At 54.8% G+C, this 57484-nt stretch carries 55 protein-coding genes (2 of these 55 running past the window's edge); 16 read left to right on the plus strand and 39 right to left on the minus strand.

Going from position 1 to position 57484, the window contains the following annotated elements:
* From ppnP to ABIE11_RS10745, 5 genes are all read right to left on the minus strand, one after another.
* Positions 1 to 61, minus strand: the 5' portion of a protein-coding gene (ppnP, locus tag ABIE11_RS10725) for a pyrimidine/purine nucleoside phosphorylase (RefSeq protein ID WP_100777447.1). It extends 227 nt beyond the left edge of the window; the window shows 61 of its 288 coding nt (coding positions 1-61); the start codon lies at positions 59 to 61; its stop codon lies off the left edge, out of view.
* Positions 62 to 132: 71 nt separating this feature from the next.
* Positions 133 to 810, minus strand: a complete 678-nt coding sequence (locus ABIE11_RS10730; RefSeq protein ID WP_100777448.1) for an AroM family protein — start codon at positions 808 to 810, stop codon at positions 133 to 135.
* Positions 811 to 1048: 238 nt separating this feature from the next.
* Positions 1049 to 1240 (minus strand): protein YaiA, encoded by a 192-nt coding sequence (gene yaiA / locus ABIE11_RS10735; RefSeq protein ID WP_100777449.1) that lies wholly within the window; start codon positions 1238 to 1240, stop codon positions 1049 to 1051.
* A gap of 44 nt (positions 1241 to 1284) precedes the next feature.
* Positions 1285 to 1809 (minus strand): shikimate kinase AroL, encoded by a 525-nt coding sequence (aroL, locus tag ABIE11_RS10740; RefSeq protein ID WP_102104321.1) that lies wholly within the window; start codon positions 1807 to 1809, stop codon positions 1285 to 1287.
* Between the two features lie 270 nt (positions 1810 to 2079).
* Entirely contained in the window at positions 2080 to 2538 is a 459-nt protein-coding gene (locus ABIE11_RS10745; RefSeq protein WP_100777451.1) for a YaiI/YqxD family protein, read from the minus strand.
* A 97-nt stretch (positions 2539 to 2635) separates the two neighbouring features.
* Between ABIE11_RS10745 and proC the strand changes: the two genes are divergently transcribed.
* On the plus strand, positions 2636 to 3445 hold the full coding sequence (gene proC, locus ABIE11_RS10750) for a pyrroline-5-carboxylate reductase (RefSeq protein WP_102104322.1): 810 nt from the start codon (positions 2636 to 2638) through the stop codon (positions 3443 to 3445).
* A 16-nt stretch (positions 3446 to 3461) separates the two neighbouring features.
* Here the strand turns inward: proC and adrA are convergent, their stop codons facing one another.
* From adrA to ABIE11_RS10780, 6 genes are all read right to left on the minus strand, one after another.
* Positions 3462 to 4577 (minus strand): diguanylate cyclase AdrA, encoded by a 1116-nt coding sequence (gene adrA, locus ABIE11_RS10755; RefSeq protein WP_123429399.1) that lies wholly within the window; start codon positions 4575 to 4577, stop codon positions 3462 to 3464.
* A gap of 89 nt (positions 4578 to 4666) precedes the next feature.
* Positions 4667 to 4987, minus strand: coding sequence for a phosphate starvation-inducible protein PsiF (gene psiF, locus ABIE11_RS10760; protein WP_420171787.1), 321 nt, complete (start codon positions 4985 to 4987; stop codon positions 4667 to 4669).
* A gap of 92 nt (positions 4988 to 5079) precedes the next feature.
* On the minus strand, positions 5080 to 6495 hold the full coding sequence (phoA, locus tag ABIE11_RS10765; protein ID WP_123429401.1) for an alkaline phosphatase: 1416 nt from the start codon (positions 6493 to 6495) through the stop codon (positions 5080 to 5082).
* A 96-nt stretch (positions 6496 to 6591) separates the two neighbouring features.
* Entirely contained in the window at positions 6592 to 6852 is a 261-nt protein-coding gene (gene iraP, locus ABIE11_RS10770) for an anti-adapter protein IraP (protein WP_100777456.1), read from the minus strand.
* Positions 6853 to 7089: 237 nt separating this feature from the next.
* Positions 7090 to 8301 carry a multidrug efflux MFS transporter gene (locus ABIE11_RS10775; protein WP_429184475.1) on the minus strand — a complete coding sequence of 404 codons (1212 nt, stop codon included), beginning with the start codon at positions 8299 to 8301 and terminating at the stop codon, positions 7090 to 7092.
* A gap of 169 nt (positions 8302 to 8470) precedes the next feature.
* Positions 8471 to 9154, minus strand: coding sequence for an extensin family protein (locus ABIE11_RS10780; RefSeq protein WP_100777458.1), 684 nt, complete (start codon positions 9152 to 9154; stop codon positions 8471 to 8473).
* Between the two features lie 108 nt (positions 9155 to 9262).
* Here ABIE11_RS10780 and ddlA point away from each other — a divergent pair, with 108 nt between their 5' ends.
* Positions 9263 to 10363 (plus strand): D-alanine--D-alanine ligase, encoded by a 1101-nt coding sequence (gene ddlA / locus ABIE11_RS10785; protein ID WP_429184516.1) that lies wholly within the window; start codon positions 9263 to 9265, stop codon positions 10361 to 10363.
* On the opposite strand, the gene ABIE11_RS10790 is transcribed toward ddlA, so the two are convergent.
* Positions 10360 to 10596: a DUF2754 domain-containing protein gene (locus ABIE11_RS10790; RefSeq protein ID WP_102104328.1), complete on the minus strand. Its 237-nt coding sequence runs from the start codon at positions 10594 to 10596 to the stop codon at positions 10360 to 10362. The two genes, ddlA and ABIE11_RS10790, sit on opposite strands and share 4 nt — an antisense overlap.
* A gap of 249 nt (positions 10597 to 10845) precedes the next feature.
* Between ABIE11_RS10790 and ABIE11_RS10795 the strand changes: the two genes are divergently transcribed.
* On the plus strand, positions 10846 to 11148 hold the full coding sequence (locus tag ABIE11_RS10795; protein WP_429184476.1) for a DUF2755 family protein: 303 nt from the start codon (positions 10846 to 10848) through the stop codon (positions 11146 to 11148).
* Between the two features lie 3 nt (positions 11149 to 11151).
* Here ABIE11_RS10795 and ABIE11_RS10800 read toward each other — a convergent pair whose 3' ends face one another.
* The 3 genes from ABIE11_RS10800 to ABIE11_RS10810 all read right to left on the minus strand — a co-directional run bounded on the left by ABIE11_RS10800 (position 11152) and on the right by ABIE11_RS10810 (position 14135).
* Complete coding sequence (locus ABIE11_RS10800) at positions 11152 to 12252, minus strand: DUF1615 domain-containing protein (RefSeq protein WP_429184477.1); 1101 nt, start codon at positions 12250 to 12252, stop codon at positions 11152 to 11154.
* A 14-nt stretch (positions 12253 to 12266) separates the two neighbouring features.
* Positions 12267 to 13487: a peptide antibiotic transporter SbmA gene (sbmA, locus tag ABIE11_RS10805; RefSeq protein ID WP_371974578.1), complete on the minus strand. Its 1221-nt coding sequence runs from the start codon at positions 13485 to 13487 to the stop codon at positions 12267 to 12269.
* A 114-nt stretch (positions 13488 to 13601) separates the two neighbouring features.
* Entirely contained in the window at positions 13602 to 14135 is a 534-nt protein-coding gene (locus tag ABIE11_RS10810) for an isochorismatase family protein (protein WP_100777463.1), read from the minus strand.
* A gap of 204 nt (positions 14136 to 14339) precedes the next feature.
* Here ABIE11_RS10810 and ampH point away from each other — a divergent pair, with 204 nt between their 5' ends.
* The gene (gene ampH / locus ABIE11_RS10815) at positions 14340 to 15497 is read left to right on the plus strand and encodes a D-alanyl-D-alanine-carboxypeptidase/endopeptidase AmpH (protein ID WP_429184478.1); all 1158 of its coding nucleotides are present in this window, start codon (positions 14340 to 14342) and stop codon (positions 15495 to 15497) included.
* A gap of 5 nt (positions 15498 to 15502) precedes the next feature.
* On the opposite strand, the gene ABIE11_RS10820 is transcribed toward ampH, so the two are convergent.
* Both ABIE11_RS10820 and ABIE11_RS10825 read right to left on the minus strand, forming a co-directional pair.
* Entirely contained in the window at positions 15503 to 16129 is a 627-nt protein-coding gene (locus ABIE11_RS10820) for a helix-turn-helix domain-containing protein (RefSeq protein WP_102104334.1), read from the minus strand.
* 94 nt (positions 16130 to 16223) lie between these two features.
* Positions 16224 to 18998 carry an autotransporter outer membrane beta-barrel domain-containing protein gene (locus ABIE11_RS10825; protein WP_429184479.1) on the minus strand — a complete coding sequence of 925 codons (2775 nt, stop codon included), beginning with the start codon at positions 18996 to 18998 and terminating at the stop codon, positions 16224 to 16226.
* Positions 18999 to 19474: 476 nt separating this feature from the next.
* On the opposite strand from ABIE11_RS10825, the gene hemB reads away from it, so the two are divergent.
* Positions 19475 to 20449 (plus strand): porphobilinogen synthase, encoded by a 975-nt coding sequence (gene hemB, locus ABIE11_RS10830; RefSeq protein ID WP_100777467.1) that lies wholly within the window; start codon positions 19475 to 19477, stop codon positions 20447 to 20449.
* Positions 20450 to 20579: 130 nt separating this feature from the next.
* Positions 20580 to 22280, plus strand: a complete 1701-nt coding sequence (locus tag ABIE11_RS10835; protein ID WP_429184480.1) for a lysophospholipid acyltransferase family protein — start codon at positions 20580 to 20582, stop codon at positions 22278 to 22280.
* A 78-nt stretch (positions 22281 to 22358) separates the two neighbouring features.
* Here the strand turns inward: ABIE11_RS10835 and tauD are convergent, their stop codons facing one another.
* The 15 genes from tauD to ABIE11_RS10910 all read right to left on the minus strand — a co-directional run bounded on the left by tauD (position 22359) and on the right by ABIE11_RS10910 (position 35107).
* Entirely contained in the window at positions 22359 to 23210 is an 852-nt protein-coding gene (tauD, locus tag ABIE11_RS10840) for a taurine dioxygenase (RefSeq protein ID WP_100777469.1), read from the minus strand.
* Entirely contained in the window at positions 23207 to 24034 is an 828-nt protein-coding gene (gene tauC, locus ABIE11_RS10845; RefSeq protein WP_409256164.1) for a taurine ABC transporter permease TauC, read from the minus strand. The genes tauD and tauC overlap by 4 nt, the downstream gene beginning before the upstream one ends.
* A complete protein-coding gene (gene tauB / locus ABIE11_RS10850; protein WP_100777471.1) occupies positions 24031 to 24798 on the minus strand; it encodes a taurine ABC transporter ATP-binding subunit in 768 nt (255 codons plus the stop codon). Before tauB ends, tauC begins: the two co-directional genes overlap by 4 nt.
* A 12-nt stretch (positions 24799 to 24810) precedes the next feature.
* Positions 24811 to 25773, minus strand: a complete 963-nt coding sequence (gene tauA / locus ABIE11_RS10855) for a taurine ABC transporter substrate-binding protein (protein WP_095280932.1) — start codon at positions 25771 to 25773, stop codon at positions 24811 to 24813.
* 140 nt (positions 25774 to 25913) lie between these two features.
* Positions 25914 to 26504: a hypothetical protein gene (locus ABIE11_RS10860; RefSeq protein WP_429184481.1), complete on the minus strand. Its 591-nt coding sequence runs from the start codon at positions 26502 to 26504 to the stop codon at positions 25914 to 25916.
* Between the two features lie 110 nt (positions 26505 to 26614).
* On the minus strand, positions 26615 to 27070 hold the full coding sequence (locus ABIE11_RS10865; protein WP_231276382.1) for a hypothetical protein: 456 nt from the start codon (positions 27068 to 27070) through the stop codon (positions 26615 to 26617).
* On the minus strand, positions 27063 to 27800 hold the full coding sequence (locus ABIE11_RS10870; RefSeq protein ID WP_102104339.1) for a winged helix-turn-helix domain-containing protein: 738 nt from the start codon (positions 27798 to 27800) through the stop codon (positions 27063 to 27065). The genes ABIE11_RS10865 and ABIE11_RS10870 overlap by 8 nt, the downstream gene beginning before the upstream one ends.
* 145 nt (positions 27801 to 27945) lie before the next feature.
* Positions 27946 to 28668 (minus strand): cyclic diguanylate phosphodiesterase, encoded by a 723-nt coding sequence (locus tag ABIE11_RS10875; RefSeq protein WP_429184482.1) that lies wholly within the window; start codon positions 28666 to 28668, stop codon positions 27946 to 27948.
* A gap of 50 nt (positions 28669 to 28718) precedes the next feature.
* The gene (locus tag ABIE11_RS10880) at positions 28719 to 29582 is read right to left on the minus strand and encodes a hypothetical protein (RefSeq protein ID WP_102104341.1); all 864 of its coding nucleotides are present in this window, start codon (positions 29580 to 29582) and stop codon (positions 28719 to 28721) included.
* Between the two features lie 11 nt (positions 29583 to 29593).
* On the minus strand, positions 29594 to 30076 hold the full coding sequence (locus ABIE11_RS10885; protein WP_102104342.1) for a fimbrial protein: 483 nt from the start codon (positions 30074 to 30076) through the stop codon (positions 29594 to 29596).
* Positions 30069 to 30653 (minus strand): fimbrial protein, encoded by a 585-nt coding sequence (locus tag ABIE11_RS10890; protein WP_102104415.1) that lies wholly within the window; start codon positions 30651 to 30653, stop codon positions 30069 to 30071. The genes ABIE11_RS10885 and ABIE11_RS10890 overlap by 8 nt, the downstream gene beginning before the upstream one ends.
* Positions 30654 to 30671: 18 nt before the next feature.
* Positions 30672 to 31427 (minus strand): fimbria/pilus periplasmic chaperone, encoded by a 756-nt coding sequence (locus ABIE11_RS10895; RefSeq protein WP_429184483.1) that lies wholly within the window; start codon positions 31425 to 31427, stop codon positions 30672 to 30674.
* Positions 31428 to 31459: 32 nt separating this feature from the next.
* Positions 31460 to 33946, minus strand: coding sequence for an outer membrane usher protein (locus ABIE11_RS10900; RefSeq protein WP_429184484.1), 2487 nt, complete (start codon positions 33944 to 33946; stop codon positions 31460 to 31462).
* A 1-nt stretch (position 33947) separates the two neighbouring features.
* Positions 33948 to 34502, minus strand: coding sequence for a fimbrial protein (locus tag ABIE11_RS10905; RefSeq protein ID WP_100777481.1), 555 nt, complete (start codon positions 34500 to 34502; stop codon positions 33948 to 33950).
* Positions 34503 to 34591: 89 nt separating this feature from the next.
* On the minus strand, positions 34592 to 35107 hold the full coding sequence (locus ABIE11_RS10910) for a fimbrial protein (RefSeq protein WP_429184485.1): 516 nt from the start codon (positions 35105 to 35107) through the stop codon (positions 34592 to 34594).
* Positions 35108 to 35769: 662 nt separating this feature from the next.
* Between ABIE11_RS10910 and ABIE11_RS10915 the strand changes: the two genes are divergently transcribed.
* The 6 genes from ABIE11_RS10915 (at position 35770) to fbpC (ending at position 43578) form a co-directional block, all read left to right on the plus strand.
* Positions 35770 to 36399, plus strand: coding sequence for a response regulator (locus ABIE11_RS10915; protein ID WP_429184486.1), 630 nt, complete (start codon positions 35770 to 35772; stop codon positions 36397 to 36399).
* Positions 36399 to 37940 carry an MASE1 domain-containing sensor histidine kinase gene (locus ABIE11_RS10920; RefSeq protein ID WP_429184487.1) on the plus strand — a complete coding sequence of 514 codons (1542 nt, stop codon included), beginning with the start codon at positions 36399 to 36401 and terminating at the stop codon, positions 37938 to 37940. The genes ABIE11_RS10915 and ABIE11_RS10920 overlap by 1 nt, the downstream gene beginning before the upstream one ends.
* A gap of 85 nt (positions 37941 to 38025) precedes the next feature.
* A complete protein-coding gene (gene uhpC, locus ABIE11_RS10925; RefSeq protein WP_429184488.1) occupies positions 38026 to 39327 on the plus strand; it encodes an MFS transporter family glucose-6-phosphate receptor UhpC in 1302 nt (433 codons plus the stop codon).
* 12 nt (positions 39328 to 39339) lie between these two features.
* Positions 39340 to 40371, plus strand: a complete 1032-nt coding sequence (locus ABIE11_RS10930) for an ABC transporter substrate-binding protein (protein ID WP_100777486.1) — start codon at positions 39340 to 39342, stop codon at positions 40369 to 40371.
* A 77-nt stretch (positions 40372 to 40448) separates the two neighbouring features.
* Positions 40449 to 42527, plus strand: coding sequence for an ABC transporter permease (locus ABIE11_RS10935; RefSeq protein ID WP_100777487.1), 2079 nt, complete (start codon positions 40449 to 40451; stop codon positions 42525 to 42527).
* A gap of 4 nt (positions 42528 to 42531) precedes the next feature.
* On the plus strand, positions 42532 to 43578 hold the full coding sequence (gene fbpC, locus ABIE11_RS10940) for a ferric ABC transporter ATP-binding protein (protein WP_429184489.1): 1047 nt from the start codon (positions 42532 to 42534) through the stop codon (positions 43576 to 43578).
* Between the two features lie 77 nt (positions 43579 to 43655).
* On the opposite strand, the gene mmuM is transcribed toward fbpC, so the two are convergent.
* Positions 43656 to 44588, minus strand: a complete 933-nt coding sequence (gene mmuM / locus ABIE11_RS10945; RefSeq protein WP_194512878.1) for a homocysteine S-methyltransferase — start codon at positions 44586 to 44588, stop codon at positions 43656 to 43658.
* Entirely contained in the window at positions 44575 to 45975 is a 1401-nt protein-coding gene (mmuP, locus tag ABIE11_RS10950) for an S-methylmethionine permease (protein ID WP_429184490.1), read from the minus strand. The genes mmuM and mmuP overlap by 14 nt, the downstream gene beginning before the upstream one ends.
* 431 nt (positions 45976 to 46406) lie before the next feature.
* Between mmuP and ABIE11_RS10955 the strand changes: the two genes are divergently transcribed.
* Positions 46407 to 47516 carry an AI-2E family transporter gene (locus ABIE11_RS10955; protein WP_100777491.1) on the plus strand — a complete coding sequence of 370 codons (1110 nt, stop codon included), beginning with the start codon at positions 46407 to 46409 and terminating at the stop codon, positions 47514 to 47516.
* Between the two features lie 121 nt (positions 47517 to 47637).
* Positions 47638 to 49422, plus strand: coding sequence for a diguanylate cyclase (locus tag ABIE11_RS10960; protein ID WP_429184491.1), 1785 nt, complete (start codon positions 47638 to 47640; stop codon positions 49420 to 49422).
* Positions 49423 to 49425: 3 nt separating this feature from the next.
* Here the strand turns inward: ABIE11_RS10960 and ABIE11_RS10965 are convergent, their stop codons facing one another.
* The 4 genes from ABIE11_RS10965 to ABIE11_RS10980 form a co-directional block, all read right to left on the minus strand.
* On the minus strand, positions 49426 to 50031 hold the full coding sequence (locus ABIE11_RS10965) for a class I SAM-dependent DNA methyltransferase (protein ID WP_429184492.1): 606 nt from the start codon (positions 50029 to 50031) through the stop codon (positions 49426 to 49428).
* A gap of 111 nt (positions 50032 to 50142) precedes the next feature.
* Positions 50143 to 51696: a peptide MFS transporter gene (locus ABIE11_RS10970; RefSeq protein ID WP_107704186.1), complete on the minus strand. Its 1554-nt coding sequence runs from the start codon at positions 51694 to 51696 to the stop codon at positions 50143 to 50145.
* 477 nt (positions 51697 to 52173) lie between these two features.
* Entirely contained in the window at positions 52174 to 54147 is a 1974-nt protein-coding gene (locus tag ABIE11_RS10975) for a putative bifunctional diguanylate cyclase/phosphodiesterase (protein ID WP_194512882.1), read from the minus strand.
* Between the two features lie 17 nt (positions 54148 to 54164).
* Complete coding sequence (locus ABIE11_RS10980) at positions 54165 to 54659, minus strand: molybdopterin-dependent oxidoreductase (RefSeq protein WP_181827382.1); 495 nt, start codon at positions 54657 to 54659, stop codon at positions 54165 to 54167.
* Between the two features lie 734 nt (positions 54660 to 55393).
* Between ABIE11_RS10980 and catA the strand changes: the two genes are divergently transcribed.
* A complete protein-coding gene (catA, locus tag ABIE11_RS10985; protein WP_429184493.1) occupies positions 55394 to 56071 on the plus strand; it encodes a type A chloramphenicol O-acetyltransferase in 678 nt (225 codons plus the stop codon).
* A gap of 121 nt (positions 56072 to 56192) precedes the next feature.
* On the opposite strand, the gene ABIE11_RS10990 is transcribed toward catA, so the two are convergent.
* Positions 56193 to 56810: a LysE family translocator gene (locus ABIE11_RS10990; protein WP_420171770.1), complete on the minus strand. Its 618-nt coding sequence runs from the start codon at positions 56808 to 56810 to the stop codon at positions 56193 to 56195.
* 624 nt (positions 56811 to 57434) lie between these two features.
* Here ABIE11_RS10990 and ABIE11_RS10995 point away from each other — a divergent pair.
* Positions 57435 to 57484 carry the 5' portion of a VOC family protein gene (locus ABIE11_RS10995; RefSeq protein WP_429184494.1) on the plus strand. 409 nt of this gene lie beyond the right edge of the window, so 50 of the gene's 459 nt are visible here — the first part of the coding sequence; it begins with the start codon at positions 57435 to 57437; its stop codon lies off the right edge, out of view.

A 57484-nucleotide genomic window follows, 5' to 3' on the forward strand; every position in this document is an offset into this window, starting at 1 on the left:
TGCTGCTGGTAAAACCAATGGATTTCACTTTACCGGAAAAGTATTCGTTACTCGAAAGCATGAACTGGCCCTTATGTCTTTGGATAAAAATCCACTATAGGGGCCATCCTCCGTGCCTGTCACGCAAAATCATCAGGCCAGTAATTCAGACGCCAGACGGGTTACCAGAACGTTCGAGAGCAGCACCGGTACATCGAGGGCTTTTTGCAACAAATCACGATGTCGCTGATGAAAACCGAGACAATCGAGCATCAAAACGTCAGCGCCCTGCTCCAGCAGTTCACGTCCTGCTGATATCAGTTTGGCTTCGCTATCCCAGATCGGATTTGCCAGCGCAAACAGCGGCGGTTTTTGCAGGACTTTCCACTTCGCTATCTGGTTCTCCAGCAGCTCTGCAATCGGCACGATTACCCCGACCTGATGCCCGTCGACAATCGAGGCCACCAGCGGAGGAATAATCCGCATCGGTTCAAGGAGGATAGCGTTTCGTGCCATAAGACCCGAAATCGGGGCAGTGCTCATTAACAGGATGACGTCATATCCTTGATTATCGAGCACTTCGATCACGCCCTGTAAAGCACGCTCGATTTTGTGATGTGAAACATGCGCGAGTTTACCGTCGCTTAACAATGTCGGCAGGGTCACCTCATTATCTGCAGGTGCGTAGTCTTCCATGACCTCTTCCCGACTCATCTTGCCGAGCAGGCTAAGATGGGTGATTTGCTGTTCGGAGACATGCTCAGTTAAGAGCGGTAACACTTCGCTGACAGGGACCACCCCGATGGTGAGGATCGCCAATGTTGCCTTCATCGTTTTCGCCTTTCTTCACTACCATTGCGATAATACAGGCACAAGCTCAATACGCTGCGCGGTTCTTGTTTCAGCTTAAACAGGTCAAAAGCGTAGCAGCATATCCCTACACCGAAATGTAAAGATCCAACGCCCGGTCTGAATCTCACTGTAATAACTAAATATTAACCCCCACTTAACATTCACGCTGAGTTAAAAGTGTGATTCAGGCACGGTTGTTATCGATTTCAGATTTGTATCAGGACTTTTCAGGATCTTCGTAGCGGCGCTTGGCATCCAGCGCTTCCTGCTCAGTTTCATGTTCGCTGATCAGGGAGTCCGGCTTTGGGTGGTCCGCACGCAGTTGATACCAGGTCACGGTTTGGGCACCGGTGCCTTTTTCAATAGTGACAATGCGCGCTTCACGTGGGTATGGCGGTCTGGTTGGCATAGTTCATCCTTTTTTAACGGCTAAACTATGAGTATAGACGCCTGCTAGCTGGCGCAAGCCAAACGCAGGGCGGTAACAATCTGATTTACGACCTGTTCCGGCGACTGTGCGGCGTCGATCACGTGGTGCGCCGCTTCGCGATACAGGGCGTCGCGTTCGGCGAGGATCTCGCTCACCTCTTCGCTGATTGGTTTCCCGGTCAGCGTCGGGCGTTGCCCCTCTTCCGGGAATGCTTCCAGGCGCTCCACCAGCGTAGACACGGGCGCGCACAGGTAAATCACAATCCCTTTCTCGCGCATAAACTGGCGATTACGCTCTGCGAGGATAATGCCGCCGCCGGTAGCAATGATGGTAGACGGTGCGGTTACCGCTTCCAGCGTGTCGCTTTCACGCGCGCGGAAACTTTCCCAGCCTTCTTTTTCGACAATCTCGGCAATGGTCTGGCGGGCCTGAGTTTGCAGCCAGTGATCGGTATCGACAAACTGGCTCTGACTGACACGCGCCAGTTCAAGGCCGACGGTCGTTTTGCCGCAGCCACGGGGGCCAACTAAAAAGATGGGTTGGGTCATAGCCAGGTGTTCCCCTTGATACCGCATGGTTGCGGTGTGTAATGTCGAAAAACGAGCAATAATACCATTAAACTAGTACGCAAGGTAACTGTAAAAATAGGATTACAACAAGATTATGTTTGTATGACAGAGAGCGTCTGGCGTGCTTTTAACGCTTGTTCTCTGTAAAGAAATTATTGCATGAGCGGGTACGTCAACTTTACTGTAAAGTACCAGGCAATGACAACCCTGCGGTTGCCACACTATATCACAAAACAGCAATGCTTATCATTACGCAGTACGGCGCTTCACTTCCAGCAGCCATTTATCCAGCTCCGCGGCGAACTGCTGGCGGTCACGCTGCGAGAGCGAATCTGGCCCACCGGTCTGCACACCGCTGGCCCGCAGGGTATCCATAAAATCACGCATGGTCAGCTTTTGGCGGATCGTCGCCGGTGAGTAGCGTTCACCGCGCGGATTCAGCGCCGCTGCACCTTTCTCCAGCACCTCAGCCGCCAGAGGAATATCGGCAGTAATCACCAAATCCTCAGGGCTGCACAGGCGCACAATTTCGTTATCTGCCACGTCAAACCCGGCCGGAACGCGCATTGAACGGATAAATTTCGACGGCGGAATACGCAGATTCTGGTTTGCCACCAGCGTTAGCGGCATCTGCACGCGCTCAGCCGCGCGGAATAAAATCTCTTTAATGACATTCGGACACGCATCCGCATCCACCCAAATCGCCATACTTTCTCCCCTGGATGACATTGGTGGCTATTGTCGCCTGCTTTTCGTTGTTAAGCTATAAATCAGAACTCACAACGGATAATAACGGAGAGACGTGATGGACAAAAAAATCGGTTTTATCGGCTGCGGCAATATGGGAAAAGCCATTCTCGGCGGTCTGATTGCCAGCGGTCAGGTATTGCCAGGGCAGATTTGGGTCTATACCCCGTCACCGGATAAAGTTGCCGCGCTGCATGATGAATACGGCATTAATGCCGCCGAAAGCGCACAGGATGTCGCACAGATTGCCGACATCGTCTTTGGCGCCGTTAAACCTAACATCATGATTAAAGTGCTGAGCGACATCACCTCCAGCCTGAACAAAGACACTCTGGTGGTCTCCATTGCGGCAGGCGTGACCCTCGATCAGCTGGCACGCGCCCTGGGCCACGACCGAAAAATTGTCCGCGCGATGCCGAACACGCCGTCGCTGGTCAATGCGGGAATGACCTCCGTGACGCCTAACGCGCTGGTAACAGCAGAAGACGTGGCCGATGTGCTGAACATTTTCCGCTGCTTTGGCGAAGCAGAAGTGATTGCCGAATCGATGATCCATCCGGTGGTGGGCGTCAGCGGTTCCGCGCCTGCGTATGTGTTCATGTTTATTGAAGCGATGGCCGATGCCGCCGTGCTCGGCGGGATGCCGCGCGCGCAGGCTTACAAATTTGCCGCGCAGGCGGTAATGGGCTCCGCCAAAATGGTGCTGGAAACGGGTAAACATCCAGGCGAACTGAAAGACATGGTTTGTTCTCCGGGCGGCACCACCATTGAAGCCGTGCGCGTTCTCGAAGAGCGCGGATTCCGCTCGGCGGTGATTGAAGCGATGAATAAGTGCATGGAAAAATCAGAGAGTCTCAGCAAATCCTGATGACGCGAGCCGGGCGTCAGGCTGCCACTTCGGTGCGGTTGCGTCCGGCATTTTTCGCTTTGTAGAGCGCCACATCGGCGGCTTTTAACCACTCGCGATAATGGCCAAATTCAGGCGTTAACGTTGCCACGCCAACGCTTATCCGCAGTCGTACCTGCGGCGCGCAGGGTAGCGTTAAGGTTGCCAGCCGCTCATGGACACGCGACATGGCCGCAATGGCACTCTCCGCTGGCGTGCCGCTCATGATCACCGCAAATTCGTCACCACCGAAGCGCCCGATAAGATCCCCGGCGCGCAGCGCTAGTTGCAGCTGTCGGGTGACGGCAATGATCGCCTCATCGCCCACATCATGCCCCCAGGTATCGTTAATACTCTTGAAATGATCAATATCGATGATCAGGATCGCCGCCTCGCGATGGCTGCGCCGACAGGTGTCGTATTCATTGCGCAATAAAATTTCCCAGTGACGTCGGTTAAACACGCCGGTCATACCGTCACGGGTGCTCATCAGCTCCAGGCGGCGCTTGTGCTCTGCCAGACGGATGGCGGTCTGATAGCTGACCCAGGCAAAGTAGATCGGGTAGAGAACCATCGCCGGCAGCGCCAGCCAGAGTTCCTGCGAAGAGAGGGTAAAGGTGGGGGAGACGCCGGTGAGTTTCAGGGTGATCAGGGCCGCAATAATCGTCATGGTTGCACCAGCAGTGAACAATTTAACGCCCCCTGCCCCCATCAGATTCATGCCTATCATTATTGTCAGTGCCGCCGTGGGAAGTACATTCAGCCCCATCAGCCCCATCCAAATTCCCGCCATAATGGCATCGACTTTCAGGTTCTTTATCTCGCTGGCTCGCGGATCGGCGGCGCGGTAAGCCAGCTGCCAGGCGAGATGTGGCCAGACAAACGCCCAGCCCACCAGCACCAGCCACCAGAGGCCAGGCGGAGACTGGGCGACCAGCGCGCCTGCGACAGGGAAAAACATCGCCGCTAACCCGAACATCCGCGGCAGTCTTACCCGCCGGGCAAATCGGATTCCGGAACGATGGTGGTCATCCTGAGAAAGGTTCTGGGGCCACTCTTCTCGCGTGACGTCTTTATTGTAAAAGTTATCGTCATTCATAATTTTTGGGAACATTCTGAAACATTTCCCAAATTATAGAGACGGGTGTTGTGGGGAAAGTATGAAATTTCGGGTGAGCCGCTGGCACCGCTCACCCGTTAGGACTACGCGGATTTCTTCAGGCAGGCGCTCATAAATTTACTGCGGTCTTCCCCTTTCAGAGATTGCTGCGTCGCCAGGCCGTTACATTCGCGCATCTTTTGCTGCTGCGGCGTGAGGCTCTTTTCGCCCGGTTTCGACGAACTGTTTTTCAGGCAATCGCTCATGTACGTTTTACGCGCATCGCCTTTCAGCGTCTGGGCTGTCGCCTGTTGATTACAGGTAGTCATCCGTTGCTGCTGCGGAGTGAGCGTTTTTTCGGCGGCGGACGCCCCAGACATCAGGAGCAGAGAAGAGAGCAGGGTTACAGTAAGAGTCAGTTTCATAACACCATCCTTTTGTGAAGGTTCACAGTAAGTCTGGTTCGTGGCGGGAAAAATACCACCCGACGGAAGGGGATTTCCGCCGGGTGATCGCTTTATTTCAGGCCAAGAGCGGCTTTCATGGTGTAGAACAGATCCGTTTGATCCGTCAGCCCGACCACATTTGCCGCGTGCGGGCCATACGCCGCGATGCGCAGCTGTGTGCCGGTATGTTCCATGGAATCGCCTTCGGAGTTGCCATAGCTCATCACCATTACCGCACCGTCTTTGGTGTTCAGCGCCTGAGTCAGGCCTGGCGCTTTGGTATCAGGTGCCACGATCTGGCTGGCGTGCGCATGGTCAGCGGTCACTACCACGAGGGTGTTGCCATCTTTCTTCGCGAACGCCAGCGCTTTCTGCACGGCTTCATCAAGATCGACGGTTTCGCCAATCTGACCGCACGGATTTGCCGCATGATCCTGTTTATCAATCGACGCGCCTTCAACCTGCAGGAAGAAGCCCTTCTCGCCCTTGCTCAGCAAAGTGATGGCTTTGTCGGTCATCTGCGCAAGCGTCGGAACGCTGTCATCGCGTTTCGGGTTTGGCGTGCAGGTCACCGCCGGTTTGTCGATGTTGCCGTGGTAAGAGGCTTTTGGCCCTTCCCAGCGCACCGGCATGTTGCCGTCCGAGAACAGGCCGAGCAGCGGCTTGTCCTGGCCCGCTTCGGTGATTGCCGCCAGAGAAGCGGCATCGCTCACCAGCTGATAACCACGCGCCTGCGCCTGTTCACGCAGGGTTTTGCCCTGCCACTCCCCGGCCGTCGCGGTTTCCGCGAACGTTTTCGCCCCGCCGCCCAGCGTCACATCGGCGCGGGCATTCAGCAGTTGTTCGGTAATAGAGCCTTTGCCGCCCTTTTCCAGCGCATTGGTCGGGCATTTTTCGCTGGTCACGGACGGGCCGTAGCATTTACGCGACGTCACATGCGCCACCAGCGCCGCAGGCGTTGCATCCTGCAGTTCAGCCGTTGAGACGTTACCTGTCGCAAGGCCAGCCGCCTTCGCCATCTCCAGAATGGTCTGGTGATCTTTTTCGTGAATATCGACGCCCAGCGCGCCGTTATAGGTTTTCACGCCCGTGGTCCACGCCGTGGCGGAGGCCGCCGAGTCGGTCACGTAATCAGGCTTACCGGTTTTTTTATCCAGCGCGTAGTGGGTGTATTGTCCGGTCAACGGCAATGCGTCAATACCTTTAAAAAAGCCACCCGCCCCTTCGGCATAATTTCGCGCGGCGGTGATTTCGGAATCGCCCATCCCATCACCAATCAGCAAAATAATATTTTTAGCCGGTTTATCATTTAGCGATGCACGCAGCGCTTCGGTTTGATCTTCTGACAGACGGCGTGCGCCGCCCGGCTGCGTGATATCTCCCTGAGCCGCGCGATTATCCAGCACCTGGGTATTCGTGGTGTCGGCATAAATGGCAGGGGTAAATAATAAAGGCAGTAATGCGATGAAAAGTGCGCTCTGTTTCACTTTATTTCTCCATGTACAAATACATAAAAATAAACAGAGCGACTATAGGCACAACTTATGACAATGCTATGACAGGTTTTTAGATTCTGTGACAGATTAACTACGAGGATGCCGCAACAGCTTTTTTACGTATTGCTGTAGCATTTCGCTATCCTGAATCGGCACTTGAGAGTCGGGCCTGGCATCCTCCAGCGCGCCCTCAATACTTCGGATCAGCGCCTGCTGATCGGTCTGCGCCATTTGCCGTAAAAGGGCCGTGACGACGATTTCTAACGCTTCAACCTGGGCAACCAGTTCTTTTGACTCTTCTTCCTTTTGGGCAAGCTTAACCAGCAACTCTGCAATGAGATTTTTCATCGTGCTATTTCCTTATCAGGTTTTTGCTGACGGTATCATTACGGTTGATTATTGCAAAGAGGCGAAAAGTATTATCTTTATGAAAAAACACGCTATGTCGCAAATAACGATGATTTATCGTCAGCGAAACGTTTTGCTATTATAAAAACTGATTGCGTGGCAGCAAAATAGTAGAATGCAGGCGCCATTATTTTTGATAACAGCGCCTGTTGTGGGTTAATACATAATATATCTTCTTTACTTCGCGAAATTTGCCATTTTCTGACGGCGACGGCGTAATGCTATCGCGAGCTGGATAACGTTCAGTAACACCACCACTGCCGTAGCGGCAAATACCCAGCGGAATCCGGCCATCGCGGAAACGGTCGCGCCCATTAACGGGCCTGCGACATTCCCCAGATACATAAATGACTGGTTATAACCAAAGATACGTCCGGTGACCTGATCGCTTGAGTATTTCACCAGCAGGGTTTGTACCGCAGGCAGCATCGCCCCATCGGCAAACCCGAGCAGGAAGCGCAGCACGCCGAGCTGGAACGGCGAGGTGACAAAGGACATCGCGAAAAACAGCACCACGGCGATAATCAGGGTCGCCATTAATATCCGCGCCGTACCGATACGATCCCCGAGCTTACCCAGCCGTGGGGCAGAGATCAGCGCGGAAACGCCTGGCACGGCGGCGATCATGCCGCTCAGGAACGCAATATTGTTGCTGTCCGGCGCCATGGATTTGATAAACAGCGCCAGAATCGGGCCGATGGAACCGTTGCAGAGCTGAATCACCAGCGTTGTCACAAAGAGGCTGATCATCAGGCCGGGGTATGGCAGCGTGGCAAAAACCGCTTTACCGCTCAGGCGATCGGCTTTGCTGACCGTCGGGCGCACGCCCTCTTTAATGAGGAACAAGGTCACCAGAAAACTCACCATCAGCAGCATCGCGGTGATGAAAAACACCGCGCGCAAGCCGACGTGGTCAGCCAGAAAACCGCCCATCAGCGGACCGCCAATGACGCCGCTGATTTGCGCGGTCGAGAGTGTGCTGATCGCCCAGCCGCTGCGCTCGCGCGGAACCTGCGACGCCACCAGCGCCATCGCGTTAGGAATATAACCGGACGTCAGCCCCATCAGTCCGCGCAGGAGAAAGAGCTGCCAGACGTTAGTGGCATAGGCCTGCAGCAGGATCGCGATCGCCATCCCCAGCGAGGCGCGCAGGAGCATCAGCTTGCGCCCTTTACGATCCGCAAGGCTGCCCCACATGGGCGAGACAATGGCGGAAACCAGGAAAGTAATACTGAAAGTCAGACCCGACCACATCGACAGCGCTTCGTGGGACGACACGCCGAGCTGGGAGACATACAGCGGCAGGAAGGGCAAAATCTGGCTGATCGCAAGACCGGTGAAAAAACAGCCAAACCAGACCGATATAAGGTTGACTTTCCAGGATTCCATAACAGGCAAACTCTTCATTTTTAGGCGAATTCGCCGACAGATTAGCAAGTTGCATCACATCACGTAGCGCCAGAGGTGCGGCAGCGACAACTTTGGTGTTTTATCTCCCCAGTCATCATATTTGTGAAACAAGTCACAAATCATCCACTTTTTGGTGGTGAATTATGCTTTAACGGCAGAGACCAAAACCGCGCATTCCGAGGTGAAAATGGTTGGCGTGCGCCGCGTTGTACTCCGGCCCAAGCCCGTTACCGTAGTAATCACAGCTGGCGCTCAGCAGCGCGCGCAGCCAGGGCTGTGTTTTGTCGTTGCGCCAGCCGCGCAGCACCGTCACCCGCTCGCCGTCTGCCAGCTGAAACGCGCTGATATCGAGCGCTTCGGCGCTGGCATGTTCGCTGCGACGCGCATCAGGCCGGTTATAGATATTGCGACAGGCAAAGCTGCCGAGATGCTCCACGCGCGTCAACGGGCTGCCCATCATCGTCTGAGTGAGCGGCCGGGCCTTTTGATGGATAAACAGCGCGGAACTCAGGGCCAGCGGGCAACTGGCGATAAAGCTGCTGCTCAGGGAGACCGGGCCGAAACTGCGCACCCGCACGACGCCGTTGAGCGGGCACTCTCCGGCACTGTCCGCCAGCGCCTGGGTCTGGATGAGCTGTTTTTGATTGGCCTGCTCCAGCAGACTGACACAGGCTTCGGGCGTCAGGCGACGCAGCTTGAACTGGCTGATTTTCCCCGGCGGATCGTCGAGCGAAAGCGGAGTAAACGGGTTGTAATACGACGGCAGCCAGCGATAGCCCATCACCGCCGCGCCCACCACAATCAGACAGACCAGCACACTTTTCCCTCGCACAATCCCTCCTCGTGAATAGCTCAAAACATTATGGCAGAAGGCGGCGAAACCCACAGAACATCGTGGTATGTTATGGCCTTTGATGAGTCAGACTGGAAGAAAGTGAAGATGGCGAAGCAGCGGGTAGGAATTGTTTTTGGGGGAAAATCGGCAGAACACGAAGTGTCGCTGCAGTCGGCCAAAAATATCGTTGATGCGATTGATAAGAGCCGTTTTGATGTCGTACTGCTGGGTATTGATAAGCAGGGCCAGTGGCACGTAAACGATGCCAGTCAGTATCTGCTGAACGCAGACGATCCGGCGCATATCGCGCTGAATCCATCAGAGATCAGCGTTGCCACCGTCCCAGGCGTCGTGCAGGGCCAGCTGATTAACGCGGGGAATGCGCAAGCGCTGTCGCAGATTGACGTGGTTTTCCCGATTGTACACGGCACCCTGGGCGAAGACGGTTCCCTGCAAGGAATGTTGCGTATGGCGAACCTGCCGTTCGTCGGCTCCGATGTCCTTGGCTCTGCGGCTTGCATGGATAAAGACGTGACCAAACGCCTGCTGCGTGACGCCGGGCTGAACATCGCGCCGTTTGTGACGCTCACGCGCGCCAATCGCCAGCACTACACCTTTGCCCAAATCACTTATCAGCTCGGCCTGCCGCTCTTCGTAAAACCGGCGAACCAGGGCTCTTCCGTTGGCGTCAGCAAAGTGACCAGCGAAGCGCAGTTCACCGAAGCCGTGCGTCTGGCGTTTGAATTTGACCACAAAGTGGTGGTTGAGCAAGGGATTAAAGGCCGCGAGATCGAGTGCGCGGTACTGGGTAATGATTTCCCGCAAGCCAGCACCTGTGGCGAAGTGGTGCTGAACAGTGATTTCTACTCCTACGACACCAAATACATCGATGATAAAGGGGCGCAGGTAGTGGTCCCGGCGGTGCTGGATCCGGAAATCAATGACAAGATCCGCGCGATCGCGATTGAAGCCTATCAGGCACTCGGCTGCGGCGGAATGGCGCGCGTTGACGTGTTCCTCACGGCAGAGAATGACGTGATCATCAATGAAATCAATACGCTGCCAGGGTTTACCAATATCAGCATGTACCCGAAACTGTGGCAGGCGAGCGGTATCAGTTATCCGGACTTGATCACCCGTCTGATCGAACTGGCGCTGGAGCGTCATGCCGCTGACAGCGCCCTGAAAAGCTCCGTAAACGGTTAATCCGCTTTTTCGGCGCTCTCGACCGTTTCCGTCGTCGGCTCTTCAGGTCGACGGCGGATTATAAAGCCTGCCAGCCAGAAACTGATCACCCAGGTCACCAGCCCTACCGCATAGGTTTGCCAGCCTTTCGCTTCAAATCCCAGCAGCCCAACGACACCGTTAAGAATAAAAATCAGGCCAATCGCAAAGGCGTAATAATGCCAGTCACGGCGTAGTTTGGCAGACAGCTTCATGGCAACTCCGGCAGAATAAAAAGATATCCTCTCACAGTTTTCTCATGCGGTCTGTGGCGGATGCGGAAAATCTTAAATGCGTCGCAATTTAACTTAAGTCAGCAAAATGTGATGTAAGACATAAATTGCTAAACCAGGAGCATTCCCTGGCCCAAATTACCACGATTCTGATATTGACAAATGCTATGACCTGTCAGACTCACCTTGTATGACTGGCACATTGCCAGAATGAAATAGGGGGAGGTTTTTATGGCAGACTTTACACTGGCGAAGCCGATTTTTGGTGGCAAAAAACCGAGAACCTCCACGTCCGGCAACATCGCCTATGCCCTGTTTGTGCTGTTCTGTTTCTGGGCGGGGTCACAGCTTCTGAATATGCTGGTGCATGCACCGGGCGTTTATGAACACCTGATGCAGGTCCAGGACACAGGCCGACCGCATGTCGAAATTGGTTTTGGTGTCAGCACCATCTTTGGATTGATTCCGTTCCTCGCAGGCTGTGCCATCCTTGGTGTGATAGCCCTGGTGCTGCGCTGGCGCCGTCATCACTGACGTTTAGTTCAGTGACATACAGCGAGCCCGACGATCGTCGACGCGTTTCGCGAACCACGCCGTGGTGAGATTGCGCGTGATCTTCGGGCTTTCAAGCTGAATGCCCGGCAAGACTTCCCTCGGCAACGCGTTGCCACTCTTCTGCTCCGCCAGCTTAAACACCTGCTGATAAAGTTCCGTTTTCTCAAATGCCAGGCTGTCCCCTTTCTCCAGCTGACGGCGGATCTCGCTATTGCTCATGTCCAGTTTGATCGCCAGTTTGCGCACCGCCTGCTCGGTAGTACCCGCTTCGCTGCTGCCGTAAGCAATCAGATCGCCATCCAGTGCCAGCTTCGCCCCCGTCGCGCGGTTTACCGCATTCTGGAAAGCGGCGTTACGGCTGGCATACCAGCCCGCGTTGAAATCAGCAAAACGATACAGCGGCGCACTGTAGTTGGCGGGATAATTCAGGAGATGGTAAGTGCCGAACCACAGCCCTCCGCGCAGCGAAAACACCTCCTGGCGCACCGTGCCGTCGATTTCCCACGGATAGCCGCGGGTATGTTTCTCGGCAAAGTCGATGCTGACCTGCATCGGGCCGCCCGTGTGCACCGGATTCAGCGAGCCAAACAGCTTCTGCCCCATCGGCACCATATCGATAAAATCATCGAAAATGGCGCTCAGCTGTTTCTCGGTTTTAACCGTATCCAGCCGCTCGCTGTAGCTTTTGCCGTTAGGCGAGGTGATTTTGAGCGCCGTGTGGACGAGGAACACCGGGATGTGCATTTTTTCTGCCCGGCGGTCTATCTCCTTCCAGGCAATTTTGTTAAGCCCAGGCACCGCCGGATCGGACTGGTACATGGACTCTTGCTGCGCCACCGCCAGCACCGAGCAGATATTCTCCTCGGTCGGGGCAATCTTCTGGCTGTCGAAGGTTTTCGCCAGCACGATTGCCCAGTCGTCGCGATCCTTGACGCTGGCGGGCATCTTCTGACGCACCACGCTTGCCACATCAACAGGCTTTTCACCCTTTTTCAGCGGCGCGGCACCTTTGTCGGCGCATCCGGCCAGCACGAGAGCGGCCAGCAGTGATAAGGGTAACGCGCGTCGTACGGCAAATGGCATAGCAACTCCCTGTTTTAACCTAATGTGTTGGTCACTTCCTGCAAGTTCTGGTCGTCCAGCTCGCGTTCGAAACTGCGCAGACGCTTATAGATCGACATCAGCTCAACCAGCGTAGTCCATGAAGCAATCAAATACTGGAAAGAACCGCGAACCTGACCGAAAACGTTGTTGATCTGTGTCATCAGACCGAGCGTAATCGTACCTGCGACAATCGACGGGAACAGCAGGAACAAACCGAAAACGCTATCAACCTGCAAATATAAGATGCGGGCGATGTTGAAATACATGTAGTGGAAATAGAGGCGGAAGTAGTTGCGACGCACCGCGCCAAACAGCTCGCGAACGGTCGGCGGTGAGGCGCGTTCGGGGTCATCTTCCCCGTAGACCAGCTCTTTACGGTAGGCAGCTTCCACGCGCTGGTTTTTGAACTCCAGCCCCGGCAGTTTTATCCCCACCGCCGCCAGCAGCCCTGTCCCCATCAGCGACCAGACGATGGCAGCAATCACCAGGCCATAAGGCAGATGGCCGACAATCGGCAGCTCCGGAACGTGCGCGGAGAGCTTGACGAGCACCGGCAGAAACGCGATGAGGGTCATAATGGCGTTGATAAAGCTCACGCCCATATCTTCCAGCGTGGAGGCGAAACGCATCGTATCTTCCTGCACACGCTGCGCGGCACCCTCAATATGACGCAGCTGCTGCCAGTGCGCCATATAGTGTTCGTTCATCGCGGTACGCCAGCGAAAGACGTAGTGGCTGACGAAGAAGTTATTCATGACACCGATAATGACGGCGATTAGCGCGATGCCGAGGAAAATCCCGACTTCATGATAGAACTGATTGATGGTGACCTTGTGCGGGGAACTGAGCGCGGTCTGAATCAGATCGTAAAACGGCGCATACCAGGCGTTGACCGCAACGCCGACCTCCACCAAAAACCAGGTAACAAAGATGATTAGCGCTGTGCCGAGAATCGACCAATACTGCCAGCGATGCGGCGCATAGCTGAACCAGAACAGGGCAAACAGCCCTACGCACAGCGCATAGTAGGCGTAAAACAGCAGATAGCTGAGGGACCAGAAGCGCGCCGCGCTGATAGGCACATCGCCCGTTGCGCCGGTTATGCGCTCAATCCACGCACCGCCGCCCGCCTGCCAGAAAATGACGGCGATCAGCGCCCAAATAAACGCCGAGAGAAAAAAGGGTCCCGGCTTTGGGAAAAAAGACTTAAACATGGTGCTTCCTTCTTGTTGTTATGGCGTTGCTGTGTTCAACAAAATACCACACGAAAAACCCGCCACGCGCCGCTCACCGGCGCGTGCAGAAAAAATAGACCTGTGGTTTATAGGTTAGTTCGCCTGCCACCCGGCAAGAATTGTTTCGGTGAGTTTCACGGTGGGCGCATTACCCGGTGCGCTAAGGGTGCCCCAGACCTCGTTATAGTGCTTAATCAGCACCTGCGCCTCGGCCGCCGGGCGATGTGCGGTGGTATGCGCATCTTCCGCCACCGTGATGTGATAGCCGCGGCTTACGCCATTTTTGAGGGTGGTGTCCACACAGTAGTCGGTTGCACACCCGCAGATGACAAACTGTTGAATACCGTGTTCTGTTAACAATGCTTCGAGCTGAGTGCGATAGAACGCATCGCAGGCGGTTTTAGTGACATAAAACGCCCCCGCTGGCTGATGCAGTTCAGGCAGCAACGCAAAACCTTCGCTCCCCTCCTCCAGTCCACCCGCTTCGATGTGCTGAATAAATATCACCGTATCGGCGGCGTGTGTAAGCTGATTGATTCGCGAAACGCATTGTTCGCGTTGAATACGAGGCGTCGCAAACACGCCCTGCTGCATATCGACCACCATCACCACACGTTTTTCAGCCATCACCGTCTCCGAAGAATTGAGTCATACCAGCCCCTATGATAAGCCCGATGTCACAAAACAGGAGACTGATTGCAACGAAATTGTTCTTATTTACCCGTGGTTACGTTTTTCCCGCTATCGTTATGCAATTCGGCCCTTTGCACCGCGCCGTTTAGTAGTATAAATACGCATTACTTCTTTCATTCACTTCATGGATGCTTTTCGTTGAAACGTTGTCTGCTTTCCTTCGCCGCGCTGTGTGCGGTGAGCCTAACGTCTGTCCAGGCTGCCCAGCCGCTGACGGCACCTGTTTTCGCTTCTGATATCGCGGACCGCTACGCCAATCTTATTTATTACGGCAGTGGCGCAACGGGTATGGCGCTGGTCGTGATTGATGGCAATCAGCGTGTGTTTCGCAGTTTTGGTGAAACGCGTCCTGGCAGCAATGTCCGTCCACAGCTTGATTCGGTCATTCGCATTGCCTCTTTGACCAAGCTAATGACCAGCGAAATGCTGGTGAAGCTGCTCGATCAGGGCGTGGTCAAACTCAACGATCCCTTAAGCAAATACGCACCACCTGGGTCGCGCGTGCCTTCTTATCAAGGGACATCGATTACGCTGGTGAATCTGGCGACGCACACCAGCGCCCTGCCGCGTGAACAGCCCGGCGGCGCGGCGCATCGCCCTGTTTTCGTCTGGCCGACGCGCGAACAGCGCTGGACCTACCTGACAAACGCCACGCTGAAATCCGCGCCTGGTGCTCAGGCCGCCTATTCGAATCTGGCGTTCGATCTGCTGGCCGATGCGCTGGCGACGGCATCGGGAAAACCTTATACCCAGCTGTTTGAAGAGCAGATCACACGGCCCTTAGGGATGAAAGACACCACCTTTACGCCGTCTCCCGATCAGTGCAAGCGCCTGATGGTGGCGGAGAAAGGGGCAAGCCCGTGTAATAACACCCTGGCAGCGATTGGCAGCGGCGGAGTTTACTCCACGCCCGGGGATATGATGCGCTGGATGCAGCAGTTCCTCTCGTCCGATTTCTACGCCCGCAGCAATCAGGCCGATCGCATGCAGACCCTGATTTATAAACGCAATCAGCTTCATCGCGTGATTGGGATGGATGTCCCGGGCAAAGCCGATGCGCTGGGCATGGGCTGGGTCTATATGGCTCCAAAAGATGGACGTCCGGGTATTATTCAAAAAACGGGCGGCGGCGGCGGATTCATCACCTATATGGCGATGATTCCGCAGTCAAATGTCGGTGCGTTCGTGGTGGTCACCCGCTCGCCAAATACCCGGTTTATCAATATGAGTGATGGGATCAATAATCTGGTGGCCGAACTGAGCGGAAATAAAGCCCAGGTTGTTCCCGCATCCTGATCGAATTAATATTCCGCGGGCAAACGGTTTATGCTAACCAGTTTGCCCCGGTTCATATTAATATAATTACCCTGGCGTAAAGCCGACAACACCTCCGCCACAACGGAACGCGAAATACGCGTACTGCGCTGAATATGATTCATCACACCAATTTTAGAACGCAGTGTTTCATCCCATTCCGCCATATCCAGTAGCATGGCACGAATCTGGCTGTAGGAGTTATTTCCGACCAGCTGCATATCCCGCTTTTCTAATATTCGGTTTATCCATGACAGCCAGCAAAATGCGTCATGCCAAAGATGAGATTGCTGAATAAGTTGACGGGCAGTGGCGGCCGGAAGATAAAAACCGCTGCAGGATGAGTGTGCCACCATCGTATATTCCTGCTGATGTTCCATCATTCCCGCCGTGAGGCCAAGAATGAAAGGGGTCGTCACTATTCCGAGGAGAAGATCGTCGGGCCGACGATGGATTGCCACTATTCCCGTCTGTATGACAAAGGTATGTTGTTCTTTATCGAAGCATTCATGGTAAATAATATTATGCGCAGAGGCTTTAAAGGGTGTGCTCTCGGCTTTCAGACATTGCTCGAGCCGTTTAAATTCAGAAAGGGGTTTCGCATCAGGATTCATACAGACCTCAAGCTATCCTTACTTATCGGTGCTGTTTCATTATTGTCGTTATAGTAAAAAACGCGGGGAGAGGAACCTCCCCGCGATTCAGGCATTACCAGGTGTATTTCACACCCAGGTTTGCGCCCCAGTTTTGGTCAACATCACCGCCACCGAGGTAATTAGCTTCCGTATAGGTGCTGAAGTTTTTGGTGAAGCTGAACTGAGTGCCCAGGCCAACACGCACAGCAGACCCTTTCACGCCGTTGTCGATGCTGTCGCCGTTGATATCCGCATCGTTGCTTGCATCGTCATAAACGTATGCCAACGTGAAGTGCGGAGTCAGTGCCTGCTCGCCACCGTAGTTGAAGGTATAGCCCGCATCGATACCTGCTTCATAACGCATGCTGTCGTAGGACTGACCGTCCATACGCATGTCGTTGCTCAGCTGATAATCGTCGCCAGACTGGAACAGCCCAGACACAGCGGCGTACGGCGTGACATAACCAGAAGTATTTGGTTTCCAGTCATAGCCCAGTTTCAGACCGAAGCCCCAGGCATCCGTGGTGGTGTTACCGTCCACATACTGGCCGTTGCTCATGGTTGCAGAGAGATCGTTATTGAAGCGGGTATAGCTCAGTGAGCTATCAATAAAGACGTTGTTAGCAAAGTACGCGGATGAGTAGATCATCGCCGTCTGGCTATCCTGATCAACCTGACCAGAATGATCGCTCACGTCGCCTTTCGCGAAGCCTGCTGCACCACCCAGGATCCATTTGGCGTTATTGCCGTCAATCTGCGTGTCCAGACCGACCATTACGCCGTTAACATCCTGATCGTAGCTGATTTCGCCGTTATCGCCGTCGAAGTTGCCACCGAAGTAGCTCACCCACGCGCCGCCTTTGTCTGCCAGGCCATGACGGCTGTTGGTCAGACGGTTACCCACGGCATCCTGCTCCAGGTTCCAGATATTGGTGTTTGCAGAAGGAATGCTGAGCGCCATGTTAGCGTAGTCAGTCAGCTCTTCCTGATGCAGCACCACGCTGTCGCCCTGCTGCTGCGCCTGGTAGGTATAAGCGCCCAGATCGGCTTTGTTGGCTGCGGTGAAGGTTGCCTGTGTGTCTGCATTGTTGTCATAGACGCGAATGACTTCATTGCCTTTATAGTCAGCAATGGAACCTGCACCCGTCGCATTGTCGATACGCACTTTGTAGTTACCTGCGGCTTCGCCGTTCACCGCCAGGTGACCGTCGGAGTTCAGCGCAACCACGCCGTAGTCGTAATCGGCTTTGCTCTTATCGTTGGTAACGTAACGAGCGTTGTTCAGGTCGGAATTCAACACGTAGTCACGGCTCGCCACGTTCAGCACACCGCCATCCGTCAGCACCATGTTGTGCGTATCAACCTGACCCAGACCAAGCGCCAGTTCCGCACCGTTATCCACGGTAATGGTGTTGGCATACAGCTCAGCGGTCTCTTCCGTCAGCGCAGCCTGGCTGTAGCTATCGAGATAGAGACTGTTTGTTGCCACGCCGCCGCTATCGCCAATATTCAGTGATGAGCCGTTGGTGAGGGTGATGCTGTCAGCCAGCAGCCCAGAGTTTTCAACATTGACCTGTGACTGGTTTTTCACCGCCAGCGTGTCGATATTGGAGAGCTTACGCGTGTCCCACTCAGACGCATTGTCCAGAGTGATGTTAAACAGGCCGCTCTGATAAACCTCTTCACCGGCGACATGGGAATTAGTATCGAAGGTAGAATCTGGCCAGATGCTATTTGGTGACAGCGTGGTCCAGTCAACGCCGGTATAACCCAGACCGTACATCTGTGCAGTACCGATAGCTTCAACGCTGGACTGTGCTGCCCCGACCCACTTACTGCCGTTGGTTAAGGTCACATCCAGTTTATCGGTGCCATCCCAGCCGTTGGTGGTTGGGTTATAGACGCCATCGTCTGTCGTATCCGTCGCCGGATCGCCGTTTTCGAAGAAGTTGTTATCGAAGGTGCTGGAGAACAGGATGTCGCCTGTAACGGTGGAGTGATCAAACGTCGCGGTAGTCTGCATGGCGTTGTCTGCACCGCTTGATGCAACGATCAGCGCTGCATCGTCCGCCGCTGTGGCATTGGTTTCGCCATAGTCACTCGGCTTCGCACTTTGGCCATAAAAACCGTTGGTCCCCAGATCGCTGTAAGCACCGGAAGTCAGTACGGAATCTTTGACCACCAGCGTATCCGTAAAGACATGGTTGCTATTGGCTACACCTTCAACGTCATCATAAGGCGTATTATCAACCTGCTGATAACCCTGAGTCAGGGTAATACCCGCAACGTGGGAGTTATTCTGGATAACGATATCGGATTCAGTGTCCAGCGTAATGGCATTACCCGAGGCATAGGTATCGAGATAATGGGTTTCGGTTTTATCACCATTCACAACGTCATAAGCATAATGCTCATAGGTATCATTGATGGTGGAATTATCTACCGTCAGGCTGAAACGATCGTACTGAGAATGTATCGTACCGTCCGCATCTAATCCCTCTGCGCAGGTGTCAGACTTGCACTCAGAGGTGATCATTCCATTGATGGTGCTGTTTGAAATGCTCAGCGCATTGGCACGACCACCCACACCATCGTCCAGATAGTACGTGGAAATAACGCCATTCACGGTGGATTTATTGATGACCGGATAAATATCGCCATCGTGGCTGGCGTCTGAATATCCCCAGTCTGCATACCCATCAAACCAGGGGGTAGAGACCGTGTTGTCATAGCCGAAGGTATTATATGTTGTACCGGAAATGTCCTTAGCATTAGCCTGAGAAGCGATAGCCAGCGTGCAGGCTAATGCAATTTGAGATACGGCGAGTTTCTTTTTCCATGTTTGCATTGAGTCAATCCCTCCTCAGGGACGTAAGCAAGTTTGTCCGTAAAAACACAAGTGCAACTAAATATCGTGCGGTGGGAATTATGCGACCTCACTTCAAAAAGGTTCAATGAATGATTCCATTAAGTCCGTATCCAGACAAATAACAAAAAGAGTTCTGCAGATATAAATAAGAAATTATCAAAACGTCATAAACACAATGAATTACACGCATTTTCACCCATATTAATTAATATATTTACGCCCAATGAAATATGTCAGGAAAATAGGAATGACAGCACTAAGAAATATCATGAATAAATTAAAGGCTTTGCTGAGTTTACTTTCAAATAGAGAATAACCGGATGCCCTTGCTCTGCTGGCAACATTTTTCCCTGCACTTCTCACCGCTTTTCTAACAAAACCACCACTTTCGTAAAACAGCGAACGGTCATTTCAGGTACAATATGCGCTATTGTTCTACAGACATCAGGCATCCCATGACCGATTTAATTGCACGTCCCCGTCGCCTGCGCAAATCCCCCGCGCTGCGCGCTATGTTTGAAGAGACAACACTCAGTTTGAACGATCTGGTGTTGCCGATTTTTGTTGAAGAAGAGATCGATGACTACAAAGCCATCGACGCCATGCCGGGCGTTATGCGCATTCCGGAGAAACACCTGGCGCGTGAAATTGAGCGCATTGCCAACGCGGGCATCCGCTCGGTGATGACCTTCGGGATCTCGCACCACACGGACGCCACCGGCAGCGATGCGCTGAAGGAAAACGGTCTTGTGGCGCGCATGTCACGTATCTGCAAAGAGGCCGTGCCGGAAATGATCGTCATGTCCGACACCTGTTTCTGCGAATACACCTCTCACGGCCACTGCGGTGTGCTGTGCGATCACGGTGTGGATAACGATGCCACCCTGATTAACCTCGGCAAACAGGCCGTCGTTGCTGCCGCAGCCGGCGCGGATTTCATTGCGCCTTCAGCGGCAATGGACGGTCAGGTGCAGGCGATTCGCCAGGCGCTGGACGCGGCTGGATTCACCGATACCGCGATCATGTCCTACTCCACCAAATTCGCCTCATCGTTCTACGGCCCATTCCGCGAAGCGGCTGGCACTGCGCTGAAGGGCGATCGCAAAACCTATCAGATGAACCCACTCAACCGCCGCGAAGCGATCCGCGAGTCCCTGCTGGACGAAGCCCAGGGTGCCGATTGCCTGATGGTCAAACCCGCCGGGGCTTACCTGGATATCCTGCGCGACATCCGCGAGCGTACCGAGCTGCCGCTGGGTGCCTACCAGGTGAGCGGCGAATACGCGATGATCAAATTTGCCGCGCAAGCGGGCGCGATCGATGAAGAGAAAGTGATCCTCGAAAGCCTGGGCGCGATCAAACGCGCGGGTGCGGATCTGATCTTCAGCTACTTCGCGCTGGATCTGGCCGAGAAGAAAATCCTGCGTTAATTCGCCCATGTGCCGGGTGGCGGCTTCGCCCTGCCCGGCCTGTTCCTGTCCCTACGAAACTTCATCAAACTGCCATACAAACGACATCGGGTGCTTCTACTGTCTCGGCAAGACGACAGGAGAAACCATCATGTTCAGTCTCGATAGCGTTCTTGACGATCTCTGGCCTCAGGCGAAGCCCGCCCCCTGGCAAAAAAGCCTGTTAAAAAAGCTGTTCTACGAAGACGAGTTCCAGCAGTTCGCCGCCCGACACCGCCACCTGAAAGGGCTGGATATGGTGGAGCAGATTCTGGAACATCTGGATATTCTCTGCACTCTCTGCGCACGCGACCTCGAACAGATCCCCGAATACGGCCCGCTGATTATTGTTGCCAATCACCCTACCGGCACGCTGGATGGTCTGGCGCTGCTGTATGCGGTTTCCCGCGTACGTCGCGATGTGAAAGTGGTCACCAACCGAATGCTGACGCACCTCGCCCCCCTCAGCTCGCTGTTTATCCCGGTGGACAACATGGGTGGCAAAACGGCGAAATCGTCGCTAGTGCAGATGGAAAACCACCTGCAAAACGCAGGCGTGCTGATCTTTTTCCCGGCAGGCGAAGTCTCACGCCCGACCCGCAAGGGTATCCGCGATAAAAAGTGGCATTCTGGCTTCATCAAACTGGCCAGCAAACTGCGCGCGCCGCTGCTGCCCGTTCATATTCAGGCACATAACAGTTTGCTGTTTTATGCCTCCACGCTGGTCTCACCGACATTTTCGCTGCTGCTGTTAATGCAGCAGATGTTCCGCCGCCGCCACAGCACCTTACCGATAAAAATCGGCCAGCAGATTGCCTGGAGCCACTGGTTCAGTTCAACCCTTTCACCCCGTGACATGGCCGAGCAATGCCGCCAGCACGTGATGCGTCTTGGCAAGGGATTGCCGGGGAGGTTCAAAACCCAGTGCGCTATCGCCCGCCCGGAAGAGCGGGCCACGTTAAAACGCGAGCTGGCGCTGGCTGAATGCCTCGGTAAAACCGCCGATGGCAAAGGGATTTATCTCTGGCAACGCAACGGACAAGAAGATGCGCCCCTGCTGCGCGAACTGGGGCGTTTACGTGAGATCGCTTTTCGCGCCGTGGACGAGGGCAGCGGTAAGCGTCGCGACACCGACAGCTACGACGATGATTATCTGCATCTGATCCTGTGGGATGACGAAGAGCTGGAAATTGTCGGCGCCTACCGCTTTATCCCCACCGCAAAACAGCTTGCGCATCGCGGGCTGGAGGGTCTGTACAGCTACAGCCTGTTTCACTACGACGACAAAATGCGGGACGTGCTGGAGCACGGCATCGAGCTTGGCCGCAGCTTTATTCAGCCGCGCTACTGGGGCCGCCGTGGACTGGACTACCTGTGGTCAGGGATTGGCGCTTATCTGGCGCGTTACCCGCAATATCGCTATCTGTTCGGCCCGGTGTCCATCTCCGGTGGGCTGCCTCCTGCCGCGCGGGATCTGCTGGTGGCGTTTTACCGTCTGTGGTTCCCGGCCAGTCACCCGCTTGCCGCCTCCCGCCAGCCCTACCCGGCATCATTGCCTGATGTACTGGCGCAGTTTGGTGGCGTGAATTACGTCGAGGATTTAACAAAGCTCAAGTCGCTGCTCGGGAATCTGGGCTGCGGTATTCCCCCGCTCTACAAACAGTATTCCGAACTGTGCGAGCCAGGCGGCGTGCAGTTTATCGATTTCGGCAGCGATCCGGCGTTCAACAACTGTGTGGATGGGCTGGTGCTGGTGGATTTATGCTATCTGAAGGCGAACCGGTATCAGCGGTATATTGAGGCCCATCTTTAACGCTTTTGCCGGGTGGCGGCCTCCCCCTACCCGGCCTGTAAAACGCAGGGCGGGAAAGCGTTGCGCCACCCGATACCATTACGACGCGCGATAAAACGGCTTATCGCCCAATATCGTCGCCCGCTGCATTATCCTGCGCTGCGGCAGATAATCGGCATTGGCGTAATGCTGCGTCACGCGGTTATCCCAGATCGCCAGATCGTTTTGCTGCCAGCGCCAGCGCACCTGGAACTCCGGCTTCGTCACATGTGCAAACAGGAACCCTAACAGCGCCTCGCTCTCTTTCTCGCTCAGATCCACAATTCGGGTGGTAAAGCCTTCGTTCACAAACAGCGCCTGCTTGCCCGTGACCGGATGCGTGCGCACCACCGGATGCAGCAGCGGCGGGTGTTTCGCGACCGCCTCCTGCCAGCGCTGGTGCTCTTCTTCCGTTTTGCGGTACTTATATTCCTGGAACGATTTCTTGAAATCGTGCTCCGCCCGCAAACCGCTCAGCAGCTGTTTCAGCGGCGCCGACAGCGCCTCAAAGGCGGCAATCCCGCTGGTCCATAAAGTATCGCCTCCGGTTTCCGGCAGCAGCTTGGCCGCCAGAATCGCCCCGGCGGGCGGCGTTTCGATAAACGTGACGTCTGTGTGCCAGTTGTCGTTATCCGGCGGATTATCGTTATGGGTATCCAGCACGATAATTTCCTCCACCCCTTCCGCGTGCGGATAGACCGGGTGAATATGGAGATCGCCAAAACGGAGTGCCAGGGCGCGTTGCTGCTGCGGCGTCACCGCCTGCTCGCGCAGAAAGACCACCTGATGGCGCAGTACCGCGTGGTACAACTGCTCAAACTGGTTATCACTCAGGGGGCGCGTCACGTCGAGGCCCGAAATCTGCGCGCCGATATAGGGTCCCAGCGGGGTAATGGTCAGACGTTCACTCATTGTATCTCTCCATGCCAGGGCGTCAGACGACGCTGTAACGCGCGCAGCCCCAGTTCTAAACTAAAGGCAATCACGGCAATCACCGCGATCCCTGCCAGCACCACATCCGTCGCCAGAAATTCGCCTGCCGACTGCACCATAAAACCAAGCCCGCGCGTTGCGGCAATCAGCTCTGCCGCCACCAGCGTCGACCAGCCCACGCCTAAACCAATGCGCAAGCCGGTTAAAATCTCCGGCAGCGCGCCGGGTAAAATCACAAACCACAGCACCTGTGCGCGACGGGCTCCCAGAGACTGCGCCGCGCGGATCCGCACCTGCTGGGCGCTCTTCACCCCCGCCAGCGCCGACATGGCGACGGGGGCAAAAATGGCCAGATAGATCAGAAGGATCTTTGAGGTCTCACCGATACCAAACCAGATCACCATCAGCGGCAGATAGGCCAGCGGCGGCACCGGCCGATAAAGCTCAATCAGCGGATCGAGGATCCCACGCACGGTCGGGCTTAGCCCCATCGCAATCCCCACCGGAATACCGACGATCACCGCCGCCAGCAACGCCACCAGAATGCGCCCCAGGCTCGCCGCAAGATGCTGCCATAAGGTCGCATCCATAAAGCCTTGCGGACCGGCGATGGAGACCAATTTCGTCAACACCTGACCCGGCGGGGGCAGAAACAGCGGGCTAACCCACTGCTGCGCCGCCACCGCCCACCATATCGCCAGCAACACCAGCAAGGTGCCTGCGCTCAGGGTGATCTGACGTGAAAACGGCCAGCGGAGGGTGAAACGTTTTCCGGCCCGTTTTTCGCTAAAAACAATGCTCATGAGAACGCCTCCCGCTGCTCAAATACACGGCTCAACACGTATTCGCGCTGAGCAATAAAGTGCGGATCGGATTTGATGCTGCGCACCGGTTCCCCTGCCACGTAGCGGCGGGCAAAGTCCAGCGGCAGGCGCTCCAGCACGCGGCCCGGTCCCGGTGACAGCAGCACCAGTTCGGTGGCCATAAACACCGCCTCTTCGATATCATGCGTAATCAGCAGCACCTGCTTACCCGTTTCGTGCCACAGGCGCAGCAGCAGGGTTTGCATCTGCTCGCGGGTGAAAGCATCCAGCGCGCCAAAAGGCTCATCCAACAGCAACAGTTGCGGATTGGCTGCCAGCGCACGGGCAATACCGACTCGCTGACGTTGTCCGCCCGAGAGCTGCCAGATAAAGCGTTTTTCCGCCCCTTCCAGCCCCACTTTTTTCAGCATCTGGCGCGCCGTCTCAAGACGCCCGGCACGCTCGATTCCCGCTAATTGCAGACCGAAGGCCACGTTCTCCTGCACGTTGCGCCAGGGCAGAAGCCCTTCGCTCTGAAAGACCACGCCGCGCTCGGCGCCGGGGCCTTCCACACGTTTACCTTCCAGGTGAATGGTGCCGTGCTGATACGGAACAAACCCGGCGATCAGATTGAGCAGCGTGGTTTTCCCGCAGCCGGAGGGCCCAAGCACCACCAGAAGCTCACCGCTATCCAGCGTCAGATTGATATCGTCCAGCGCAGGTTTCCCGCCGTAGCTGGCGGACAGGTTTGTAATTTGCAGCATCACGGCCTCCCGTTACTTCACAAAACGATCGGTCACGAACTGGCTGTAATCCGCCGCTACCGCAGGCACTTTGCCCTGCTCTTTCAGGAACCCGGCGGTATCGACAATCGCTTTATTCACTGGTCCCGAAAGCTGCTGTACCTGTTGCGCAGGCGTCAGATAGGTGTTGCCCTTCACCAGCCCCGGCACATCGGACTCAGGCACCCCGCTCAGGCGCGAGAGTTTTTCCAGATTGGCAGGCTGTTTCAGCCACTCATCCGGATTTTCGATATAGGGCTGTTGGGCGTCGATGGCACTTTTGGCGAAGGCTTTCACCACCTCAGGATGTTTCTCGGCGAAATCCTTGCGCACCACCCAAACGTCCAGGGTCGGCGCGCCCCACTGACCCACTTTTTCCGAGTCGGTCAGCACGGTACCGTCTTTTTCCAGTTCGTTGACTGCCGGTGCCCAGACATAGGCCCCGTCAATATCCCCGCGCTGCCAGGCGGCGATAATTGCCGGCGGCTGCAGGTTCAGAATCTGCACCTGACCCGGCTTGATCCCCCAGTGTTTCAGGGCCGCCAGCAGGCTGTAGTGGGTGGTTGAGATAAACGGCACCGCAATGCGTTTACCGATCAGATCTTCGGGCTTCGTGATATTTTTCTTCACCACCAGCGCTTCGGAATTGCCGAGCTGCGAGGCCAAAAGAAACACTTCAATCGGCACCTGCTGGCTCGCCGCCACGGCGAGCGGGCTTGAGCCGAGATTACCGATCTGCACATCGCCCGACGCCAGCGCCCGCACGATGCTCGCGCCGCTGTCGAACTTGCGCCAGTCGACTTTTGCCCCGCTCTCTTTGGCGAAGGTGTTGTCCGCCTGCGCGACTTTCGCCGGTTCAGCGGAAGTTTGATACGCGACGGTCACATCGACCGCCTGCGCCTGAAATGCCCACAGCGCCAGTGCGCCGAGTAATGTGATACGCGATGAAATTGCCATAATGTCTGCTCCCCTCTCTTGTTATGGGAGCAGTATTTCTGGCGCGGGAATTTTGATAAAGGAATAAAAAAGAATCTGTAATTCCTAACAGTTTTTAGATAAAGAAGTGCAAAGCAAAGTGAAAAAAGAGATAACTCACCTCAGCCGCGCAGCCAGGTGTTGGGCAGAATATACTGCCGGGTTAGCAGGTCATGACGAAACACATACTGGCAAACGCTATAGAAGTGTTTGGCATTCAATCGATGGCTCATTTTGTCGCGCAATTTATAGACCTGTTTTTGCGAGCAGTTCAGCATTTCGGCGATCTCCCCAATACACACCCCGGCCAGTAAACTCGTGATGAGGGTTCTCTCAAGCTCATTAATTTCAACGTAAATCTTACGCTGCCATTTATCAGACGAAAACGTTTCCAGTTCAGTCAGGATGTCCAATGCCACTTTCTCGCAGGAGGATCGCATGTCGACGGCCCGATGCCGTCTGAGTGTCGGCGACGCCTGACAGGTTTCATTCTCCATTTGCAGGACTAATGCCTTGGTTTTATCGAATGTGGCAGACAGCCATAAATAAGCGTTTTCCAGAAAACGTAACGGGACCCGACTATCAATTAATACTGCACATTCACGCGCGTGTTCTTTCGCAGAAGTAAGCTCCTGCCAATGACGAAGCGGCAGGAATTGCTTAATTCCATCGTACAAATAGTTATCTTTTGTTATTAAAACAATTGAAGACATTCAATTACACCATCAAGCTATTCAGTAAAAAAAGCACAGGGGAACGCTGACCCTTTATATTTAAAGGGTCAGAACAGGCAATTATCAACGAAAACTACGTAGAGACAGAGTTATTCCGTTTCAGAGCACACCAATACGGTTCGCCGTAAATCACTAATACTCCAGATTTCGTTGTGTAATTTCCTTACTTTAAAGAAAAAGACTTTTTGCGCCGACGTTAATTTTTGAGACAGAACCTCAGGCAGCGTTTCGGAACTATTTTTATCAATTCCCTCGCGCTGGAATTCAACAAAAGCATGGTTACTGTCATCGGAATAACGTAGCCGCACATAACGGTCGACGATGTAGCGTTGATCACCGTAATTCACCACGCCATACTCGGTAATATAACTGCGAGCATCGGGAACAAAATGGACCGCGAGATGAATTCTGGCATCCAGTTTTTGTTCGCCATCATCCATATTCAGATTGATATCGGCGGTACAATCGAGATCGCTTTCGCTCTGCGGCACATAGAGCAGCGCACCTACAAACAACAGGATAAGAACAGCGACGAGACTAATCACCTTTAGTCGTGACGAAGTTTTTACATTCACCCAGCGCCCCTTTCACATCCAGCGTGCATTTTGCGACAATGATTTCGAGAAGATCCGTTTTTTCATGGAGCTTGCTGTCATCGTAATAAATGTTATGTGGCGTAGCGCATTTCTGTAATAACGTTGCCCCCTTGCCATCCGCGAAATAGCGCTCGACACGATTCACGTTGACGCCGTTGAAATAGTATATTTTGCACTCATTCACTTGTTTATAAAAAATGACCTCATCTCGTTTTCCAAAAAAATTAAAATACAGCGCCACCACCACGGCAATAATCATGGAAAGTGTGGCGGCTGCGCCTATCAGCCAGCTCTTATTGACACCCGGCTCGTTATCTGGCTGGGAGATGGCCTGCATCACCATATAGTCACGTGATTTCTCATTGAATTGCAGATCGTCAATCATCAGCGTAAACCCCTGCTTGGGGATTGTTTTCAGCACATCATGAATATCGAATTCTGAAAAAATTTTACGCAGTATGCTGACATTATTGTTCAGACTATTGCTCGAAGGCGTCAATCCAAAATCTCCCCATACCTTCTGCAAGAGGTTCTCTCGCGTCATGAGCTTATTATTATTCTCCAACAACACCAGTAAAAGCCGACACGCCGGATTGGAAAGCAAATGCTGATCTTTATCATCCGATATCGTCCTCTCTGCCACCTTAAAAGAGACTTTTTTGTTTATTATAAAATGCATAGCACTGTCACCAGCTCCAATATTAATCCACACTTTTTATGGCGATAATGCCAATAACCATTTTAGCGTATATGAATAGGGGTGACAAAATACCTGAAATTCAGTCAAACAAATAAACCACATTTTTTTGATGGAAATATACCATTCAGGCCGCAAGATATTGTTGTAATTGCGCTTTACTCAATGCATTTGAAAATAGATAACCCTGTTGGATCTGAATCCCCATTTCACAAAGCGCCTGAGATTGTCCTGGTGTCTCCACGCCTTCGGCAATGAGTGCGAGATTTTGTGACTGCGCAAGTCCGGCAATCAGGGAAATAATCGTCGCGGAGCACTTTCCTTGCGATAATCCCTCGACAAATAAACGGTCGATTTTTAATCCATCGACATTGAATTGCTCAATACAATTCAGATTCGCACAACCGGTTCCAAAATCGTCAAAATAGACCGCAACGTCCGCAAGCTGTAATTTCAGAATAGTCCCCGCCACTTCCGGTGTATTTGCCAGGGGCCGCGCTTCGGTCACTTCCACGACCAGCCGATATTTCTCCAGCGGCAGCGCGGCAAGAAACGAAAGGGTGTCGAAAACAAAGCCCGGTTTTTCGACCTGTGCAGGGCTTGCGTTAAATGACAGATGTAATCCCTCCGGCAGCAGCGCATCCAGCTCGTTAATATCGTCGGCCACCTGGCGCAGCAGGTGCTGGGTCATTTCCGACAGCAGCCCATTTTCTTCAAAGGCGCTGATCAGCGCCACGGGCGTTACGTCCACATCGGCGAGAGCCCAGCGCATGAGCACTTCCAGCCCGTGAAGAGTCTGAGTACGGGCATCAATCACCGGCTGATAATAAGGGACGATCTCCCCCATCATCAGGGCGCAATAGAGATCGACGCTGTTCAAAGAGGATTCAGGTATGTTCATCATTCCACCGTGATCAGCATGATCGTTGAGCCAGAAAACTCGCCCGCTTCCGGCGTACCGTTGGTGCGCAGCACCGACTTAACCGTAACGTTGTCCCGCGCTTCGACATCCAGCGTAAAGCCCGATGTTCCAAGCACGTTGTCGTTCATATAAAGCTCAGAATAGAGGCTGCCGTCATCGCGCAGATCCACTTTGTCGGCGGAGTAAATATAGAGTTTCAGCGTTTGCGAGGTCGTGCAGCTGATGCTCACATTTTCGCTCACCTCATGGCCCTCCAGCTCCTTACGACTCAGCGTGCCGTGATCGAGGGTCAGCACATCCTGATCGAAATCACAGGAACCACTCGGTGCAGGAGCGGCGCCGCAGATACTGTTTGGCATTAACGGATAATCTTGAAACGTCGAAGAGTTAATTTCAGAGGCGTTGCTGCCCAGCTCTTTCCCGGCCGCATAAAAGATTCCGACGCACTCTTCGGTCGCTACCGTCGTCCCGTTGTGCCGCGTGGTGGACGTGAAAGGCAACGCAAAGACCGTTTTCAACTCTTTTCCGAGATCTCCCATCGTCTCTGCCGTTAATAAAAACGGATAGTTCCCAGACCCCCACGAACGGGGCGTGTTAAGTCCAGAGGTGCCGGCTGCGTTATGCCGATGGCCTATAAAAATCGTACATGCCGTTAAGCCATAGCAGGGATTGGGGGTGGAATCCTCCTCATCCCAGTCGGAAATGGTAAACGTGTAGTCGTAGCAATAGGTCGCGATGGTGCAGGTTTCCAGCGTATCAATCCAGGTCCAGATCGACGCCGAAGCATTCTGGCTCGTGGCCAGCCCTCCCAGCAATATCATGGCGTACATCAATCGTTTCATCAGAATATCCCTTACTGGTACTGAATTTTCAGGGTGGCGGAGGCGGTAAAAACGCCGGTTTCCACCTCGGTCGCATCGCTTTTGACAGGCGCGGCCTGCAAGACCGGTACTTCCGGCCAGGTGAACGGCATCCAGGTATTGAGCGGCATCGACTCACCGTTCATATACAGCTTGATACCCAGCCCCTCGCGGTCGGTGGCGAGATAATCATCGCTAAACGACGTCGCGGTGCCCTCGAACTGCATCTCCAGATCGTTGGAATTCAGATCCTCGCAGGCCAGCGTGTAATCAATGTTCTGCATAAAATGCTCGCCATCGATCTGCTTCGACTGCAGGTTATTGCCGAAGTCGACGTGAATGGTTTCGCCGTTATTAATTTCACAGACGCCCTCGACGATCACCCCGGTCACATTCACCGTTAGGGCGGCAAAACAGGCGGTCGTCAGCAGTAGCCCGGATGCGCCTGACAGCAGGCGGACAAAGAAACTAGTCATAGTTAAGCCTGAAGTGGATTAGCGCATTCCACGCACCCGCCACCAGCGGAGCAGCGGTACGTTCCGGCGCGATATAGTAGAAGAGCGTGTTGCCGCCAGGCTCAAGCAGCAGCGGCTGACCTTCGCTTCCCAGCCGCACATCACGGTGATCGCGATCGGTCAGGCGCAGCGCCACCCCGCTGGTGCCGGACACGCGCACCAGACCGGGATTCAAGACCTCACCCGGTGCCACAAAGCTGACGGTGACGGAAGGCTGATCGCGGCTCCAGAGCAAATTCCCGCTCCAGGCGTCGCGAATAGTCGCGGGCGAAGGGAGACAATCTTCGAGCCGGATCGCCACTCGCACGGGCGTCCCCTGGTCACCCGGCTTTTTCAGCTCACCGGTGGCGGTAGTGCCCATGTCGATCTCCTGCCACGCCGACTCCATCGCCAGCCGACAGGCGCTCTCGGTTAACGCGCCGTAGACCTGCAGCAGGCCATACTCGCCGTCCACCAGCGCCACATCATCGGCAGCGGCGGGTCCTGCGGCGAGCAGCAGCCCCAGCGCACACCCTTTTTTCCACTCTCTGAATTTCATCGCGCCTCCCGAAATCACTTACTTTTTCTTTTCCTGCGCAACGGCCTTGCACGTATTGCCGCCGCAGCTAAAGACCAGCTTCGCGCGTCCGCCAAAGTCATTCACATAGGTCAGGACTGGCGCAGCGCCCAGTGCCGACGCGGAAGGCGCGAGAACCAGCTGCCCTTTCGGCTCTACCATCACCGGCTTAAACCCCGCCGCGGCTTTGCCGGTCAGTGTCGACGACGCATTCACCAGCGAGATGAAATACGGCGTCGGATTGGTGATGCGGTACTTATCCCCTTCACGCATCAACGTGAGCTGTTCCTGGAACGGCGTGGCGTAATCCGTGCGTTTCACTTCGATGGCAGAAGGGCGATAAAACAGCTTGATGCGAGTCTGGAGCGCCAGCTGCAGGGTGTTAGGCCGGGTGCTTTTCGGCGGGATCTCGCGCAGGTTAAAGTAGAACAGCGACTCGCGATCCTGCGGCAGACGCTGGATCGAAGAAGTGGATTGCACCTTGATCTGACTCTGCTCGCCTGGCTCAATGCGCTGAACCGGCGGGAGCAACACCAGCGGATCGGTGATTTTGTTGCCCTGAGGATCTTCCACCCAGCCCTGCGCCAGATACGGCAGGGTTTTGTTTTCGTTAGTGATCCGCAGGCTGACGGATTTCGCCGCACCGTCAAAAATTACCCGGGTACGGTCCAGCGCCACGGCGGCGTTGGCCTGGGGGGCGACAGCGGTAAATGCCAGTGCGATGCCTGCCAGTGCATCCAATCGTACAATCGTCATCTTAGTCAGCTCATCTCGTTTTCTTGGCCGGTTTATTCCGGCGCGCAGGTTAAAAGCAGGTTATCCAGGACCTGCGGAAGAACAGGTGGCAGGTTCACCACGCAGCGGGCTTTGCCGTCCCATTTCACGGTCATTTTTCCATTGGCCTGGATGCCGCTCAGCCAGACGCTCCCTTCGTCGTTCACGACGCCGGTTTCCTGATTTTTGGTGTTCACCACAGAGGCGCCAAACGGCGGGAAACTGCCGTCCGCTTTGCGGATAAACGCCATCGCTTTGCCCCCGGCAATCACATCGAACTGGCGATAGCCGATGGCCCCTTCGGTGAGGGTGGCCTGGGAGACAGAGCGGGTGACGTCGGCGTTTTCGTCCAGTTTGTCCACGTCGATGCGGATCGGGTTGCGGTAGTAGCTGTTCACGTCTGCAATCACCGCCTTGCCAAAGTGGTTGGTCTTGACCGAAGCGCCAAAGCCTTTCACCGGCACGCCGCTCACCCCTGCGGTATCCACCAGCACCCGGCTTCCGCCGCGCGCGTTGGAGCGGTGCGCCGCGCCGCCTTCCGTGGTCATCGTCACTCCACCGTTGAGGGTCATCCCCAGGGCGCTGTAGTTGCCGGACTGATAGCTGGCATTGGCCTGAACCTGCGCGCTGTCGCCCTGCCAGGTGTAGTAGCCGTAGCCCGTCGGGCCGCTGCGCGAAAGGCCACTGCTGACCTGGAAGCTGTTGTGCTCATCGAGGCGGCCGTAATAGCTCACGCGATGCGTGTTATCCGTGCGGTTGACGGTGGCGCCGTAGCTCAGTGACGTGCCGTTGCCAATCGGCAGTGAAATCGACACATACGCGCCGTCATCCTTCAGGGAGTAGTATTCGCTGCGATACACGGACAGAGAGACGCTCATGTTTTTGAACGGCCCGACGTCGATGTAGCGCGACATGGAGAGCGTCAGGCGATCGTTATCGGCGCTGTTCCAGTAGGTCTGGTGGCTGTAGTTCAGATAGGTGCTCAGCCCCAGCTCGCGAAAGCGCTTGTTGAAGGAGAGCGTGTATTTCTCTTTCGGGCTGTGAGACGCCCCGCTGCCGTAGCGCGCGTCGAGATATTCCGACATGTTCATAAAGTCGCGCTCGGAGAAACGGTAGCCCGCGAAGGTCACCTGGCTGTCGTATTCATCGAAGGTTTTGGAGTAGCTGACCCGGTACGATGTGCCTGACAGCGTGCCTTCAGACGGCAGCGACGCGCGCGACTGGGTGATATCGGCGGCGAGCGCCCCCAGCAGGTAGAGATCGCGTCCCACCCCTGCCGACAGGGCGTTATAGTCTCCGCCCACCACCGTGCCGCCATACAGCGTCCAGCCGTTGGCGATCCCCCAGGAGGCTTCGCCGGAGGTAAACAGCGGCCCGGTCATGCTGTGCTCCCACTCGGAGGGTTTCCCCGCCGCCAGCTTATAGCGCACCGCGCCGGGGCGCGTCAGATAAGGCACAGAGGCCGTCGTCACCTGGAAGGTTTGCACGCTTCCATCCAGCTCTTCCACCCGCACATCCAGAGTGCCGGAAACCGCGTCATTCAGCTCCTGAATACGAAACGGCCCCGCCGCCACCTGGGTTTCATAGAGCACGCGCCCTTGCTGGCTGATCGTCACTTTACCACCGGAGCGGGCGATGCCTGTCACTTCCGGCGCGTACCCGCGCAGGCTCGGCGGCAGCATGCTGAGATCTGAGTTCAGGCTCACCCCGGTAAAGCGGAAGGTGTCAAAAATGTCCGAGCTAAGGTAATCCTCGCCCATCGTCAGCTTGGCCTTCAGCGACGGAATGGCGCGATAGAGGTAGTAGCGGCTGAAGCTAAAATCTTTATCCGTGGTACCGTTACGCTTGTCCCAGTTGGTCTGCCAGTCGGCGCGGGCGCGCCACGGCCCGAGGTTGGCCCCAAAAACGCCGGTTCCGCTCAGACTCTGGCTGTCAGACGCATTCACCGAGTGCTGGGTCTGCATGTTGAGGTTGTAATCGGCCATCACCCCAGGGATCCCCTCATCCCAGCGCGACGGCGGGTCCCAGTTCGGGGCGGTGAATTCAAGGTAAGCCTGCGGGACGGCCAGATAGAGCGTGTCTTTCGCCAGGTCGACGCGGATCTCCAGCCCTTCCAGACTGCTCTTATCCAGACACTGGCCGTCACGCAGCCAGCGCAGATCGTTCATCACGCTGGATTTCAGATTGAAGCGTGAGAGCTGATCGGGCGTCAGGCAGATCAGGCTCTGCTGGCCATTTTCGCCCTCGGGATAAACCACAATCTGCTCTTCCCGCAGGCTCTCCTTGTTCACCATAATGGTGAAGGTGTATTCGCCTGGCATCACGTAGCCGCGACGGGAGAAATGGCTAAGATCGATATTGTCTTTGTCCTGGGTATCCAGCACATCAGTGTTGAACTGGATATCATCATCAGCCCAGGGCGCTGAAACCGGCAGAAGCATCCCCAGAATAAGCATACTGAGGGTCGAGCGTCTGAATCGTGGCAGAGTCTTTTTATGCATCTCAGTAATAATCCATTCTGAAGCGAATCAGAGACTGATAAGCGCCTGATTTCAGAGGCTTACCGTCGCTGATAATCTGCAGCGCGTAGTGAAGATCGAGCGTTCCCTGCGTCACCTCTTTCGCCGGAAGCGCCACGCCTGGCAGGGCGCGGTTCCCCTCGGTGTCGCGCAGGGTCAGCTCAATGCCCTCGGCCTCTCCGCGAATGCCAAAACGTTCTGTTCCGGTCATGGGATCGAAGGTTATTTGGTAATACTCAGAGTCGAACAGGCTGTGCCCTGGTGATGGCAACATCAGGCAATTAATTAAACGAACGGTAAAATGACGCGTTGGGCCGTAGCCTTTGGTGGCTATTTCGGCGACGGGCGTTTCTCCCATATCAATCGTCTGATCGCGGCTATCAAGATCAATTGCGCAGGGGGTATAAAGCACCTCCCCTTTAATGAATACCGCGCCGTCCCCCTGGTTTGCCGCCAGTAATGGCAGGCAATAACCAGACAGGAGAAAAAGGAAGATTTTCACGATCGGCGGTGTCGATGTAGATATTAAAATATGCATCGCAATCCCTTTTCTCTTATTCGGTCAAAGTTCAATTTCAGACGGCCCGGACAGGCCGCCTGAATAACATCGTGAAATAAGGGAAAACCTTATTCGTATGCCAGAGTCCAGTTCGTCACGCCGGTGAAATCACCTTCGGTTGGTGCTTCGCCACCGATGATGTAGGCGGAATAAGCCAGGGTGTTGTCGCCATTCTGAAGGGTCTGGCCTGCGGTCGCTTCGCCCAGCGTGATGGTGTTGCTGTCGCCGTCAGTCATCACGATGCCCACGTCGGTGGCAGAACCGGTCACACCCAGTACCGCGCCGTCAACGCTGGAATTTGCGCCGGTAAAGGTGGTGGAAACGGTGTTTGCCGTATCAACAGAGCAGTTTTCCAGGTGGATGTAGAAAGGAATCGGAGTAGAAGTCCCGCCGTTTGCTACCGCAGAGCTGGAAACCTGACCCAGGTCGATGGTCTGATCGTCATCGCCCGCCGCAACGGAGCATGGCGCGTCAATCACGGAGCCGGTGAAGGTCACCACACCGCTACCTTGATCGGCCTGAGCGCCAAATGCAGTTAAACCTGAAGCCAATACCAGAGCAGAAAAAACGTTATTCAGTTTCATAAAAAGTGGTCCTGTAATTAAGGAAATGACACACAAATAAGATTTTTGATTAATGAATTTTGAGTAAAACACTCCCGCGCCAGATTAATGCTCTGGCGTCATTCCTTCACAAATCAAAAAATCTCTAAACATATTCACCAGCAAGTTCAAAGCCATTTTCGTATTTCGGCTTACGCCTCACTGATGCAATAAATAGTAACCCGTAATGACCGAAAAAAAAGGCGAAATAGCCCTTTCAGTCAATAACAAACAACTTCAACAAATAAGAGATAAAATTAGAATAATAAATACAGCAGATCTCAGCATTAGGTTTTAATACTAACAAAATGCAAAATAATAGATTATCGAACCATGAGTTAACGAATCAGGCCCGAGAGACAGACGTAAAATCAGCGCCTGTTGCCGCAGCGCGTTACATCTTCTTTACCCAATTTCACAATACATCAATAAACGCGCGGATTTATTCATATATAAAGGCGCCGCCTACTCCCCGCCCTGAAAATGGCGATATCCGCTGCGCCGCCTGAAACACGCTGGAATATTCGTTGAGGTTTTTAATTTATTGCATTTATGTTACACAGGTTACATATCCGTGCTCAGCTTATTGCCACCCCCGGCGCAACAGGCATCATGGATATCAACTTCGGCAAGAGAAATAAGCAATGATCAAAGTGGTGCTGGTGGATGACCATGTGGTAGTGCGGTCGGGTTTTGCGCAGCTGTTAAATCTGGAGGACGACCTGGTGGTCGAAGGCCAGTACAGCAGTGCGGCTGACGCCTGGTCGGCGTTAACCCACAGCGAGATTGACGTCGCGGTGCTGGATGTCGCCATGCCCGATGAAAACGGGCTTAGCCTGCTCAAGCGTCTGCGCCAGCAGCGCCCGACGTTTCGCGCCATCATTTTGAGCATCTATGACACACCTGCTTTCGTGCAAAGCGCGCTCGACGCCGGAGCCAGCGGGTATCTCACCAAGCGCTGCGGCCCGGAAGAGCTGGTGCAGGCGGTGCGCTCCGTCGGCATGGGCGGCCACTATCTCTGCGCCGACGCGGTCAAAGCCCTGCGTGGCGGCCAGCCGGTGTCGAAAGTGCTCAATGTCCTCACCCCGCGCGAGCGGGAGGTGTTCGACCTGCTGGTAAAAGGCGAAAGCGTCAAAGCCATCGCCTTTACTCTCGAGTTGAGCCATAAGACGGTTCACGTCCACCGCGCCAACGTGCTGGGAAAATTGCAGTGCAGCAGCACCATAGAGCTGGTGCATTTCGCTCTCGACAATCAGCTGCTGACGGGCCACTGATGCGGCGCTCCCTGCGGCACATTGTTCTCTCCCTGTTTATTATGCTGGCCTGGGGAACCGGCTGGCTGATGCTGTGGACGCTCAGTTTTTATCTCACTCACAACGGCCAGCAGGCGGTGCTTTTTCTGCCACAGGGCGTCTATCTGGCGCTGCTGATCCTCCTGTCGCGCCGTTTCTGGCCCGCCGTGGTATTGCCGACGCTCGCCGCCATTCTCTGGCTGCACAGTGAGCAATTACTGACAAGCTATCTGATGCTGGCCGCGCCGCCCCTCGGGCTACTCAGTGCTTACGCGGTGCAACGCTACTGGCACCGTTTTCCCCTGTACTGGCAGCGGCTGTCGCTGCTGATTGCGGCGGTGAGCGTCAACGCGCTGCTGCAAACCCTGTGTCTCGCACCGTTTCTGCAAAGCCCCGCTACGCTCCTGGGGCTGGCCTCTTTTACCGGCGGCGTGCTGCTGACACCGTTCGTCTATCTGGTGTTTGAGTTTTTACGCCAGCAACATCGCTACCATCTTCTCGGGCTGGACACGACCAATCCGCCCCTGCGCACGTCGCTGATCATCTGGTGCAGCCTGTTTTTCATCATCGGGATCGGCACGCAGATGGTGCTCTCCCCCGCCCTGGAACGCCTGCTGCTGATTGTGGTGTTCCTGCCAAATGTGGTGATGGCGTGGAAATTCGGCTGGCAGGGCGGCGTGCTCTCCGGTCTGCTCGGCAGCATGATGATCACCATTGCCCGTCAGGTGGGCGTGGGGTTTTCGGACCTGCTGGAGCTGGAGATTTTTCTCGCCACCCAGTCCCTGCTCGGCATCGGGCTGGGGATCGCCATCAGCCGTCAGCAGCAATTGGCGCTGAATCTCGATCACTATCGCCGCAGGCTCGAAGCGGAGCTGCAGGCCCGTCGGGCGCTGACCGAAAAGCTGATCCACACGGAAGAAGATACCCGCAAGCATCTGGCGCGCGAGCTGCACGACGAAATCGGCCAGAACATCACGGCGATTCAGATCCAGTCCCAGTTAGTCAAACGCGCGGGAGATACCCCTCTGGCGGTGGAAGCCGCCGGGCAGATCAACGAGCTGGCGCGACGCATCCACCATTCTACCCGCCAGCTGTTGCGCCAGCTGCGTCCGCCGGTGCTGGATGAACTCTCGCTTCAGGAGGCGCTGCACCATCTGGTGAACGAATTCGCCTTTGCCGAGCGCGGCATCGACTGCCGTTTTGACTGGCAACTGGCCGCCCCGCCGCAAAACGAGACCCTGGTCTTTACCCTCTATCGCCTGTTGCAGGAGTTGCTGAATAACGTCAGCAAACACGCAGACGCCAGCGAAGTGCGGATCGTCTTGCGCCAGCACCATGGTCGCCTGTTGCTGGAGGTCACGGACAACGGCAGCGGAATTGCGCCGGACAATGCACCCGGCTTTGGTATTCAGGGCATGCGCGAGCGCGTACACGCCCTGGGCGGTGAATTTACCCTTGAGTCGCAGGGCGGCACGCGCGTAATTGTTAACCTGCCCACAATTTTGCAACAAACACCGCACTAACCAGGAAAAAGTCTTAGTCACTCCAGACTTTCTCTCATCCCTTTTGCCTTGCACTTCCTTACAGTCAGCTCAAACGGAGAACGCCATGCACGCACTGTCTGCTGAACAGATTTCTCAACGCTATCGGGCCCTGCGCCCACGCTTGTTGCTGTGCATGGTGGTGGGCTACGCGGCGTTTTACCTGACGCGTAAAAGCGTCAATTACGTTCTGCCCGCCCTGCAGATGGATTTGGGACTGAGTAAAAGCGATATCGGGCTTATCGGGTCGCTGTTTTATCTGAGCTACGGTCTGTCGAAATTTGCCGCCGGACTGTGGCATGACCGCCACGGGCAGCGGGCGTTTATGGGGATCGGCCTGCTGGCCACCGGGGTGCTGAACGTGCTGTTTACCTTCAGCGATTCGTTTGGCCTGCTGCTGTTCATCTGGACGTTGAACGGATTCTTTCAGGGATGGGGCTGGCCGCCCTGCGCGCGCCTGCTCACCCACTGGTATTCGCGTAACGAGCGCGGCTTCTGGTGGGGATGCTGGAATACCTCCATCAACATCGGTGGGGCGATTATTCCGCTGATATGTGCCTTTGCCGCCCATCTCTGGGGCTGGCAGGCGGCGATGCTGACACCGGGGATTATCAGCATTGTGCTCGGCATTTGGCTGACCACGCAACTGCGGGGGACACCGCAGGAAGAGGGTCTGCCAACGGTCGGGGAGTGGCGCAACGATCCGCTGGAGCTGCGCCAGGAGCAGCAAAGTCCGCCGATGGGTTTGTGGCAGATGTTACGCACCACCATGCTGCAAAACCCGATGATCTGGCTGCTCGGCACCTCCTATGTGCTGGTCTATTTGATCCGCATCGCGCTGAACGACTGGGGGAACATCTGGCTGTCGGAGAGCCACGGCGTCAATCTGCTCAGCGCCAACGCGACGGTGATGCTGTTTGAGGTCGGCGGTTTGCTCGGCGCGCTGTTCGCCGGATGGGGCTCGGATCTGCTGTTCAGCGGGCAACGTGCGCCGATGATTTTGCTCTTCACGCTGGGCCTGATGGTTTCTGTCGCCGCACTGTGGCTGGCGCCGGTTCACCACTACGCCCTGCTGGCGATCTGTTTTTTTGCGGTCGGATTTTTTGTCTTTGGGCCGCAAATGCTGATTGGTCTTGCCGCCGTCGAATGCGGACACAAGCAGGCAGCAGGCTCAATTACCGGTTTTCTCGGCGTCTTTGCCTATCTGGGGGCGTCGCTTGCCGGATGGCCGTTGTCACTGGTTATTGAACATTACGGCTGGTCGGGGATGTTCAGTTTGCTCTCCATCGCCGCCGTACTGATGGGTTTATTACTGATGCCGCTGCTGATGTCGGGCATCACCGCTTCTCGCAGTCACATAACGTCTTAAAAGGGCTGAATAATGAAAACAACGCTTCTCTCTACCCTCATTGCTTCCGGGATCGCGCTGGCTACCTTGACCGGTGCCGCACAGGCCAAAGGCCGTCTGGTGGTCTATTGCAGCGCCACTAACGAAATGTGCGAAGTCGAAACCAAAGCGTTCGGCGATAAGTACGACGTCAAAACCTCGTTTATCCGCAACGGCTCCGGCAGCACGCTGGCGAAAGTCGATGCCGAGAAGAAAAACCCGCAGGCAGACGTCTGGTACGGCGGCACGCTGGACCCTCAGTCTCAGGCCGGTGAAATGGGGCTGCTGCAGCCATACAAATCAAAAAATCTTGAGCAGATCATGGAGAAATTCCGCGATCCCGCCAAGGTGAAAGGCAACCTCTCCTCCGCCGTTTACGTCGGTATTTTGGGCTTTGGCGTCAACACCCAGCGCCTGAAAGAGAAAAACCTGCCGGTACCGAAGTGCTGGAAAGATCTGACCAAGCCGGAATACAAAGGCGAGATCCAGATCGCCGATCCGCAAAGCTCCGGCACCGCCTATACCGCGCTGGCAACCTTCGTGCAGCTGTGGGGCGAAGATCAGGCGTTCGACTACCTGAAACAGCTCAACGGCAATGTCTCCCAGTACACCAAATCCGGCATCGCCCCGGCGCGTAACGCCGCGCGCGGTGAAACCGCCATCGGCATTGGTTTCCTGCACGACTACTCGCTGGAAAAAGAACAGGGCGCACCGCTGGAGCTGATTTCACCGTGCGAAGGCACCGGGTATGAGATCGGCGGCGTCAGCATTCTGAAAGGCGCGCGTAACGAAGAGAACGCGAAGCTGTTCGTGGACTGGGTGCTGTCAAAAGAGGCGCAGGAACTGGCGTGGAAGAAAGGCAAATCCTACCAAATCCTGACCAACACCACCGCCGAGACGTCGCCGAACTCCCTGAAACTCGACGATCTGAAGCTGATTAGCTACGACATGGACAAGTACGGCTCAACGGATGTGCGCAAAGCGCTGATCAACAAATGGGTCAGCGACGTGAAGATGGGTAAATAAGCCCGCGATACGTGGTCAATGCCGGGTGGCGTCTGCGCGTGACCCGGCCAACATTTTCCTCAACACCCGGAAAACTTATGTCACACACACTCGCTCTTCATCCCGTCAAAAAACGGGATGCGGTATTCCTGTGGGTTTTAGTCGGCTGGCTGGCGTTTGCGCTGCTGCCGAGCTGGAGCCTCGATTACGGCCTGCTGGAGTCGACGCGCGAGGAAATTCTCGACGCCTACAGCTGGTCCCATTTCAATATCAGCTGGCTGTGGTATTTGCTGCCAAGCCTGCTGCTGGTGCGGCCGTTTAACGAAGCGAAGCGCGAGCAGCGCAGCCGCCACTATCTCGACGCCGGTTGGGCGCTGCTGTGCATGGCCTTTATCGTCGTCAGCGCTACGGTGGAAGGACGCGGGTTAGGCTTCGCCACCATTGTGCTGTTCGTTGCTCTCGGCGCGATTATGACTCTGGCGCTGACGCGTCTGGAGTGGCTGGGCGGCGACCGCTTTGTGATTGGCTCGCTGATCACCATTGTGGCCCTGATCGGTATCTTTATCGTCTGGCCGAGCATCGCGATTTTCATTCCGATGTTCACCAACGACGCCGGGGAGTTCGCCCCGCTGGCCTTTATGAATGTGCTGTCGCAGGCGCACATCGTGCAGGTAATTATCAACTCCGTTCTGCTGTCGATTGCCGTCGGTATCGGCTGTACTTTCTTCGGGCTGGTGCTGGCGATCTACACCACCCGCATCGCGAAACGCAGCGCCATCATTGGCCGCATCTTCTCGATCCTGCCGATCGTCACCCCGCCGTTTGTGGTGGGCTTAGGCGTAACGCTGATGATGGGCCGCTCCGGCTACATCACCGAGCTGATGGTCGACTGGTTCGGCCTGACCAACACCAACTGGCTGTACGGTTTCACCGGTATCTGGCTGGCGCAGGTGCTGGCGTTTACCCCGATGGCTTTTATGATCCTCGACGGCGCGATCAAAACCATCCATCCCTCGCTAGAAGAGGCTTCCTATACGCTGCGCGCCAGCCGCTGGCAGACCTTTAACGGCGTCTTCGTGCCGCTGCTGAAACCCGCGCTCGCCAATGCGTTCCTGATCGTCATCGTCCAGTCGCTGGCTGACTTCAGTAACCCGCTGGTGCTCGGCGGTAACTTCGACGTATTAGCCACCCAAATCTACTTCTACATCACCGGCTCACAGCTCGATTATCAGGCCGCCAGCACCCTCGGCGCGTTCCTGCTGGTCTTCTCCCTGCTGGTGTTCTGCATTCAGTACATGTGGATCGGCAAGCGCTCGTACGTCACGGTCTCCGGCAAATCCTACCGTGGCGACGTGCAGCCCCTGCCGGTGACGCTGGTGTGGAGCGTGGTCGCCCTGCTGACGGTGTGGATCGCCTTTAACGCCCTGCTTTACGGCAGCATTTTCTACGGCAGCTTTACGGTCAACTGGGGCGTGGATTACACCCTGACGCTGGATAACTTTATCAAGCTGTTCGGCCAGGGCATGAGCGACGGCGCATGGCCTTCGCTGCTCGATACCCTGCTCTACGCCGGGATCGCCGCGCCGATCACCGCCGGTTTTGGTCTGCTGATCGCCTGGGTCGTCGTGCGCCAGCAGTTCAAAGGCAAAAAGACCATCGAATTCACCACCATGCTCTGCTTCGCCGTGCCGGGTACGGTGGCGGGTGTGTCGTACATTCTGGCCTTTAACAGCGCCCCGGTTTACCTCACCGGCACCGCGGCGATTGTGATTATTTCGATGGTGATGCGTAACGTGCCGGTCGGCATTCGCGCCGGGATTGCGGGCTTAGGGCAGATCGACAAATCGCTCGATGAGGCCTCTCTTAGCCTGCGCGCGGGCTCCCTGCGCACCATCACCCACATTCTGCTGCCGCTGTTGCGCCCGGCGATTCTGTCGGCGCTGATCTACAGCTTCGTGCGTGCCATTACTACCGTCAGCGCCATTGTGTTCCTCGTCACGCCAGACACCCGCGTGGCCACGGCCTACATTCTGAACCGCGTGGAAGACGGCGAATACGGCGTGGCGATTGCCTACGGCTCAATCCTGATTGTGGTCATGCTGGCGATCATTTTCCTCTTTGACTGGCTGATCGGTGAGGCGCGTACCTCCCGTTCCAAAGCTAAAAACCAGGCGTAAAACTATGACTCAGAAACATTTCGTTGAACTGCGCAATGTCACCAAGCGCTTCGGGAATAATACCGTTATCGAGAACATCAATCTGGCGATCCCGCAGGGACAGATGGTGACGCTCCTCGGCCCGTCCGGCTGTGGGAAAACCACCGTCCTGCGCCTGGTCGCCGGGCTGGAAAAGCCGACTGAAGGGCAGATTCTTATTGACGGCGAGGATGTGACTCATCGCTCCATCCAGCAGCGTGATATCTGCATGGTGTTCCAGTCTTACGCCCTGTTTCCGCATATGTCGCTGGGCGAGAACGTAGGCTACGGCCTGAAAATGCTCGGCGTGTCGCGCGCGGAAACCAAAGCGCGGGTGAAAGAGGCGCTGGCGATGGTCGATCTGGAAGGATTTGAAGATCGCTATGTCGATCAGATCTCCGGCGGCCAGCAGCAGCGCGTGGCCCTGGCGCGCGCGCTGATTCTTAAACCGAAGGTGCTGCTGTTTGATGAGCCGCTGAGTAACCTCGACGCCAACCTGCGCCGCAGTATGCGCGACAAAATTCGCGAGCTGCAAAAGCAGTTCAATATCACGTCACTCTACGTGACGCACGATCAGAGCGAGGCGTTTGCGGTGTCGGACACGGTGCTGGTGATGAACAAAGGCAATATTATGCAGATCGGTTCGCCGCAGGATCTCTATCGCCAGCCCGCGTCGCGTTTTATGGCGAGCTTTATGGGCGACGCAAACCTGTTCCCGGCCCGCTTTAGCGACGATTACGTGGAGATCCACGGCTATCGTCTGCCGCGCCCGATGCACTTTGCGCGTGAAGGTTCCGGCTCCGTCGGCGTGCGCCCGGAAGCCATCACCCTGAGCGAACGCGGAGACGACAGCCAGCGCTGTACTATTCGTCACGTCGCCTACATGGGGCCGCAGTACGAGGTAATTGTGGAGTGGCACGGGCAGGAGATTTTGCTGCAGGTTAACGCCACGCGTCTGCAGCCCAACGAAGGCGACGATTACTACCTGGAGATCCACCCGTACGGCATGTTTGTGCTGGCAGACGCGGCGTGAGTTTGCCCGGCGGCGTTACGCGTGCCGGGCCTGCGGGTTTTCAAGCCGGGTCAGGCGAAGCCGCCGCCCGGCGATGCTTAGCGCAGAGCCTTAAGCTCAGCAATATCCTTCGGCGTGGTGCGACAGCACCCGCCAATCAGCTTTGCCCCTGCCGCAATCCACTGCGGCAGATACCCCGCCAGCGTTTCACAGGCTTCGCCGTGATGGTGCCAGGTTTTGCTCACCGCGTCGTAGTGCTCACCGGAATTCGGATAGACCACCAGCGGTAGATCCGTCAGCGTGTGCAGATGCTGAAGCGCCGCCGTGGTGTTTTCCAGCGCAATACAGTTTATCCCCAGCGCCACAATCTGCGGATTATCCGCCAGTGCAGCCACTACCTCTCGCAGCGGCGTGCCGTCACTCAGATGCTCGCTGTCGCGCAGGGTAAACGAGAACCACGCTTTCGCGCGGGGATAGCTTTCCAGCAGCGCCGCCAGCGCGGTGATCTCCGCAAACGAGGGGAGCGTTTCGCAGGCCAGCAGATCGGCCCCCGCATCCAGCAGGGCTTCTACCCGCGAACGGTGAAAATCGGTAAACGCCGCAGCACTTCGGACGTAATCCCCGCGATATTCAGAGCCGTCCGCCAGAAACGCGCCGTAAGGCCCCACGGAACCGGCCACCAGCAGCGTGCCCGCCTGCGGGTTTTCCGCCAGACAGGCTTCACGCGCCTTGCGCGCCAGCTCCACGCTTTTGCCGATCAGCGCGCGGGATTGCGCTTCATCGTAGCCGCGTGCGGCAAACCCTTCTGCCGTCGCCTGATAGCTGGCAGTGATCGCCACCTGCGCGCCGGCGCGGAAATAATCGAGATGCACTTCGCGGATCAGCTCCGGGTTCTCTACCAGCACTTTGGCGGACCACAGGCTGTCGGCAAGGTGACAACCGCGCGCTTCCAGTTCCGTCGCCATCGCTCCGTCCAGCACGATAAAGGGCTGTGTTTCTAGGAGGGAGGTAAGCGGATTATTCTGCGACATGTTCAGGCTCCTGGGTTTTTGAGGTTTGAGTCAGGTAGTAGGCACCATAACACAGGGCGACAAACGGCAGCCCGCAGTAAAGGGCAATACACTGGGTCGGATCAAACGCCAGCCCGACGCAGGCCACCAGGCACAGCACAAAGCCCAGCACCGGAACCAGCGGATACCACGGCGCGCGATACTGCAGATCGCCCAGCGCTTTACCGGCCTGAAGATGGCGACGGCGGAACATAAAGTGCGACGCGCAGATGCTGATCCACACCGCCACCACCGCAAAACCTGAAATAGCCGAGAGCGCGACAAACACCGTATCCGGCGCGATGACGCTGGAGAACAGCGCCAGAACGCCGCCCAGCATACTCACGGAGATCGCCGTCAGCGGGACGCCATTTTTATTGACCTGCGCAAAGCAGCGCGGCAGCGTTTTTTCATTGGAGAGCGACCACAACATGCGCCCCGACGCATACAGCCCGGAGTTGGCCGCCGAGAGGATTGCCGTCAGGATCACGAAGTTAAAAATATCCGCCGCATAGGGAATGCCGACTTTCTCGAACACCAGCACGAAGGGGCTTTTTTCAACGCCAGCCTGCTGCATCGGGATCAGCGCCGCCAGCACAAACACGGTGCCGATAAAGAAAATGATTAACCGCGCGATAGTGGTGCGGATCGCCACCGGAATCACTTTATGCGGGTTCTGCGTTTCGCCCGCCGCGATACCGATAAGCTCCGTGCCTGAAAAGGCAAAGTTGACCGCCACCATCGTCATCAGGATCGGCAGACCGCCATGCGGGAACCAGCCTTCTGCGGTGATATTCGCCAGCCCCGGCGCGGGTGAGCCGTCCTGCATCGGGATAAAACCAAAGATTGCCGCCCCGCCCAGAATGATAAAGGCGATGATGGTGATCACTTTGACCAGCGAGAACCAGAATTCCCCTTCAGCGAAAAAGCGCGTGGAGATGACGTTGAGGGCAAAAATGACGGCGCAGAAGACCACGCACCAGATCCATACCGGAACCTGCGGGAACCAGTACTGCATACAGAATCCTGCGGCGGTAAAGCTCGAACCGAGGGCGACCGTCCAGGTGAGCCAGTAGAGCCACGCCACCGTATACCCTGTCGCCGGGCCGAGGTAGCGCGCCGCATAAACGTGAAACGCGCCGGTTTCCGGCATCGCCACGGAGAGTTCACCCAGGCACTGCATTACCAGCCATACCACCAGCGCGCCGATGAGATACGCCAGCAGCGTCCCGGCCGCACCGGTGGTGGAAATGATGTAACCCGTGTTGAAAAACAACCCTGTCCCAATCACGCCACCCAGCGAAAGCATAATCAGGTGGCGGGTTTTCATGGTGCGCTTTAGCTGCCCATTTTCTTGTTCTGTTTGCATATTACCTTCTAAACGTATGGACATCTAAACATCCAAAGAAGGTTTGTTATACCGTGATTGTTAACAAAAAGCTACCCATGAACCAGCCGCAGCCTGGCGCGGCGCGCGCTGAGACGAGGGTGATGAGTGAGAATGACGTAGAGAATCGGTCGCCAGGCCATAAGCACCTCCACAGAGCAGATACTTACAGCATGGCGCGGGGCGCTGACTTCTTCGGTCAGTCGAAAGTGGTAACGTTCTGAGGGGAGTTCACACATAAAGGTGTTGCCACATGCGGCCCGCATCTCATCAAACGCGTGATGCGCGGGCGGTTTATCGGGTGCACGGCGTTTTCCCGACCGCCGGTGTTATGGTGATCTCCGTAACAAAATTGGTAATTCCCTCAAAGGGTTCTATAGTCGACTCTGTTTCTTAGCCACCAGGACTCGCTAATGCGCTTTAACGGACTGACTAAAGGTTTTTTCATTCTTATTCTCGCCATTGTTTCAGTGGCGTTCTTCGATATTCTCGCACCCTACTTTTCCGCCGTGTTATGGGCGTCAATCCTGGCGGTCATTTTCCATCCGGTGAAAAACAAACTGCGCGGATGGGTGGGTGAACGTAACGGCGTGGCGTCGCTGCTGACGCTGCTGGTGATTTGCCTGATCGTCTTTACGCCGCTGATCGTGATCCTGTCGTCGCTGGCCATCGAGCTAAACGTGGTTTACACCAAGCTCCAGCATACCAATCCGCAGTTTCCGGAGGTGGTGGCGAGCCTGTTTTCACACCTACCGGATTGGGCGCGGAACTTCCTCGTCGAACACAACCTGGATAACGCCAGCCAGATCCAGCAAAAGCTGTCGGATGTGGCGCTGAAGGGCGGTCAATATCTGGCGGGCAGCGCCTTCTTAATCGGCAAAGGGACGTTTGGCTTTGCGATTAGCTTTGGTGTGATGATCTATCTGCTGTTTTTCCTGCTCAAAGACGGGCCTTATCTGGTGCGCCAGATCCTCGATTCGCTGCCGCTGTCCGATTTTGTTAAACAGCATCTGTTCGCCAAATTCGCCGCCGTCTCGCGCGCCACCGTAAAAGGCACCGCCGTGGTCGCCGTGGTTCAGGGGATTCTGGGCGGGATCGCCTTTTACATTGCCGGTATCGACGGCAGCGTCCTGTGGGGCGCGCTGATGGCCTTCCTCTCCCTCATCCCAGCCGTCGGCTCGGCCATTATCTGGGTGCCCGCCGCCATCTTCCTGTTCGCCACGCAGCAACTGTGGCAGGGGTTCTTTATCGTCGGCTTCTTTGTGATCATCGTCGGGCTGGTGGATAACATCCTGCGTCCGCTGCTGGTCGGGAAAGACACCAAAATGCCGGACTATTTAATCCTGATCTCCACTCTGGGCGGGATGGAGATTTACGGCATCAACGGGTTTGTCATCGGGCCGCTGGTCGCCGCGCTGTTTATCGCCTGCTGGAATTTGCTCTCCGGGCGCGACCACGCGGGGAACGTCGACGAAATCGACGAAGCGTTCATCGAAGAGGGGAAAAATCCTCCCGATTTGTGAAAACGTGACGATAAATAACAGACTGGCGGCCACGGGCCGCCATTTTTTTGTCACACCAAATCAGGCGTTTCCTATAATTTCAAGAACGCTATCCCACTAACGGCTGAAAAGGATCCAACAGGTGCGAATTGCCACCATAACCAACTGGGCCTACGGCGTCACGGTGTGTCTGACTCTCGCTTCCGGCGTGGTCATGCTGCTGGCCTCAAATGCCGATAACGCCGAGCGACAGGCCGTTGAACAGCGCCAGATATTTGATCAGCTGACCGAAGAGGTCGAAACGGATGCCTGGGCGCTGTCGGATTTGGCACGCCTGTATGTCATCAATAAAGATCCCGATGCCCTGAAGGACTATCAGCAAAAAGAACAGTCCCTGAAGGTCATTGAGCACCGGCTCTCCCGACTCAAAGATAACGGCGCGACCGGCGAAGAGCTGGCGCTGCTGCATGAAGGGTTACAGGTGGTCGATGAGCTACAAGATGAGCAGCAGGCGGCGCTCGCCAGCATGGCGCGCGGCGATGAGAGACAGGCCGTGATTCTGCTTTACAGTAAGCCCTACGAGCAGGAGCTGGAGCGGGTGCAGAATCAGATCGACCAATTCCGCCTGATGCTGGATCGCCGCGCCCACAACGCCGTGGAAGAGGCGACAAAAAAGTCCCGCATTCTGCGCACCCTGTCAGAAGTGATGGTCGGCCTGACCGCCCTGCTCTTTTTGTTTGTGATGGGCTTTATTTTAAAGCGCCGCGTGTTGCGCCCGGTGGTGCGTCTGAGCGATGTCGTGCATCGCCTCGCATCGCAGGATTACGCGGTGGAGACGCCAAACTTTAGCCAGATCGATGAGATCGGCGATATGGCCCAGGCGATCCGCATTTTCCGCGAAAACGGCCTGGTGCGGCAGCAGCTGGAAAAAGAGCGCGACGCGGACTGGGCAATTCGCGAACTGCTGGCGCGTATGACGCAGCGGCTGCAGGGCTGTGAGAATTTCACCGACGTGATTAACGTCGCCCAGCTGTTTGCGCCGAATATCGCGCCGGGCATTAGCGGGCAGCTGTATATCCTCGATCGCGATCCGTGGCAGATGCGCTGTGTCGCCCAGTGGCTGACGCCTGAGGAGAAACATCCCCCCTTCCATCCTGATGATTGCTGGGCCGTGCGTCGCGGCCAGAGCCATCCGCCGGTCAACGGTGAGCCGGATATCGCCTGCTATCACCTGCCGGAATCGGCGGCGGATCGGTCGCTCTGCGTGCCGCTGATCGCTCAGGGCGAGGCCATCGGTTTACTCTCGTTCCAGAACATCACTCCGGAAACCGCCCCGTCCCGCGCCTATCTTGAGCTGATGGCCGAAGCGCTCGGGCTGGCGCTCGCCAACCAGCGTCTGCGCGACGCCCTGCTGGAAAAAGCGCTCTACGATCCCTTAACCGGCCTGCGTAACCGCCATCATCTTGAAGACAAAATGCAGACGCTGCTGAGCCAGGCGATGCGCAACAACGAGCCGTTGAGCTGCCTGATGATCGACATCGATCACTTCAAAAGTATTAACGATCGCTTTGGCCACGAGGCAGGCGATCAGGTGATTAAAAGCGTGGCGGCGATTGTGCAGCGTGCGGTGCATGACAACGGCATCGCCTTCCGCTACGGCGGCGAAGAGTTTCTGGCGCTGCTGACGGACACAGGCGAAGAGGGTGCTCACGCCTGCGCCACGGAGATTTACGAAGGCGTGCGCGCGCTGGCGCTGCGCTACGGTCTGGCGGAGATTGGCCCGGTCGATGTGTCGATCGGCATCGCCAGCTATCCGCAGCACGCCCAGAGCGACAACCTGCTGCGTGCGGCAGACGTGGCGCTGTATCGCGCCAAAGAGCTGGGGAGATCGCGGATTGTGAGCTTTGGGATGCTGGAGGCGGGGTGAGTCTTACCGGGCCTGGCACAGCCAGACCGAGTGCCCGCCGCACGCCGGATCCTCAAACATCACCTCAATCACAGCAAAACCGTTATCCGCCAGCCGTTGCCGGTATTCGTCGGGCGACAGGCTGGCGTGATACAGCGGCTCGCCTTCAAACTCGCCCATGGCGATCCCGTTGTCCGTGCCGCTGGTGAACATCAGCACGCTGCCAGGGCGGCTGTGGCGGGCAAAAATGGGGAACATCTGGCGCTGATCGTCAGGCGAGAGGTGGAAAAAGCTGTCCCAGGCGAGCAGCCCGTCAAAGATCTCATCGAGCGCCATCTGGCGCATATCCAGATGCAACCAGCGCTGTTCCGGAAACGCCTGTTGCGCCCGCGCCAGCATGCCGGGCGCGCCATCAACGCCCGTCAGTCGATACCCCTGGCGGATAAAATGTTCCGCTATCGGCACCCCGTTGCCGCAGCCGATATCCAGAATCGCCCCCTTGCCGCCGATCAGCCGGGTAAACTTATCGAGCCAGCCTTTTTCCATCAAATGACGCGAACGTAACCGCGCAAATGCATCGGCATGGGTGTCGTAGATAGTCAGGATATGTTTGGCAGCGGCATCAGACATCGTGAGTCTCGTGTGCAGAAGTTTCTGGAACGTTTATACCTTACCCGGCGGGCTGGAAACAAAAAAACCGGCGCAGATGCGCCGGTTTGTAGGGACTCAATTCATCGCTTATCAGGCGTTGGTCACCGGTTTTGACTCTGTTTTGGTCTGCGCGTTTTCCAGCATCCGACGCACCGGCACAATCAGCACCGCCAGTACCGCAGCACAGATCAGCAATGCGATGGAGCAGCGCGCGAAGAGATCCGGCAGCATATCCAGCTGATCGGCTTTCACGTGACCACCGATCAGGCCCGCCGCGAGGTTACCCAGGGCGCTGGCGCAGAACCACAGGCCCATCATCTGCCCGCGCATTCTTTCCGGAGCCAGCAGGGTCATGGTCGCCAGACCAATCGGGCTAAGGCACAGTTCGCCGAGGGTCAGCATCAGAATACTGCCCACCAGCCACATCGGAGAGACACCCGCGCCGCCGTTGCTGAGGACGTTCTGCGCCGCCAGCATCATCAGGCCAAAGCCCGCCGCTGCGCACAGAATACCGATAACAAACTTGGTCATGCTGCTCGGACGCACGCCTTTTTGCGCCATCATCGGCCAGGCCCAGCTAAAGACCGGTGCCAGCAGAATGATAAACAGGGCGTTGATCGACTGGAACCACACGGCAGGGATTTCAAAATCGCCGATCATGCGGTTGGTGTAGTCGTTCGCAAACAGGTTGAATGAGGTCGGTTTCTGCTCAAACGCCGACCAGAAGAAGGCCGCCGAAACCAGCAGGATGAAACACACCAGCAGGCGCGCACGCTCTTTGCGGTTCAGACCGGCAAAGACAAACAGCCAGATAAAGTAGAGCGCGACCGAGATAGCAATCACGTACACCAGCATGCTGGCGACCGCGACCGGGTTGATCACAATGATGCCCTGGGCAATCAGCGTGACGATCACCGCCACACCCACCGCCAGTGCCAGCAGCCAGGCGCCGACGCCGTTTTTCTTTGACACCGGGCTGTTCCAGGTGGAGTCCAGACCGACTTCGCTGTCGTAGCGTTTCATCGAAGGAACGGCAAACAGGCGGAAGATCACCAGCGCCACCAGCATCCCGATACCGCCGATACCGAAGCCCCAGTGCCAGCCGTGGGTTTTAATCAGCCAGCCGGAGATCAGCGGCGCGATAAATGAACCCATATTGATGCCCATGTAGAACAGCGAGAAACCGCCGTCACGACGCGCATCGCCTTTCTTGTAGAGCGTCCCGACCATCACTGAGATACAGGTTTTGAACAAACCGGAACCGAGGACGATAAACATCAGGCCGATAAAGAACAGGTTGTTGCCCATGAAAGCCGAGAGCGCGATGGAGAGATGGCCGAGCGCAATCAGAATCGAACCGTACCAGACGGCGCGCTGCTGCCCGAGCCAGTTATCCGCAAGCCAGCCACCCGGCAGCGCGGCCAGATACATGCTGCCTGCGAAGATCCCGACAATCGCCGACGCATTTTCGCGCGCCAGCCCCATCCCACCGTCATAGACGGTCGCGGCCATAAACAGGATCAGTAACGGACGAATGCCGTAGAACGAGAAGCGCTCCCACATTTCCGTAAAGAAGAGCGAGCCAAGCGGGTAAGGATGGCCGAAGAAAGTTCGGCTTTCTTTTTGATTAACAGTGGATTGCATAGTTCTCCCGAAGAGGTGTGTCGTGTTGCACGTCAACGCTGGATTGTTTGCTGGCCTTTCAGGTCCAGGGCCACTTCTTTACATCCAGCGAAATATTATTTAACCATTTGATAACCGGACGATGGTTTTGTCTAGTGCCCGGAGGGGGACTTTAAGATGAAAATTCGACAGATGTCTAGTTTTGTAGACTTTTTGTTTGATGGAAAGGGGGAAAGATTGACATCGTTGCAGAAGATGCGGCCTGATTTGTGCCCCAAAATAAGCCGGAATAACAGTGCATTCCCCCACTGATTTAGTCAGTCAATTCCTTAAGGAAAACAATCTGCATGAATGCATCAGAAAGAGGAAGCATTGAGCCCTCATTATTGAGGGCTCAATACAAACATCCGTTGTATAAAGTGAACTGGCCTCAGCGGAAAACGGTTGAACGCGACTGGCCGCTTAGCGCCAGGAACTGTCGCGCGCGATGGGGATTATTCAGCCATGCGGGGCCTTTAACAGGGTAGAAGGATCGTTTGAGAATTCACCGTTTTTGATTTCCCCGGCGATAAACGGCAGAGGTTTGCTAAACAGATAGCCTTGTGCGAAATCGCAGCCCAGCGCCTGAAGACTTTCCAGCTGTTCCTGGGTTTCAACCCCCTCGGCAATCGTTTTCATACTGAGGGATTTCGCCATGCCGGTGATGAGTTTAATGATATTTAGGGCGTCTCCCTGTGTGGATATCGAATTCACAAAGGATTTGTCTATTTTGATTTTATCAAAGGCAAGTCGGCTCAGGCGGGAAAGAGAGGAATAGCCCGTACCAAAATCGTCGATGGATATTTTCACGCCCAGGGCTCTGAGCTTATTAAGCGTATTCAGCGGCGTATTGTTATCCGTAAAGAGGGAGGACTCCGTCACTTCCAGCTCAAGACGGTCAGCCGCAAGCCCTGTTTCTTTCAGGATAGACATCACTATTCCTGCAAAGGTTTTGCTGCTGAGCTGCACAGGAGAAACGTTTACTGAAATTTTCACCGGAACAGCCCAGGAAGCCGCTTCCCGACAGGCCATTTCAAGCACAGATTTGCCCATCTCGCTAATCATTCCGGTTTTTTCAGCAACAGGAATAAAAGTATCTGGCGACAAAAGACCTTTACGCGGATGCATCCAGCGAATAAGGGCTTCATAGCTGTAAATTTCCCGACTGTACGAATCAACAATCGGTTGATAATAAACCACGAATTCTTTATTCACTAACGCCAGCGCCATATCATGCTCAAGCGTTCTGCTTTCCAGCAGCTTATCTAACATGCGCTGGCGGAAGACTTTAATTTTGCCAGCGCCTTCATTTTTGGCTTCATAAAGGGCCAGATCAGCAAATTTATAGAGATAGTCGGAACGGCGCTCAGTATCTGAGTTAACAATGCCCACACAGGTGGTTATATTTATAACCGCGCTATAAATCGTGTAGGGCTGGTTAATACAATCACATATCTTTTGCGCCATCGAAACAGCCTGACTTTCTGCCAGATCGCTTGTGAGAAAGGCAAACTCATCGCCCCCTAAGCGATAGAGCATATCCGAAGGAAGCCCCATCGAAATAAGTCGCTGAGCGATCAGACGCAATAACATATCACCGGCATCATGACCATAGGTGTCATTGACCTCTTTGAATCGGTCTAAATCAAACAACATCACGGTCACAGAGCTTTTATTAGCGTCTGCCAGCTTGATGGTTTTGTTTAAATTATCCCAGAAAAACAGTCTGTTACTCAGCTCTGTGAGCGGGTCATGGTAGACGTCATACTCCAGCTTGGTATTCTGGATTTGCAGTTTTTCTTTAGATTCCTGAAGCTCTCCAGCGAGACTCTTAACCTGAATATGCGCTTTGAGAATATTTCTGTTTTGATAAAAAATCAGCACACCCAGTATCGCACTCAGTATTATCAAAAGAACTGAAATCGCTGAATAAATAGAGTACAGCGTTTGAATTTTACTGTTGGCGTTGTTAATCAGGTTAAGATCTTTGTTCAACGCACCGGATGAAAGGCGGCTTAATGGTCCATCAAGCGAATACATTACCCGTAGATATTTCTGGAGTTCTGGACGGGTCATTGTCTCAAGATGCGTATCCAGATAATTAAGGGTATTGTCGAGTTTTACAGCAAGTTCATGAAGTGATTCATTGCTATTTATATACTGCCCTAAATCTCCCTGCTTTAATAAATCACTCTGGCTGAGCATAATGTCGAGGTGTAGGCGCACATCGTCGAGTGTCATCGACTCATCAATAGTGTAAAGACTGAGCCATGATTCGAACCGATAATACTCCGAGACCAGCTGTCCAGCAGACCATGAACTGGCGTAGTGCGTCAGTTTCTGCAATTCCTGCTGTCTTTCGTGCACAAGAAAAGAGATATATCCTGTAGATATAAAAAGAGAGAATATTATGGCAGCCAGTATTCTGTTCATGTTGTTCTTCTGAAATCCTACTCAATGCTCATTTTGCTGACCTGCCATGCTGACCTTGAATAAAACACCTGATTATTCAGCTCAGGTTCGCTGTCATAGGGATAGACGATGAATAGCGGACCTTTGTCGCGAACCCGCATGTATTCGCCATTAATTTTTAAGGCAAGAATCACATTGTATTTTTGGAAGTCACTGAGAGGTATAACGGTGGTGTAGTCATTCAGTGCAGTAACCTTAACGATAGAGCCTTTGGCGCCTACGTAATCCATGAGTTTTTTCAGCGGAATACCCGTAAAGGTTGTGCGCCCATTGTACCAGGGAGAGGCGGTCTGGAAACTGACCATACCCAGCTTTTCAAGGCTGGCGACATCAAAAACGGCTTTGCCCTCTTCGTTTGTATTTTCGATATTACCTGACATGGTTAAAAGGACTTTCCCGGTAGGTTTGGGAAGCTCCCCCGCGATAGCCTGCGACGCAATCACTAAGCTGAACAACATGACAATTAACTTCATTTTATCTACCCATCCGTCAAATATAAAAGAATTATAATTTAGTTATTATGCTATTTATACATGCTGTCTGGAGAATAACAATGCATTAAGAAAATTATAATTTAATGCATAAAATCAATGTGTTATGAAATTTTAGTTGTTTAGTGATGATTAATCAAGGTTGATACTGTTATTTTAAGTGCATTAAATCTAACCATGTCTGTACAAACAATAATCTATGTGTTTGGTTAGCGCAAATAAACCCACACAAATATTAATGCTTAGTGTTTGGTGCAGGCCCAGGGCCGTGTTGTGGTAAAGAGAGAGGGCTTTGATGCAAGCCTGACATTTGTCAGTTTGTTGGATAAAATTCCACATTATTGAGTAAAAATGTCTGGCTGACTTCTGACTCGCTAGCAACAAAGCCTTTATCAACGGCAGTTCCGGCTGAACGACAGGTGCATTCAGTTACCTGTCCACGCAGGAGTGGCTGACACGCCCCCTCTCCTGACACGATCAAGGCTGCTCCCCTGGCGGAAATCCTGCGTCATTTTTTCGGGCAGGAGAGCACGACAAGATTGCGCAACCGGGTCTGGTCTTCTGACATATTTCACCTTTATTTGCTCCGGTATAAGGAGGAACGACTGTGGCAAATGCGTTTGTTTCCTAAAGGCTTTGGGACTCATAATCATCATTCATAGACGAAAAATCTTATGCTAACATCTTATTTATAAATGGGAATCAAAGGTTAAAAGATGAAAAATACCACGCCACATTATACGTCTGTTGATTTATCTCGTTGGGCAAGGAGGGAGCATTTTGAGATATTTCAGACGTTCGCTCAGTCGACCTTTAATCAGACTGTTCAATTAGACATTACGGCGTTGCTAAAACATATTAAAGAGGCTGGCTGGAAATTTTATCCGACGATGATTTTCCTCATTTCCAAAATAGTAAATCGGCATCCGGAGTTCCGTATGGCGATGAAGGACAATGAGCTTGTCGTATGGGATGAAGTTCATCCAAACTATACCATTTTCCATAATGAAACAGAGACCTTTTCATCATTATGGAGCCATTACGATGGCAATATTCATCACTTCCAGAAAGTATATTCAGAAGACATGGCTCGCTACAGCAATAATACTGCTTATTGGCCTAAGGAAGAGTCGCGGGAAAATATATTTTTCATATCCGGTATTCCCTGGGTAACTTTTACCAGCTTTAACGTCAATGTGGCTAATATGAAGAACTTTTTTGCCCCTATGTTCACGCTTGGAAAATACTTCGAACAAGATGGCAAAGTATTGTTGCCTTTCGCCGTTCAGGTGCATCACTCCGTATGCGACGGTTTCCATATAGCAAGACTGGTCAATGAGTTACAAGAACTCTGTGACGACTTGCAGCACCACCCAGAAAATTCAAGTGATTGATAGTAATCATATTTTCGCATTCGTCTTTATCCGAGATGGACAGCAGGAATCGCTGCTATTTCTGCTGAAAGCGAGGAGCAGACCTAAATTCCTCGCATCCATTGACTGAAAATCATCTGACTCACTTTAGCAGCAGGCGTAATCCCAGAAAGGCCATAACACCGCCGCTGAGTTTATCTATAAATTTACGGTATTTAATGTAAGCCAGACGCGGCCCGTCAGATGATAATAAGCACGCGACAATCGCATACCACAGTACATCAATAACGAATGCCATTAAGGGCAGGATGATGTACATAGCAGGCTGAATATTTTTGCTAAGGGCTGCGGAAAAGATACTGGCAAAGACCAGCGCAGTATGAGGATTGCTGATTTGCGTCAATACGCCTGTCAAAAAAGCTTTTGAGGCGCTGACCTCATCTATCGCGGCGGAATCGATAACCCGGTTTGAAGGGCGACGAAGAATTTTCAACGCCAGCCATAAAAGATAACAACCGCCGGCAACTTTAAGGGCTGTGTAAAGTGAGGGAACCAATGTCAGCAGGGTGTGAAGGCCCGCTAACGCTATGACAGCAAATATAAGCGCTCCAAAACCGAGACCTGCCGCAACAGATAACGCCACGCGTCTCGAACTGGACATCGCAGTGCGGGCAACAAGAAGAAAGCTGACGCCCGGGCTCATTGCGCCAAAAAGAATAGCAACACCAATAGCAGAAAGTGCAATCAATTCATTGATCATTCATTTTCCCCATCATGACTCATTATCAGCCCGTTCGCTCATCATGCGAACCGGACACCGCTGAACCGCTCCCGATTAAGACCATAACACGATGTCATCAGCCTCTGCCCCTGAAACGAAGCGAAAATTGAACAACAAAATATCAGCGCACCACCCTCTCCTGCACCCGAACAGATACTTCGTGTCGCCCTGATAAGGAAAATGATTGCAGGACCGTGACAAATGAAAAATACGATCTAAGATTTTGGGGAAGAAAGCTGATTACATGGAGTTTCTGATGACTATTATTGTGGTGACAGTTCTGTTCTCCCTGCTCATTGTGCTGGGGCTAAAATACATCCTGGTGCAGTTAATGAATGCCTGGTGTGATCCTGATGGTCATTAAGCAGTAGTAAACACACTGCCCCGGCGCGAACCCGTAATACCGTCTCATCCGTGGTTCGCGCTGGGAACGCATCCTGACTCACTTCCCCCCTGCTCATCTCCCCTCCCCAGCAAATCTGGCTTGACGCACTGCGCGAACACAATTTTATGGCGTAAATCGACAGCACTTTCCGGCTTGACCTGAAGCTAACTTGAGCTTTTAAGATGCTTATCTGGAACTCAGACAGAAGGACTCGGTTTATGAAACAGGTGGACGTTGGATTTACCCACGTGGCGTTTGTCGTCAGGGA

Source organism: Lelliottia sp. 489, from assembly GCF_050435885.1.
In the GTDB taxonomy this organism is placed as follows: domain Bacteria; phylum Pseudomonadota; class Gammaproteobacteria; order Enterobacterales; family Enterobacteriaceae; genus Enterobacter; species Enterobacter nimipressuralis.

Bases quoted from the DNA above. Each gene is read 5' to 3' on its own strand.
- ABIE11_RS10810 (WP_100777463.1), bottom strand. From the start codon at position 14,135: ATGGCTGAAAAACGTGTGGTGATGGTGGTCGATATGCAGCAGGGCGTG.
- hemB (WP_100777467.1), top strand. From the start codon at position 19,475: ATGACCGATTTAATTGCACGTCCCCGTCGCCTGCGCAAATCCCCCGCG.
- ABIE11_RS10795 (WP_429184476.1), top strand. From the start codon at position 10,846: ATGGCAGACTTTACACTGGCGAAGCCGATTTTTGGTGGCAAAAAACCG.
- psiF (WP_420171787.1), bottom strand. From the start codon at position 4,987: ATGAAACTGACTCTTACTGTAACCCTGCTCTCTTCTCTGCTCCTGATG.
- ABIE11_RS10825 (WP_429184479.1), bottom strand. From the start codon at position 18,998: ATGCAAACATGGAAAAAGAAACTCGCCGTATCTCAAATTGCATTAGCC.
- ddlA (WP_429184516.1), top strand. From the start codon at position 9,263: ATGGCGAAGCAGCGGGTAGGAATTGTTTTTGGGGGAAAATCGGCAGAA.
- ABIE11_RS10930 (WP_100777486.1), top strand. From the start codon at position 39,340: ATGAAAACAACGCTTCTCTCTACCCTCATTGCTTCCGGGATCGCGCTG.
- ABIE11_RS10970 (WP_107704186.1), bottom strand. From the start codon at position 51,696: ATGCAATCCACTGTTAATCAAAAAGAAAGCCGAACTTTCTTCGGCCAT.
- sbmA (WP_371974578.1), bottom strand. From the start codon at position 13,487: ATGTTTAAGTCTTTTTTCCCAAAGCCGGGACCCTTTTTTCTCTCGGCG.
- ABIE11_RS10730 (WP_100777448.1), bottom strand. From the start codon at position 810: ATGAAGGCAACATTGGCGATCCTCACCATCGGGGTGGTCCCTGTCAGC.
- ABIE11_RS10905 (WP_100777481.1), bottom strand. From the start codon at position 34,502: ATGCATATTTTAATATCTACATCGACACCGCCGATCGTGAAAATCTTC.
- mmuP (WP_429184490.1), bottom strand. From the start codon at position 45,975: ATGCAAACAGAACAAGAAAATGGGCAGCTAAAGCGCACCATGAAAACC.
- ABIE11_RS10955 (WP_100777491.1), top strand. From the start codon at position 46,407: ATGCGCTTTAACGGACTGACTAAAGGTTTTTTCATTCTTATTCTCGCC.
- ABIE11_RS10935 (WP_100777487.1), top strand. From the start codon at position 40,449: ATGTCACACACACTCGCTCTTCATCCCGTCAAAAAACGGGATGCGGTA.
- tauD (WP_100777469.1), bottom strand. From the start codon at position 23,210: ATGAGTGAACGTCTGACCATTACCCCGCTGGGACCCTATATCGGCGCG.
- tauB (WP_100777471.1), bottom strand. From the start codon at position 24,798: ATGCTGCAAATTACAAACCTGTCCGCCAGCTACGGCGGGAAACCTGCG.
- ABIE11_RS10915 (WP_429184486.1), top strand. From the start codon at position 35,770: ATGATCAAAGTGGTGCTGGTGGATGACCATGTGGTAGTGCGGTCGGGT.
- uhpC (WP_429184488.1), top strand. From the start codon at position 38,026: ATGCACGCACTGTCTGCTGAACAGATTTCTCAACGCTATCGGGCCCTG.
- aroL (WP_102104321.1), bottom strand. From the start codon at position 1,809: ATGACCCAACCCATCTTTTTAGTTGGCCCCCGTGGCTGCGGCAAAACG.
- yaiA (WP_100777449.1), bottom strand. From the start codon at position 1,240: ATGCCAACCAGACCGCCATACCCACGTGAAGCGCGCATTGTCACTATT.
- tauC (WP_409256164.1), bottom strand. From the start codon at position 24,034: ATGAGCATTGTTTTTAGCGAAAAACGGGCCGGAAAACGTTTCACCCTC.
- tauA (WP_095280932.1), bottom strand. From the start codon at position 25,773: ATGGCAATTTCATCGCGTATCACATTACTCGGCGCACTGGCGCTGTGG.
- catA (WP_429184493.1), top strand. From the start codon at position 55,394: ATGAAAAATACCACGCCACATTATACGTCTGTTGATTTATCTCGTTGG.
- ABIE11_RS10975 (WP_194512882.1), bottom strand. From the start codon at position 54,147: ATGAACAGAATACTGGCTGCCATAATATTCTCTCTTTTTATATCTACA.
- ABIE11_RS10890 (WP_102104415.1), bottom strand. From the start codon at position 30,653: ATGAAATTCAGAGAGTGGAAAAAAGGGTGTGCGCTGGGGCTGCTGCTC.
- adrA (WP_123429399.1), bottom strand. From the start codon at position 4,577: ATGTTCCCAAAAATTATGAATGACGATAACTTTTACAATAAAGACGTC.
- ABIE11_RS10775 (WP_429184475.1), bottom strand. From the start codon at position 8,301: ATGGAATCCTGGAAAGTCAACCTTATATCGGTCTGGTTTGGCTGTTTT.
- ABIE11_RS10920 (WP_429184487.1), top strand. From the start codon at position 36,399: ATGCGGCGCTCCCTGCGGCACATTGTTCTCTCCCTGTTTATTATGCTG.
- fbpC (WP_429184489.1), top strand. From the start codon at position 42,532: ATGACTCAGAAACATTTCGTTGAACTGCGCAATGTCACCAAGCGCTTC.
- ABIE11_RS10980 (WP_181827382.1), bottom strand. From the start codon at position 54,659: ATGAAGTTAATTGTCATGTTGTTCAGCTTAGTGATTGCGTCGCAGGCT.
- ABIE11_RS10965 (WP_429184492.1), bottom strand. From the start codon at position 50,031: ATGTCTGATGCCGCTGCCAAACATATCCTGACTATCTACGACACCCAT.
- ABIE11_RS10835 (WP_429184480.1), top strand. From the start codon at position 20,580: ATGTTCAGTCTCGATAGCGTTCTTGACGATCTCTGGCCTCAGGCGAAG.
- ABIE11_RS10790 (WP_102104328.1), bottom strand. From the start codon at position 10,596: ATGAAGCTGTCTGCCAAACTACGCCGTGACTGGCATTATTACGCCTTT.
- ABIE11_RS10880 (WP_102104341.1), bottom strand. From the start codon at position 29,582: ATGAAACGATTGATGTACGCCATGATATTGCTGGGAGGGCTGGCCACG.
- ABIE11_RS10990 (WP_420171770.1), bottom strand. From the start codon at position 56,810: ATGATCAATGAATTGATTGCACTTTCTGCTATTGGTGTTGCTATTCTT.
- ABIE11_RS10860 (WP_429184481.1), bottom strand. From the start codon at position 26,504: ATGTCTTCAATTGTTTTAATAACAAAAGATAACTATTTGTACGATGGA.
- ABIE11_RS10820 (WP_102104334.1), bottom strand. From the start codon at position 16,129: ATGAATCCTGATGCGAAACCCCTTTCTGAATTTAAACGGCTCGAGCAA.
- ABIE11_RS10800 (WP_429184477.1), bottom strand. From the start codon at position 12,252: ATGCCATTTGCCGTACGACGCGCGTTACCCTTATCACTGCTGGCCGCT.
- ABIE11_RS10885 (WP_102104342.1), bottom strand. From the start codon at position 30,076: ATGACTAGTTTCTTTGTCCGCCTGCTGTCAGGCGCATCCGGGCTACTG.
- ABIE11_RS10910 (WP_429184485.1), bottom strand. From the start codon at position 35,107: ATGAAACTGAATAACGTTTTTTCTGCTCTGGTATTGGCTTCAGGTTTA.
- ABIE11_RS10870 (WP_102104339.1), bottom strand. From the start codon at position 27,800: ATGCATTTTATAATAAACAAAAAAGTCTCTTTTAAGGTGGCAGAGAGG.
- ABIE11_RS10745 (WP_100777451.1), bottom strand. From the start codon at position 2,538: ATGGCGATTTGGGTGGATGCGGATGCGTGTCCGAATGTCATTAAAGAG.
- mmuM (WP_194512878.1), bottom strand. From the start codon at position 44,588: ATGTCGCAGAATAATCCGCTTACCTCCCTCCTAGAAACACAGCCCTTT.
- proC (WP_102104322.1), top strand. From the start codon at position 2,636: ATGGACAAAAAAATCGGTTTTATCGGCTGCGGCAATATGGGAAAAGCC.
- ABIE11_RS10875 (WP_429184482.1), bottom strand. From the start codon at position 28,668: ATGATGGGGGAGATCGTCCCTTATTATCAGCCGGTGATTGATGCCCGT.
- iraP (WP_100777456.1), bottom strand. From the start codon at position 6,852: ATGAAAAATCTCATTGCAGAGTTGCTGGTTAAGCTTGCCCAAAAGGAA.
- ABIE11_RS10900 (WP_429184484.1), bottom strand. From the start codon at position 33,946: ATGCATAAAAAGACTCTGCCACGATTCAGACGCTCGACCCTCAGTATG.
- ABIE11_RS10895 (WP_429184483.1), bottom strand. From the start codon at position 31,427: ATGACGATTGTACGATTGGATGCACTGGCAGGCATCGCACTGGCATTT.